The sequence below is a fragment of the Dyadobacter sp. HNCC25DJ187 genome (assembly GCF_056895255.1).
In genome coordinates this window covers 1441787-1498217 of record NZ_JBXHAT010000001.1, presented here as the reverse complement: position 1 = coordinate 1498217, position 56431 = coordinate 1441787, and the positions used below count along the sequence as shown (strand labels likewise).

General features: G+C 41.1%; 62 protein-coding genes (1 of these 62 only partly in view). 37 read left to right on the top strand and 25 right to left on the bottom strand.

Going from position 1 to position 56431, the window contains the following annotated elements:
* Positions 1-56 precede the first annotated feature (56 nt).
* Positions 57-1823: a DUF885 domain-containing protein gene (locus tag AC1XUE_RS06220; RefSeq protein ID WP_483355071.1), complete on the top strand. Its 1767-nt coding sequence runs from the start codon at positions 57-59 to the stop codon at positions 1821-1823.
* Positions 1824-1934: 111 nt separating this feature from the next.
* Here the strand turns inward: AC1XUE_RS06220 and AC1XUE_RS06215 are convergent, their stop codons facing one another.
* Positions 1935-2180, bottom strand: coding sequence for a hypothetical protein (locus AC1XUE_RS06215; protein WP_483355070.1), 246 nt, complete (start codon positions 2178-2180; stop codon positions 1935-1937).
* Positions 2181-2397: 217 nt separating this feature from the next.
* On the opposite strand from AC1XUE_RS06215, the gene AC1XUE_RS06210 reads away from it, so the two are divergent.
* Complete coding sequence (locus tag AC1XUE_RS06210; protein ID WP_483355069.1) at positions 2398-3675, top strand: PQQ-dependent sugar dehydrogenase; 1278 nt, start codon at positions 2398-2400, stop codon at positions 3673-3675.
* A 38-nt stretch (positions 3676-3713) separates the two neighbouring features.
* Here AC1XUE_RS06210 and AC1XUE_RS06205 read toward each other — a convergent pair whose 3' ends face one another.
* Genes AC1XUE_RS06205 through AC1XUE_RS06190 form a run of 4 tightly spaced genes read right to left on the bottom strand, consistent with a single transcriptional unit; the run spans position 3714 to position 6394 of the window.
* A complete protein-coding gene (locus tag AC1XUE_RS06205) occupies positions 3714-4307 on the bottom strand; it encodes a peptidylprolyl isomerase (RefSeq protein WP_483355068.1) in 594 nt (197 codons plus the stop codon).
* 22 nt (positions 4308-4329) lie between these two features.
* Positions 4330-5094, bottom strand: coding sequence for an SDR family NAD(P)-dependent oxidoreductase (locus AC1XUE_RS06200; protein WP_483355067.1), 765 nt, complete (start codon positions 5092-5094; stop codon positions 4330-4332).
* A 54-nt stretch (positions 5095-5148) separates the two neighbouring features.
* Positions 5149-5589 (bottom strand): acyl-CoA thioesterase, encoded by a 441-nt coding sequence (locus AC1XUE_RS06195; protein ID WP_483355066.1) that lies wholly within the window; start codon positions 5587-5589, stop codon positions 5149-5151.
* Positions 5590-5608: 19 nt separating this feature from the next.
* Entirely contained in the window at positions 5609-6394 is a 786-nt protein-coding gene (locus AC1XUE_RS06190; RefSeq protein ID WP_483355065.1) for a 3-keto-disaccharide hydrolase, read from the bottom strand.
* A gap of 248 nt (positions 6395-6642) precedes the next feature.
* Between AC1XUE_RS06190 and AC1XUE_RS06185 the strand changes: the two genes are divergently transcribed.
* The 12 genes from AC1XUE_RS06185 (at position 6643) to AC1XUE_RS06130 (ending at position 15835) form a co-directional block, all read left to right on the top strand.
* Entirely contained in the window at positions 6643-7134 is a 492-nt protein-coding gene (locus tag AC1XUE_RS06185) for a hypothetical protein (protein WP_483355064.1), read from the top strand.
* 77 nt (positions 7135-7211) lie between these two features.
* Positions 7212-8126 carry a ThuA domain-containing protein gene (locus AC1XUE_RS06180; RefSeq protein ID WP_483355063.1) on the top strand — a complete coding sequence of 305 codons (915 nt, stop codon included), beginning with the start codon at positions 7212-7214 and terminating at the stop codon, positions 8124-8126.
* Between the two features lie 8 nt (positions 8127-8134).
* On the top strand, positions 8135-8344 hold the full coding sequence (locus AC1XUE_RS06175) for a hypothetical protein (RefSeq protein ID WP_483355062.1): 210 nt from the start codon (positions 8135-8137) through the stop codon (positions 8342-8344).
* Between the two features lie 104 nt (positions 8345-8448).
* Entirely contained in the window at positions 8449-9288 is an 840-nt protein-coding gene (locus AC1XUE_RS06170; protein ID WP_483355061.1) for a sulfurtransferase, read from the top strand.
* Between the two features lie 30 nt (positions 9289-9318).
* Complete coding sequence (locus AC1XUE_RS06165; protein ID WP_483355060.1) at positions 9319-10545, top strand: Tm-1-like ATP-binding domain-containing protein; 1227 nt, start codon at positions 9319-9321, stop codon at positions 10543-10545.
* Positions 10546-10592: 47 nt separating this feature from the next.
* Positions 10593-11456 carry a phosphoenolpyruvate hydrolase family protein gene (locus tag AC1XUE_RS06160; protein ID WP_483355059.1) on the top strand — a complete coding sequence of 288 codons (864 nt, stop codon included), beginning with the start codon at positions 10593-10595 and terminating at the stop codon, positions 11454-11456.
* Positions 11457-11579: 123 nt separating this feature from the next.
* Positions 11580-12377 carry a HipA family kinase gene (locus AC1XUE_RS06155; protein ID WP_483355058.1) on the top strand — a complete coding sequence of 266 codons (798 nt, stop codon included), beginning with the start codon at positions 11580-11582 and terminating at the stop codon, positions 12375-12377.
* Positions 12355-12738, top strand: coding sequence for a DUF3037 domain-containing protein (locus AC1XUE_RS06150; RefSeq protein ID WP_483355057.1), 384 nt, complete (start codon positions 12355-12357; stop codon positions 12736-12738). The genes AC1XUE_RS06155 and AC1XUE_RS06150 overlap by 23 nt, the downstream gene beginning before the upstream one ends.
* A gap of 27 nt (positions 12739-12765) precedes the next feature.
* Positions 12766-13224 (top strand): hypothetical protein, encoded by a 459-nt coding sequence (locus AC1XUE_RS06145; protein WP_483355056.1) that lies wholly within the window; start codon positions 12766-12768, stop codon positions 13222-13224.
* Positions 13225-13237: 13 nt separating this feature from the next.
* A complete protein-coding gene (locus AC1XUE_RS06140) occupies positions 13238-13819 on the top strand; it encodes a DUF4202 domain-containing protein (protein WP_483355055.1) in 582 nt (193 codons plus the stop codon).
* A gap of 379 nt (positions 13820-14198) precedes the next feature.
* Positions 14199-14588 (top strand): response regulator transcription factor, encoded by a 390-nt coding sequence (locus tag AC1XUE_RS06135; protein ID WP_483355054.1) that lies wholly within the window; start codon positions 14199-14201, stop codon positions 14586-14588.
* 26 nt (positions 14589-14614) lie between these two features.
* Positions 14615-15835, top strand: coding sequence for a sugar transferase (locus AC1XUE_RS06130; protein ID WP_483355053.1), 1221 nt, complete (start codon positions 14615-14617; stop codon positions 15833-15835).
* A gap of 56 nt (positions 15836-15891) precedes the next feature.
* Here the strand turns inward: AC1XUE_RS06130 and AC1XUE_RS06125 are convergent, their stop codons facing one another.
* The gene (locus tag AC1XUE_RS06125) at positions 15892-16509 is read right to left on the bottom strand and encodes an acyltransferase (RefSeq protein ID WP_483355052.1); all 618 of its coding nucleotides are present in this window, start codon (positions 16507-16509) and stop codon (positions 15892-15894) included.
* A gap of 101 nt (positions 16510-16610) precedes the next feature.
* Here AC1XUE_RS06125 and AC1XUE_RS06120 point away from each other — a divergent pair, with 101 nt between their 5' ends.
* From AC1XUE_RS06120 to AC1XUE_RS06105, 4 genes are all read left to right on the top strand, one after another.
* Positions 16611-17282, top strand: coding sequence for a TolC family protein (locus AC1XUE_RS06120; protein WP_483355051.1), 672 nt, complete (start codon positions 16611-16613; stop codon positions 17280-17282).
* The gene (locus AC1XUE_RS06115) at positions 17279-19453 is read left to right on the top strand and encodes an exopolysaccharide transport family protein (RefSeq protein WP_483355050.1); all 2175 of its coding nucleotides are present in this window, start codon (positions 17279-17281) and stop codon (positions 19451-19453) included. Before AC1XUE_RS06120 ends, AC1XUE_RS06115 begins: the two co-directional genes overlap by 4 nt.
* A 75-nt stretch (positions 19454-19528) precedes the next feature.
* Positions 19529-20632: a glycosyltransferase gene (locus AC1XUE_RS06110; RefSeq protein WP_483355049.1), complete on the top strand. Its 1104-nt coding sequence runs from the start codon at positions 19529-19531 to the stop codon at positions 20630-20632.
* 173 nt (positions 20633-20805) lie between these two features.
* Positions 20806-22275: an O-antigen ligase family protein gene (locus tag AC1XUE_RS06105; RefSeq protein WP_483355048.1), complete on the top strand. Its 1470-nt coding sequence runs from the start codon at positions 20806-20808 to the stop codon at positions 22273-22275.
* Between the two features lie 19 nt (positions 22276-22294).
* On the opposite strand, the gene AC1XUE_RS06100 is transcribed toward AC1XUE_RS06105, so the two are convergent.
* From AC1XUE_RS06100 to AC1XUE_RS06090, 3 genes are read right to left on the bottom strand one after another with little or no spacing between them, the layout of a single operon-like run.
* Positions 22295-23059, bottom strand: coding sequence for a glycosyltransferase (locus AC1XUE_RS06100; RefSeq protein WP_483355047.1), 765 nt, complete (start codon positions 23057-23059; stop codon positions 22295-22297).
* 3 nt (positions 23060-23062) lie between these two features.
* A complete protein-coding gene (locus AC1XUE_RS06095; RefSeq protein WP_483355046.1) occupies positions 23063-23956 on the bottom strand; it encodes a glycosyltransferase family 8 protein in 894 nt (297 codons plus the stop codon).
* Between the two features lie 42 nt (positions 23957-23998).
* Positions 23999-24817, bottom strand: a complete 819-nt coding sequence (locus tag AC1XUE_RS06090; RefSeq protein ID WP_483355045.1) for a glycosyltransferase family 2 protein — start codon at positions 24815-24817, stop codon at positions 23999-24001.
* Between the two features lie 271 nt (positions 24818-25088).
* On the opposite strand from AC1XUE_RS06090, the gene AC1XUE_RS06085 reads away from it, so the two are divergent.
* The 3 genes from AC1XUE_RS06085 to AC1XUE_RS06075 are packed head-to-tail and all read left to right on the top strand — an operon-like array spanning position 25089 to position 28225.
* Positions 25089-26027: a hypothetical protein gene (locus AC1XUE_RS06085; RefSeq protein WP_483355044.1), complete on the top strand. Its 939-nt coding sequence runs from the start codon at positions 25089-25091 to the stop codon at positions 26025-26027.
* Positions 26028-26039: 12 nt separating this feature from the next.
* Complete coding sequence (locus AC1XUE_RS06080; protein ID WP_483355043.1) at positions 26040-27398, top strand: flippase; 1359 nt, start codon at positions 26040-26042, stop codon at positions 27396-27398.
* Positions 27399-27415: 17 nt separating this feature from the next.
* Positions 27416-28225 carry an alpha-1,2-fucosyltransferase gene (locus AC1XUE_RS06075; protein ID WP_483355042.1) on the top strand — a complete coding sequence of 270 codons (810 nt, stop codon included), beginning with the start codon at positions 27416-27418 and terminating at the stop codon, positions 28223-28225.
* Between the two features lie 7 nt (positions 28226-28232).
* Here the strand turns inward: AC1XUE_RS06075 and AC1XUE_RS06070 are convergent, their stop codons facing one another.
* Positions 28233-29330: a glycosyltransferase family 4 protein gene (locus AC1XUE_RS06070; RefSeq protein ID WP_483355041.1), complete on the bottom strand. Its 1098-nt coding sequence runs from the start codon at positions 29328-29330 to the stop codon at positions 28233-28235.
* Between the two features lie 769 nt (positions 29331-30099).
* Here AC1XUE_RS06070 and AC1XUE_RS06065 point away from each other — a divergent pair.
* Together AC1XUE_RS06065 and AC1XUE_RS06060 are read left to right on the top strand one after the other, a co-directional pair.
* On the top strand, positions 30100-30942 hold the full coding sequence (locus tag AC1XUE_RS06065) for a glycosyltransferase (protein ID WP_483355040.1): 843 nt from the start codon (positions 30100-30102) through the stop codon (positions 30940-30942).
* A gap of 117 nt (positions 30943-31059) precedes the next feature.
* On the top strand, positions 31060-31836 hold the full coding sequence (locus tag AC1XUE_RS06060) for a glycosyltransferase (protein WP_483355039.1): 777 nt from the start codon (positions 31060-31062) through the stop codon (positions 31834-31836).
* A gap of 46 nt (positions 31837-31882) precedes the next feature.
* Here AC1XUE_RS06060 and AC1XUE_RS06055 read toward each other — a convergent pair whose 3' ends face one another.
* The 4 genes from AC1XUE_RS06055 to AC1XUE_RS06040 are packed head-to-tail and all read right to left on the bottom strand — an operon-like array spanning position 31883 to position 34519.
* The gene (locus tag AC1XUE_RS06055) at positions 31883-32461 is read right to left on the bottom strand and encodes an ATP-binding protein (RefSeq protein WP_483355038.1); all 579 of its coding nucleotides are present in this window, start codon (positions 32459-32461) and stop codon (positions 31883-31885) included.
* Positions 32462-32465: 4 nt separating this feature from the next.
* Positions 32466-32804, bottom strand: a complete 339-nt coding sequence (locus AC1XUE_RS06050; RefSeq protein WP_483355037.1) for an STAS domain-containing protein — start codon at positions 32802-32804, stop codon at positions 32466-32468.
* Positions 32805-32810: 6 nt separating this feature from the next.
* Positions 32811-33968: a response regulator gene (locus AC1XUE_RS06045; protein WP_483355036.1), complete on the bottom strand. Its 1158-nt coding sequence runs from the start codon at positions 33966-33968 to the stop codon at positions 32811-32813.
* Positions 33965-34519 (bottom strand): hypothetical protein, encoded by a 555-nt coding sequence (locus AC1XUE_RS06040; RefSeq protein WP_483355035.1) that lies wholly within the window; start codon positions 34517-34519, stop codon positions 33965-33967. The genes AC1XUE_RS06045 and AC1XUE_RS06040 overlap by 4 nt, the downstream gene beginning before the upstream one ends.
* Before the next feature lie 241 nt (positions 34520-34760).
* Here AC1XUE_RS06040 and AC1XUE_RS06035 point away from each other — a divergent pair, with 241 nt between their 5' ends.
* The 3 genes from AC1XUE_RS06035 to AC1XUE_RS06025 all read left to right on the top strand — a co-directional run bounded on the left by AC1XUE_RS06035 (position 34761) and on the right by AC1XUE_RS06025 (position 37818).
* Positions 34761-35558 carry a pseudouridylate synthase gene (locus tag AC1XUE_RS06035; protein ID WP_483355034.1) on the top strand — a complete coding sequence of 266 codons (798 nt, stop codon included), beginning with the start codon at positions 34761-34763 and terminating at the stop codon, positions 35556-35558.
* A 170-nt stretch (positions 35559-35728) separates the two neighbouring features.
* Complete coding sequence (locus AC1XUE_RS06030) at positions 35729-36646, top strand: glycosyltransferase family 2 protein (RefSeq protein ID WP_483355033.1); 918 nt, start codon at positions 35729-35731, stop codon at positions 36644-36646.
* Positions 36643-37818, top strand: a complete 1176-nt coding sequence (locus AC1XUE_RS06025) for a glycosyltransferase family 2 protein (RefSeq protein WP_483355032.1) — start codon at positions 36643-36645, stop codon at positions 37816-37818. Before AC1XUE_RS06030 ends, AC1XUE_RS06025 begins: the two co-directional genes overlap by 4 nt.
* A gap of 52 nt (positions 37819-37870) precedes the next feature.
* Here the strand turns inward: AC1XUE_RS06025 and AC1XUE_RS06020 are convergent, their stop codons facing one another.
* The 5 genes from AC1XUE_RS06020 to AC1XUE_RS06000 all read right to left on the bottom strand — a co-directional run bounded on the left by AC1XUE_RS06020 (position 37871) and on the right by AC1XUE_RS06000 (position 41754).
* Positions 37871-38239, bottom strand: coding sequence for an Hpt domain-containing protein (locus AC1XUE_RS06020; protein WP_483355031.1), 369 nt, complete (start codon positions 38237-38239; stop codon positions 37871-37873).
* 108 nt (positions 38240-38347) lie between these two features.
* Positions 38348-39370 carry an MlaD family protein gene (locus tag AC1XUE_RS06015; protein WP_483355030.1) on the bottom strand — a complete coding sequence of 341 codons (1023 nt, stop codon included), beginning with the start codon at positions 39368-39370 and terminating at the stop codon, positions 38348-38350.
* A gap of 2 nt (positions 39371-39372) precedes the next feature.
* A complete protein-coding gene (locus AC1XUE_RS06010; RefSeq protein WP_483355029.1) occupies positions 39373-40137 on the bottom strand; it encodes an ABC transporter ATP-binding protein in 765 nt (254 codons plus the stop codon).
* 2 nt (positions 40138-40139) lie between these two features.
* Complete coding sequence (locus tag AC1XUE_RS06005; protein WP_483355028.1) at positions 40140-40922, bottom strand: MlaE family ABC transporter permease; 783 nt, start codon at positions 40920-40922, stop codon at positions 40140-40142.
* A 58-nt stretch (positions 40923-40980) separates the two neighbouring features.
* Positions 40981-41754, bottom strand: coding sequence for an EcsC family protein (locus AC1XUE_RS06000; protein WP_483355027.1), 774 nt, complete (start codon positions 41752-41754; stop codon positions 40981-40983).
* Positions 41755-42011: 257 nt separating this feature from the next.
* Between AC1XUE_RS06000 and AC1XUE_RS05995 the strand changes: the two genes are divergently transcribed.
* Positions 42012-42905 carry a pirin family protein gene (locus tag AC1XUE_RS05995; RefSeq protein WP_483355026.1) on the top strand — a complete coding sequence of 298 codons (894 nt, stop codon included), beginning with the start codon at positions 42012-42014 and terminating at the stop codon, positions 42903-42905.
* Here the strand turns inward: AC1XUE_RS05995 and AC1XUE_RS05990 are convergent.
* From AC1XUE_RS05990 to AC1XUE_RS05980, 3 genes are all read right to left on the bottom strand, one after another.
* The gene (locus AC1XUE_RS05990; RefSeq protein WP_483355025.1) at positions 42902-43102 is read right to left on the bottom strand and encodes a hypothetical protein; all 201 of its coding nucleotides are present in this window, start codon (positions 43100-43102) and stop codon (positions 42902-42904) included. The two genes, AC1XUE_RS05995 and AC1XUE_RS05990, sit on opposite strands and share 4 nt — an antisense overlap.
* 92 nt (positions 43103-43194) lie before the next feature.
* Entirely contained in the window at positions 43195-43527 is a 333-nt protein-coding gene (gene ytxJ, locus AC1XUE_RS05985) for a bacillithiol system redox-active protein YtxJ (RefSeq protein WP_483355024.1), read from the bottom strand.
* 103 nt (positions 43528-43630) lie between these two features.
* Positions 43631-44989 carry an acyl-CoA dehydrogenase family protein gene (locus AC1XUE_RS05980; protein WP_483355023.1) on the bottom strand — a complete coding sequence of 453 codons (1359 nt, stop codon included), beginning with the start codon at positions 44987-44989 and terminating at the stop codon, positions 43631-43633.
* 90 nt (positions 44990-45079) lie between these two features.
* Here AC1XUE_RS05980 and AC1XUE_RS05975 point away from each other — a divergent pair, with 90 nt between their 5' ends.
* Positions 45080-45220 carry a hypothetical protein gene (locus AC1XUE_RS05975; RefSeq protein ID WP_483355022.1) on the top strand — a complete coding sequence of 47 codons (141 nt, stop codon included), beginning with the start codon at positions 45080-45082 and terminating at the stop codon, positions 45218-45220.
* A gap of 27 nt (positions 45221-45247) precedes the next feature.
* Here the strand turns inward: AC1XUE_RS05975 and gdhA are convergent, their stop codons facing one another.
* Positions 45248-46585 carry an NADP-specific glutamate dehydrogenase gene (gene gdhA / locus AC1XUE_RS05970; protein ID WP_483355021.1) on the bottom strand — a complete coding sequence of 446 codons (1338 nt, stop codon included), beginning with the start codon at positions 46583-46585 and terminating at the stop codon, positions 45248-45250.
* Positions 46586-46855: 270 nt separating this feature from the next.
* A complete protein-coding gene (locus AC1XUE_RS05965) occupies positions 46856-47788 on the bottom strand; it encodes a LysR substrate-binding domain-containing protein (RefSeq protein ID WP_483355020.1) in 933 nt (310 codons plus the stop codon).
* 261 nt (positions 47789-48049) lie between these two features.
* Here AC1XUE_RS05965 and AC1XUE_RS05960 point away from each other — a divergent pair, with 261 nt between their 5' ends.
* The 9 genes from AC1XUE_RS05960 to AC1XUE_RS05920 all read left to right on the top strand — a co-directional run bounded on the left by AC1XUE_RS05960 (position 48050) and on the right by AC1XUE_RS05920 (position 55394).
* Positions 48050-48337: a hypothetical protein gene (locus AC1XUE_RS05960; protein ID WP_483355019.1), complete on the top strand. Its 288-nt coding sequence runs from the start codon at positions 48050-48052 to the stop codon at positions 48335-48337.
* 99 nt (positions 48338-48436) lie between these two features.
* Positions 48437-49003 carry an RNA polymerase sigma-70 factor gene (locus tag AC1XUE_RS05955; protein WP_483355018.1) on the top strand — a complete coding sequence of 189 codons (567 nt, stop codon included), beginning with the start codon at positions 48437-48439 and terminating at the stop codon, positions 49001-49003.
* Positions 49004-49018: 15 nt separating this feature from the next.
* Entirely contained in the window at positions 49019-50005 is a 987-nt protein-coding gene (locus AC1XUE_RS05950) for a FecR family protein (protein WP_483355017.1), read from the top strand.
* A gap of 14 nt (positions 50006-50019) precedes the next feature.
* Positions 50020-51819 (top strand): STN and carboxypeptidase regulatory-like domain-containing protein, encoded by a 1800-nt coding sequence (locus AC1XUE_RS05945; RefSeq protein ID WP_483355016.1) that lies wholly within the window; start codon positions 50020-50022, stop codon positions 51817-51819.
* A gap of 178 nt (positions 51820-51997) precedes the next feature.
* A complete protein-coding gene (locus tag AC1XUE_RS05940; RefSeq protein ID WP_483355015.1) occupies positions 51998-53032 on the top strand; it encodes a hypothetical protein in 1035 nt (344 codons plus the stop codon).
* The gene (locus tag AC1XUE_RS05935; RefSeq protein WP_483355014.1) at positions 53032-53919 is read left to right on the top strand and encodes a lysophospholipid acyltransferase family protein; all 888 of its coding nucleotides are present in this window, start codon (positions 53032-53034) and stop codon (positions 53917-53919) included. The genes AC1XUE_RS05940 and AC1XUE_RS05935 overlap by 1 nt, the downstream gene beginning before the upstream one ends.
* 181 nt (positions 53920-54100) lie before the next feature.
* Entirely contained in the window at positions 54101-54589 is a 489-nt protein-coding gene (locus tag AC1XUE_RS05930; RefSeq protein WP_483355013.1) for a CHRD domain-containing protein, read from the top strand.
* 170 nt (positions 54590-54759) lie between these two features.
* Entirely contained in the window at positions 54760-54999 is a 240-nt protein-coding gene (locus tag AC1XUE_RS05925) for a type II toxin-antitoxin system Phd/YefM family antitoxin (RefSeq protein ID WP_483355012.1), read from the top strand.
* Positions 54996-55394 (top strand): type II toxin-antitoxin system VapC family toxin, encoded by a 399-nt coding sequence (locus tag AC1XUE_RS05920; protein WP_483355011.1) that lies wholly within the window; start codon positions 54996-54998, stop codon positions 55392-55394. The genes AC1XUE_RS05925 and AC1XUE_RS05920 overlap by 4 nt, the downstream gene beginning before the upstream one ends.
* 72 nt (positions 55395-55466) lie before the next feature.
* Here the strand turns inward: AC1XUE_RS05920 and alaS are convergent, their stop codons facing one another.
* A protein-coding gene (gene alaS, locus AC1XUE_RS05915) for an alanine--tRNA ligase (protein WP_483355010.1) crosses the window boundary here: on the bottom strand, positions 55467-56431 show its end. 1675 nt of this gene lie beyond the right edge of the window; 965 of the gene's 2640 nt are visible here — the last part of the coding sequence; its start codon lies off the right edge, out of view — the gene reads right to left on this strand; its stop codon occupies positions 55467-55469.

Here is a 56431-nt window from a genome sequence, read left to right as displayed (position 1 = left end):
TCAGGCAAAAGCTTTACCTTTTAGTCTTCCTTTTTACCCAATTACAAAAACAACCTATGCTTAAATCTGTGATTTTTGCGGCTATGCTGTGTGTGGCCCTGCAATCCTGTAAACAATCCTCTACGGACGAAACGGCTGCGAGACCAGTTAAAGAGGTATTTGCCAACTATTATGAAGAGCGCCTTCCGCTTTATCCTCTGGAGGCGACAATGAATGGTGATAACCGTTTCAATGATAAAATGTCCGATGAATTGACACAGGAAGGTAAGGCCAAACTGAGAGCATTTTACAAAAAATACCAAGCTGAACTTGCAAAGTATGATCGGGAAAAACTATCTGCAGAAGAAAAGGTAAGCTGGGATTTGTTGCAATGGGAATGTAGCATCAATCTTGAAGGACTAAGCTTCCCGACAGAATTACTTCCCTTGAACCAGATTTTCTCAACACATCTGATGGTAGCGCAAATGGCTGGTGGTACAAGTCTACAGCCATTTAAAACGGTAAAAGATTATGAAAACTGGCTGAAACGTGTGGATGGATTTGTTGTGTGGTGTGATACGGCGGTAGTCAATATGAAAAAAGGAATGAAGGAAGGATATGTATTACCTACTCCTTTGATTAAAAAGATGATTCCGCAGTTGCAAGGAATGGATCACGGTCCTGTAACAGAACATTTATTTTACGCACCGGCTAAAAATTTTCCGGATTCTTTTTCTGACGAAGAAAAGGAGAGATTACAGAAGGAGTATACTGCTATGGTGGAAGCCAAAGTAATCCCGACCTTTAAAAAGCTACACGAATTTGTCAAAGTAGAATATCTCCCCGCTGGTAGATCCACTTCGGGTTTTGATGCTTTGCCAAATGGTAAAGCGATTTATGATTATTTTATCAAATATTATACAACGACTGAAATGTCTTCTGATGAAATTCATCAGATCGGACTCCGTGAAGTAGACCGTATTTCGGCGGAAATGGAAAAGGTGAAGGAACAGGTGGGTTTCAAAGGTGACCTGAAAGCCTTCTTTAACGATGTACGGAATAATAAGAAGCTGATGCCCTTTACGAAACCTGAGGAGGTGATTGCGAATTTCAACAGGATTCATGAGGTAATGAAGCCGAATTTGAAAAAGCTATTTGATCTTACACCAAAATCGGCCTTTGAGGTAAGAAGGACTGAGGCCTTCAGAGAAAAATCTGCGTCGGCAGAATACAATCCAGGACTGGCTGATGGTTCTCGTCCGGGAGTGTTCTATGTTCCTGTTCCTGATGCGAGAACATATAATGTAGTGTCTGATGAAAGTCTGTTCCTGCATGAGGCAATTCCGGGGCATCATTATCAGATTTCGTTACAGCAGGAAAACAAAGATCTTCCTGATTTTCGTAAAAATCTTTGGTATAGTGCATATGGAGAAGGCTGGGCGTTATATTCGGAATCGTTAGGTAAAGAACTCGGATTGTATACGGACCCTTACCAGTATTTTGGTATGCTCAGTGCTGAAATGCACCGGGCCATTCGTCTTGTTGTGGATACAGGATTGCATTCAAAAGGTTGGACGCGTGAGAAAGCAATACAGTACTCTTTGGATCACGAGGCTGAATCTGAAGAAAGTATTACAGCTGAAATTGAGCGCTACATGGCTGGCGGAGGACAAGCTTTATCCTATAAAATCGGTCAGTTGAAAATTCGTGAGCTACGTTCGAAAGCAGAAAAGGAATCTGGGAGCAAGTTTGATGTTAAAGCTTTTCACAATCTGGTATTGGAATCGGGATGTGTGCCTTTGAAATTACTTGAAGACAAGGTGAATCACTGGATAGAGAAGTAGTAAATCAGCGCGGTCAAAGATGACTGATATCAAATAGTTGTATTGAAAGGACAAAAAAATTGACCCTCCGATGGGATGGGTCATTTTTTGTCGGAGATGATCCGGATATGATTAAAGGTCGTCGTCGTCGTCAAGCTCTGAATCGAGTTCTTCCGAATCGTCGTCAGCCAAATCATCCTCAGTGTCCTTATCTCCCCAGCGGTCAACGTCTTCATCAGCCAGTTTTTCTCGTCCTAAAAATTCAGGATCGATTTCTTCATCTTTCAGGCCACGACGAAAAATGTCATCCGATGCCGGAAAGTCTCCGGACAGGTCGTCATCATAAAAATCGTCATCATCGTCACCAAATGGTCCCATGTCGTTTCAGATTTTAGTTTTAATAATTAATTGTAAAGAAGATTTTGGCTGCAATTTAATTCAAGGTTTAGAAATTGTATAGAACTGTTGTAAAAAACTATGTATGTTTTTTCAGCATGAAAATAATCCTCGTTGCTAATTGAGTATTAACCTATGCATTCAGAGCTTTTTAGAATGTTCGTACTTATTAAAATCTGGTATCCGTTTTCTGATTTATATGCAAAAGATATTTTTACATTTTTCAGCACTGCTGTCATTATCCACCTGTATTTCTGCTTTTGTCCTTCTGGATGAGGGCCCCGGACGAGCTGAACGTACTATCCAGCCTGCCATTGAAGCAAATGATCTTAAATTACCTGCCGGTTTCAGCGCACGCATACTAGGTGCCGACCTGGGACCTACAAGGCATATCGCTATTGGAAAAAACGGGGATATTTATGTGAAGCTTTCAAAGCTGAAAGATGGTAAAGGGATGTATCTGTTACGGGATACGGATAAGGACGGAGTAATCGATGAAAAAAAGCTTTTTTCCGATTATCCGGGAACGGGTATTCTCATCAGAAATGGTTACCTGTATAGTTCCTCGAACAGCGCGATTTACCGTTACAGGCTGAACGAAAAGGAAGAAATTATCGATTTCGACAACCCTGAGAAAATCGTAGAAGGATTATTGGATCATGGCAGAGATAATGCAAAGCCACTAGCCATGGATAAGCACAATAACCTATACGTGACAGTGGGATCTTACAACGATAATTGTCGTGAGGCAGGCAGCGGCAAAGGCATGTCGCCATGTGCGATTCTGGATTCAGCGGGTGGCATATGGAAGTTCAGGGCTGACAAAGCAGGACAAAAATTTTCTGATGGTGTTCGATATGCAACGGGTCTGAAAAATGCAGTAGGTATCGACTGGGATCCAAAATCGGATGCACTTTATGCTACGGTACACGGAAGAGGAAAGTTTGACGACTTCTATCCGCAATATTACACTTCAAAACATAGTGCTGAATTACCAGCTGAAACCTTGTATCGTTTGAAAGAAGGAGATGATGCGGGCTGGCCTTACATTTACTATGATCAGTTTCAGAAAAAGAAAATGCAGGCCCCTGAGTACGGAGGAGACGGCAAGAAAACCGGCGGTGAGAAGGCCATTGATCCTGTAGCTGCATTCCCGGCTCACTTTGGACCCAATGCGCTGATGTTCTATACAGGCAATATGTTTCCTGCCAGATACAAAAACGGAGCATTTATTGCATTTCACAATATGGCTCCTGAACTTAAAAAGGGTTATCTGGTTGCTTTCGTGCCGTTTGTAAACGGAAAGGCAGGCAAATGGGAGGTTTTTGCAGATAACTTTGCAGGAACCGATCTGGTAAAACCTACCGGACCTATTCAGCACAGGCCATGCGGATTGGCACAGGGCCCGGATGGCGCGCTTTACGTAACTGACGACCTGAACGGAACTGTATTCAGAATTGATTACAAGAAAAAGTAAAACAAAAATCCCGGCACATGCATGCCGGGATTTTTGTTTTATTTCGTAGAGAAGCCAGTGTAGCCTTTTTTGATCAGTTCCTTTTTTGACATTTTGATCACATTCACATCCAACGGAATAGGTGTCAGTGGTGTGTCGGTAGAATCGGTTTTTACTGTCACAATTTTGTCTACTACGTCCATCCCTTTGAAAACCTGTCCGTAAACGGTATATTTATCGTCCAACCTGGCTAAGCCTTTTTTATCCTGAACGATGTATATCTGACATCCTGCTGATAACATTTCCGGATTATCATCCCGGCCTGCACCTACCGCTCCATACACGTGTCTGATCTTACTATTGAATTCAGGTTTGAGCAGGTAAGGCGATTGTGAAAATCCCTCAGGCGTATCAGGACAGCCACCCTGTGCCACGAAATTATTGATCACGCGATTGAAGGTGAGCGAATCCCAGTAATTCTCATGAGCAAGTTGTATGAAGCTTGCCTTATGGTTGGGCGTTTCATCATAAAGCCAGAAAAGGATCTCGCCCATGGGAGTCTTGATCTGCCCTATATCATAGGTAGTTTCTCGCTGTGCGAACGAAGCAAAACAGGTTGCCAGAAGCATACCTGTCAGTAAAATGTTTCTCATTGTATAAAAAGGAGTGGATAACTTACAGACTCATTCCGCCATCTACGAAAATATTCTGTCCTGTTATAAAGTTACCAGCTTCCGAGCATAGCAGCAAAGCTACGGCCGCACAATCTTCAGGTTGTCCTATTCTTCCTGAGGGAGTTTCTAATCTCTTTTCTATTCGCTCTTCGCTCTCAGGGACATCCTGCTCGATACGAGGCGTGCCGATTACACCAGGTGCCAGATTATTGACGGTGATCCCCTTATCAGCAAAATGCATAGCGAAATTCTGCACGAGATTAAGTACAGCAGACTTGGTTGCTGCATAAATGATCATGTTGGGATGTGGCTTTATTTGCTGCACACTACCAATGGTCACGATTCGTCCCCATCCATCAGCAAGCATTTGTGGTGCTATTCCTTGAATCAGTTGAAAAGTTGCTTTAAAATTGGTTTGGATCTGTGTATCAAAGTCTTGGTCTGTTACCAGTTCCCATTCACGGGGAATTTGTACCGACGCATTGATGACAAGTATATCAATCCTTTTCGTGATCTGATAAAGTCTCTCGATGAAGTTGGAAACTGCGTCCCGCTCCGACAGATCACTTTCAATTAGTTTAACATCTACACCAAATTTCCTGATTTTTTCGGCGACTGCTTCGGCTTCGTCATTGTCACTTCGGTAATGAAGGATAATATCTGCACCGGCTTCCGCAAATGCAGTTGCGATCCCCTCTCCAATTCCCTGGCTGGATCCTGTTACAAGGGCCGTTTTACCTTTTAGGTTGAATTTTTTATTGAGCATAGTTAGTGGCGTTTTTTCTTCGCTACCATTATTTCTATGCCCGAAACCCTGCAACTATAAGTTTTTACTTTCAAATTGGTGAATTTGCTCTCGTAACTCAGTCGGAATAGAGACGCTCCGGTTGTTTTGATAATCAAAAACAACCATCGTAGTATATCCGGTTGTCATAAAGAGCTCTTTACCTTCAATAACTGTTGTAATTAAATAACTAATATCAAAGCTCTTATTTCCCATCTTAGAAACGCGGACTGCGATACACGCTGGCTGTGAATAGATCAGTGGTCTCAGATAATCAACATGAGCACTGGCTAGAATGACTCCGGTTTCTTGCCAATTCCAGGCGCATACATGGTGCAGGTAACCAATACGTGCCTGTTCAAAATAGGTAAGGTATACCGCATTATTGACATGACCCATTTCATCCATATCACTCCATAGTATATCCAGATTTATACTGTATCGGTATCTTGCTCTTTCTTCTTGCTGATTTAGCATATGAATATAAATACCAGGACTAAAAATCTGTATTCGCACCAGGAATGTTTTCTTCCTTGATCCAGATGTTGCGGTAGAGTACATCGTGGCCTTCCGACTGCAGCTTCAGTCCCCCAGGACGATCCGTAATTCCTTTTCCTTTGTCATTCCCGCCGTCAATACCTGAGTTAGGTCCTCCCCAAACCTGCGCGATGTGGTGATTGGTGTGTACTTTTTTACCATTAAAATATAAAGTTACTACAGGTTTCTCTACCAGTTTGCCATCTTTAAAACGGGCTGCTCTGAACAAAATATCGTAAGCATTCCATTTACCTATTCCGTTATAGGCATGATAAGGTGAAGCAGTTTCGTTGATGATAGCTGCCATGCCATGAGACGTAGTGTCCCCATCAAGGACCTGAATCTCGTATCGGTTCTGCAAATAAACCCCGCTGTTACCTCCGGGCTTGGTGATCAAAAACTCAACATGTGCACGGAAATCGCGGAATTCTTTTTTTGTAACGATATCAGCGGATCCATACAAACCTCCCGCTGAAGCAGGATCGTTGCAGTTAATGACAGTGCCTTTGTCCACCGGATCTTTCACGACCGTCCATTTGATAGGTGCTTTTGCTGCAAAACGTGGCCCTTCCCAGTAAATCCATTTTTCATCAAGCATTTTTCGACTTCCATCCAGATACATCTCTGCACCCTTAGGGGCCCGGGTTCCAACACCTGTTTGGGCCCAGGTACTAATATTGGCTCCAATGAGAAATCCGATGATAATTAAAATACCTGCCTTCTTGAAATTGACAAAGTGATTCATTGTTTTATAGGTTAGGATCATTGCAAAGAATATTGTAAGAATTCCTGAATATAGTTATAAGTTAGAAAGTGAGCTATTGGATATCAATATATTGTTTAAAGTGTAGAAGTGCATCTACAACTTTTCTATATGGATTAAAACGTACACTCTACAAATACGGAACGTATAGTAATTGTCTTATTCTTTTAGGTTGTGGTATAATTCTTATCCAATTCGCTGTTGAAATTTTATTAAAATGGGATGAGCGTATGGAAATTATTAGCAACAGAAAGCAAGATGCCGGAACCGTAACAGGAATTTTTGCAACGAAAGAGGATGCGGAAGTGGCATATAACAGTTTGTTAGAGATGGGCTATGCGCCTGAAGAAATCATATTGATGATGTCAGAGCATACAAAGGAAAGGTTTTATAACGATGCATTGCCTGCGGGATATCAGCTTTCAGGCTGTCCGGGAGCTGACAATCCGATACAAACTGCCATTCGATTTCTGGGTAGGTTCGTTGCATTTCCCGGCGTCGCGATGATGGTAGTTGGGAACCTGCGTGATGGTGGGATCAGGGCAATGGCCAGATCTGTAATGTCAGATAAATATGCCCAGTTTTTTAGAACAAAAATTAATGAAGGCGAGATTGTGATCGACTTTCATCCGCACTCGGTGAAGGAGAGAAATTTAATTCGTGCTATCTGGGAGAAATGCGGAGGACTTCCATTAATAAGAAGGTCCGGCAGAGCAGCCTAGTTGTTGGCGTGGTTTTTGTCCCTGTTGTATCTAACAATACAAATTTTAGAAACAGTCAGAGGTTAAAAACTAAAACAATGGTTGCAAATCAAAGATGGATTCTGTCAGGGCTAATATTGGTAATAGGGATATCCGCATTCGTGTGGAGGGCAGTATCCCCACCAATCCCTATGAAGGATAAAGGCCCAAAGCAAATTGTATTTATTGCTGGCGGCGACAGCCACGGAAAGGGAGAACATGAACACAAAGGTGGAAGTACCCTATTGGCGGAGAAATTCAAAACTGCATATCCTGGTGCAGAAACATTAGTTATACAAGGCTGGCCTGATGATCTTACACCACTCAAAGAAGCGAGTACCATAGTGGTATTTTGCGACGGCGGTGATGATCATTTGCTTGCACCTCACCTTGCAAAACTCGATCAGATTCTGGCAAAAGGTACCGGATTGGTGATGTTACATTTTGCATTGGAAATTCCCAAAGGAGAAGGCGGACAATATTTTCAAAAATGGATAGGTGGGTATTTTGAAACGCATTGGTCAGTAAATCCCATATTTACTGCACGTTTCGACTCAATCCCGAAACATCCTATTACCAATGGTGTATCCCCATTTGAAATAAAAGATGAGTGGTATTATCATATGAGGTTCGCAAATCGTATGAATGGCATTACTCCGATTTTGCAAACACTGCCTCCTGAATCTACCCTTCAGTTGGAAGATGGCTCCCATTCCAACAATAAATTCGTAAGGAAGGCTGTCCTGGAAAAAAAGGAACCGCAAGTGATGGCATGGGCCTACGAAAGGCCAGCAATAGGCAGAGGTTTTGGATTCACAGGGGCGCATATGCACGCTAACTGGCAAGATGAAAATTTCAGAAAACTAGTACTCAATGCGGTTGCATGGACTGCCCAAATGCCGGTTCCTGATGAAGGTGTGACTTCTGCAAAGCCTACAAATGAGGAGTTGGAAAAGCTTAGCAAACAGATCTGATGAATCATATGCAGACATTCAAACGAAAAGATTCGCCGGATGAAAATCCTGTATGGGGCCATTTATTAAATGGTAAATTGGTAGATGATATCTATGATCCACAGGTGTATTCTGACGATGAGACACTAGAAAGCATTCTGAGTAAGAATACTTTTTCTGTGACAAGTCAGCTTGAATATTACGAGTTGGTAAAAATTAAAGTGACGGTAGTGAGATAATCCCCTTTTTTGCTTCTTATTTGTGATGACTTTTTTGAAGATGACATTTAATGTGCTAATTCATCTTCCCAAGTTATAGCTATGTATGAATCAGAATCATCAATATGGGAATTTTAAGTATTAACGACTTCAAAGAATTAATATCGTCTGGTAAAAACATCAGGATCATTGACGCCCGCGGAGGAGCAGATGCGCATGAACGTTTCAAAGCAGGTCATATAAAAGGCGCTTTATATGCTGATCTGGAAACCGAACTATCGAATAAAACAGATCATGCTGCTGACGGCGGTCGTCATCCATTACCTTCACCGGTTCAGTTTTCACAGTTTTTATCTGAGAAGGGAGTTGACACTTCAACTATTGTGGTCGTTTATGACGACAAAAATGGTGGTAATGCAGCCGCACGTTTGTGGTGGATGCTCACTTCAGCTGGTCATCTGGAGGTGCATGTACTGAATGGAGGATATCAGGCAGCTATGGCCGAAGGTGCCGAAATGGAAACGGGTGATGGTAGTCCAGTGTTACAATCGAACTATCGCTTTGATGCCTGGTTAAAGCCTGTAGTGAATATGGAAGAAGTGGCTGCAGCAGCAGAAAGTAGAGATTATCTCATTATCGATGTTCGGGAAAACTATCGTTTTCGAGGTGAAGATGAACCTATTGACCTTGTTGCAGGCCACATTCCCGGAGCAGTTAATGTTCCTTATCTGAGTAATCTGGATGAGCAGGGGATATTCTTAGAAAGCAAGGCACTCCGTGAAAAGTATAATAAGGTGATTGAAAACAGAGAAATAAAAAATGTATATATCCATTGTGGATCCGGTGTGACGGCCTGTCACACCTTGCTGGCCCTGTCTGAAGCTGGATTAGGAGATGCTTCACTTTACGTTGGATCATGGAGTGAGTGGTCCAGAAATGAAAGGCCTGTCGGTCTGGGTGACTAAATTTTTGTAGTAAACAGTTAATCTGATCAAATGTCTTCAGCCAAATACATACTTATTTTAGGTTGTTTTGATACAAAAGGAGAAGTTTTTGCGAATCTGCGAACGTGCATTCTGAAACAAGGTGAGCAGGTGCTGATGATGAATACCGGCGTAATGGGTAGTACAGATCAGTTCCATGTTGATTTTGAATCAGAGATTGTATCATTACAGGGCGGATCGAATATAGCTGATTTACGCAGGAGTAGAGATCGTGGTTATGCGATGGCTGTGATGGGTTCAGGCGCCGGAAAAATAATCAGTCAGCTTGTAGCAACCAATGAGATTAAAGGCATTATTGGTATGGGCGGTGGGGGCGGAACCTATATCGCTCTGGAAGCCATGCAGCAAGCTCCGCTGGGTATGTCTAAAATGTGTATCAGTACCCTTGCCGCAAAGGATCTGTCGAGGCAGGTTGGCCATAAAGATATTGTACTTGTACCTTCTATTGTAGACGTTGCGGGATTAAACAGTATTATCGGTCCTATTATAGCCCAGGCTGCTACGGCAATTTGTGCAATGAGCAACACCCATCAAAGCGAAAAATCAGGAAGAAAACGAAGTATTGCTATCAGCATGTTTGGAAACACTACGCCTTGTGTTGATTTTTGCACGGCCATGTTAAATGAAAAGGGATTTGAAGTGCTCTCATTTCATGCCACAGGAGTAGGAGGGATGGCTATGGAGGCTTTAATTCGCGAAGGTTGTTTCGATGCTGTTTTGGATATTACCACTACAGAACTTGCCGATGATTTGTGCGGGGGAATATGCAGTGCAGGGCCGACGAGATTAAGCGCCGCTACAGAAATGGGATTGCCGCAGGTGGTGGTTCCGGGTTGCCTGGATATGGTAAATTTTGCACATCCTGACACCATTCCTGTCCGGTTTAAAGATAGGGAATTTTACAGCTGGGCGCCTGATGTTACCTTAATGAGAACCAATGACGAAGAGAATCAGATCCTTGGAAAACGACTTGTACAGCATGTAAACAGATCGTCCGCCGGAGCTGCAGTAGTGCTTCCGTTAAAAGGTGTTTCTCAGATTGATTCCGTAGGTGGGGTTTTCTTTCGTCCCGAAACGGACGAAGTATTGTTTAATTCGATCAGAAGCGAGATCAGTAATAAGGTAAGCCTGATTGAAATGGATGCACATATCAATGACCAGAAATTCGCCGGGCTATTGGTGGATACCCTGTTGAAATTGATGGAAGTCGAAAAGTAATACTGAGATAGACAAATATATATTTATTGCTAAAGTAAAATACCGATATGCCAAATCCATGGACAGGGAAGGGGAATCCTTATACCCGACAAGAAGTAAGAGACAGGCTTAAAGACACTCTTCAACAAAACAAGGCTATTATTGCTGCGGGTGCCGGAACGGGTATCAGTGCAAAATTCATAGAAAAGGGCGGTGCCGATCTTATTATTATTTACAATTCCGGCCGGTTCAGAATGGCCGGACATGGTTCCACAGCCGGGTTAATGGCTTATGGAGATGCCAACGCAGTGGCCATGGAAATAGGAGAATTCGAAGTACTACCGGTAGTGGAGGAAGTTCCGGTAATCTGTGGTGTGTATGGTTCTGACCCACGCCGTAGAATGTGGCATCATTTGCTGAAAGTAAAAGAAATGGGTTTCTCCGGAATTAACAATTTTCCCACGCACTCAATCGTGGACGGCCACTTCCGCAGAGTGCTGGAAGAAACTGGAATGGGCTTTGATAAAGAGGTCGAAATGGTACGTCTGGCCAGTAAAATGGATCTTTTCTCTATCGTGTATGTAGCTGAAGCAGAGGAAGCCAGGCAAATGGCTGAAGCCGGAGCCGACGCAATTATCGCGCATGTGGGAACAACTGTTGGTGGTTCAATTGGCGTGGTGGAGGCTTCCTGCACCATGGATGATGCAATTGAAAGAACACAAAAGATCATCGATGCCGCGCGCGCTGTAAACCCAGATATCTTCTTTCTTGCACATGGAGGACCTGTAAACACGCCTGAGGATGTCAAAGTGATTCTGGAAAAAACAGATGCACAAGGATTTGTAGGCGCTTCATCGTTGGAACGTATGGGGGTAGAAAAATCGCTTACCGATTTGACCAGAAGTTTTAAAGCACTTACTTTGAATAAATAATGTAAAGCATTTGGATGATTAATATTGCCGGAGCGGTAAGTCGTTCTGGCATTTTTTATGGCCCTGCCGGAAAAGATTGACAGAAATGATTTTAATTTTATCATATAATCTGATACACCAAATATGAATTTTCAACCTCCGGAGTTAAGACATGTGCATGTTACCCGGTATGTGACTCCGCTCAGAGAGGGGGGCTCATTGCCCGCCATTGCTGAAGCAGACGACGACTTTCTATATGTACTTAAATTCCGAGGAGCCGGTCAGGGGTTAAAGGCACTTATTGCTGAACTCATTGGTGGAGAACTTTCCCGAATACTCGGATTGAAAATTCCGGAGATTGTCTTTGCCCATTTGGATGAGGCTTTTGGCAGAACAGAACCAGATGAAGAAATTCAGGATTTACTTCGCGCCAGTACGGGGCTTAATCTGGCGATGCATTACCTGTCTGGCGCTATTACTTTTGACCCTCTTGTAACAAAGGTTGATTCACTGCTTGCGTCACAGATTGTATGGCTGGATTGTCTGCTGACAAATGTGGATCGTACAGCCCGTAATACCAATATGCTGATCTGGCATAAGGAGTTATGGCTGATTGATCATGGTGCTTCTCTCTATTTTCATCATTCATGGGAAAATTGGGAAGAGCAATCCAAAAAACCTTTCGTACAGGTGAAAGACCATGTACTGCTTCGTTACGCATCTGAGCTGGAGGCTGTGGACGCTACCTTCAAAGCACTACTTACTCCTGATAAAATTGATGCTATTGTAGCGCTTGTTCCTGACGAATGGCTTGTAGCAAGTTCACCTGATGAATATCCTGAGACAATGCGTAAAGTATATGCAGGTTTTCTGAATACAAGACTGTCTGTATCTGAGATATTTTTAACCGAAGCCCGAAATGCAAGAAAAGCACTTATTTGAGTACGCCGTGATCCGCGTTGTACCCAGGGTGGAGCGTGAAGAATTTATTAATGTAGGAATTATCCTGTACTGCTCGGGCCTGCGATTTCTGAAAGTACTACGTCATATAGAGGAAAGTAAGATAAGGGCATTGTGCGGGATAGCAGACATTGAGCAACTTAATGACTATCTGACCGCTTTTGAGCAGATTTGTGCCGGTGGGAAAACAGGTGGTTTTATAGGTTCATTACCCATCGCTTCCCGCTTCCGCTGGCTTACAGCGACCAGAAGCAGTGTGGTGCAGACATCCAAGGTTCACCCAGGTTTTTGTGTGGATGCTGATGTGACGCTGAAAAAGTTATATGATGATCTAGTATTGTAATAATTGGAATAGTAAACTTATAGGTATATGATCAAACTTAAAAACATGCTCATGATAGGCTTGTTATTTTTTGTGATGGCATGTAATACTGGCTCAAAAAATACGGAAGAAGCGGCTGAAAGGCTTACCACCGTGAAACAATGGAAGATCAGTCAGGTATATATAGACGATGTGGAAAGTTTGAAAAATGGAAAAATAGTCAGCCGTTTCGGAGGAGTTGACTTTGACAGATACATGGAAACCGTTCATTTTAAGACAGACGGAACTTTTGAAGGTTTTTTCAAAGGAGACAAAACTCCTTTTGCGCTGAAGTGGGCAAAGACTGAAACGGATATTCAGATTACAGCGGATGGAAAGCAAGGCGGCGCATGGTCTATCGCACCGGTACATGTTAGCAGCGGGAAATTCACGATGAGTACGTCGAGTACAGCTTATGATTACCCGAGGACAACGAAAATAGCACTACAGTTTACGGCAGCAGATTAATATAAACTCCACTATGGCGAAAATAGACGAAGCATTTGAGCAATTTGATGCATACAACAAACAGGCACCAGAGAAGGTTGTCTGGGAAGGGAAGGACTTTCCATCTGAATACTTCTATGCGCTCCGGCTACATGAATGGGTTACCAAACTCAATCCCGAAGCCAGTGAAGCACTGTTGCTTGCTTCCCGGAGTCAGCACATAGGTCGTTGGAAAATAGCACGTAACACCTATCCTGAAGGAAGAGTAGGATACCTGAAGTGGCGGACAGATCTATCCAAATTTCATGCTGAAAAAGCAGCTGCAATATTGGAGAGCATCGGTTACGACGACGTCACAATTGCCCGTGTAACCGAGATTATAAGGAAGCAGAAACTAAAAAGTGATCCCGACGTACAAACAATCGAAGATGCACTTTGTATCGTTTTTTTGATTTATCAGTTTGATGATCTTATCGAAAAACTACCTGAGCATAAGATGTTGGACATTCTTCAGAAAACATGGAGAAAAATGAGTGAAGAGGGGCAGGCTGAGGCACTGAAACTTTCATACAGTGATGAAGCGCAAACGCTTCTTGAAAAGGCATTGGCTGGTTAGTAAACTTACCTATTTATCTCTCACTTATTTTTAACAGAATTATGAAGCTTTTTTACATACTGCCTTATGTATCAACGCACGATCAAAGTGTATTCTTTTTGGTAGAAGTAATTTGAGAAGTTAATTTTCAATTGTAGTAATTTTTTTTGATCTTGCATGCTGTAGCAAAAATGGAGTTTTCAGGCTGTTAAATGAGGATTTAAGCGGTATTTGAATTGGATTTTTTTGCGCAGTCAACGTCGATTTTTATACGATATTTGAGCTTAGGTTGAAAGTGAGGATGGAAGTAGTTGTAGCACGCCGGGCTTTTTTTCGATTTTAAGAGATAAGTATCTAGATGTAATAATCTTGTGTAGCATGAATGGACTTTACTCAACATATGGATAGTAAACAGACACTTTTAATTATAGACGATGAGCCAAGTATCTGTAAAATACTGGAGCATTTTCTGAAAAAAGACTTCAATGTTGTCATTAAGCACGATGGATCTGAGGGGATGCTCTGGCTTGAGCAGGGCAATGAAACGGATCTGATTATTGCTGATTTGAATATGCCCAACCTGAGTGGAAAGGAGTTTCTCAAAGTAGCGAAGGCAAGTAATCTCTATATGGATATTCCAATTGTCATTCTTTCCGGATCAGATGAGAGCAGTGAGCGTATTCAATGTCTGAATCTTGGTGCTGACGATTTTATGCTTAAACCTTTCAACCCAATGGAAGTTCAGGCAAAAATAAATGCCATCCTGCGCAGAAGTAGAAGATTTTCCTAAACGACGGTCCCTTCCCATTCAACATCATGGAATTGAAGCATTTGCATTCAATAGATAATCCTGATACCAAGATTCCGCCATCTGCAACTTATCGCGTTGCTTATCTGAGCAAGGATTTCGAACAATACCTCTGGTTTTCTGCTAACTATGGCACCCATCTGCAAATAGAATATTTTGAAGATGGTGAAACATTGCTTACCGCGATACAGGATTATTATCCTGCGGATGTAATCATTGCGCATGTCAAAGGAGGTGGTTGGTCGCTGCTTGATCAGGTGCGTAGCAATCCGGCAATGGGCAATTTGCCTTTTGTGATCATGGTGGACAAACTTACACCCGCGTTGATCAGGAATGCGAAGGACAAACATGCTGATGACATTTTCCCGGCAGATTTTTCTGAGGGAGATTTGCTAACCCGCCTTCATTATTTCACGAAAAGACAATGGTACGTAGCCCGTTTAGCTTCCGAAAAGATCAGTTCATCCAGCAACGGAACACCTTTTTGGAAAAGAGCTATTGATGTCGTATCAACAGGAATGGCTGTATTACTGTTATCGCCTGTTTTTTTGCTTGTAGCACTTGCGATTCGCTTTGATTCACGGGGTCCCGTTTTTTATAAATCCAAAAGGGTAGGAAGCGGGTATAAGATATTTGATCTGTACAAGTTTAGAACTATGCGTACTGATGCTGATCAGATGATACGCAAAATGGCGGCCCTCAATATGTACAATACGGTGCAAGTCGAAACGGATTCGAAATCAGAACTTGCTAATATGTGTGAGGAATGCAGGAATGGTGGCTATTGCAACCGCAGATTGTTTCTGGACGGCAAGGAAATCTGTGAAAAGGTATTCAATGAACAGAAAGAACAGAAGGCTGCATTCATGAAATTTCAGAATGACCCGCGTATTACAAGGATCGGCAAATTTCTGAGGAATTCGAGTCTGGATGAACTACCGCAGCTAATTAATATTCTGAAAGGAGATATGTCACTGGTCGGTAACAGACCGCTCCCTCTCTACGAAGCAGAAAAGATGACTACTGACAACAAAATACTTCGTTTTGCAGGGCCGGCAGGTCTTACCGGGCTCTGGCAGGTAACGAAGCGCGGCAAAGGGAAAGCGGATATGTCAGAGGAAGAAAGAGCTGCATTGGATATAGAGTATGCCAAAAACTTCTCATTTAAAATGGATATGATGATCATTTTAAAAACCTTCCCTGCACTTCTGCAATCAGAAGATGTTTAGATTAAAATCAGATTCGGCGACGGCTAAAATGAAAGTCAATTAAGTTGAATAGTATGTCAGGAAACTTTCACCCAGTCGTTGGATGCAGAGTCATATCTTTTAATGATGCGTGCCGGGTTTCCCACAACTACGGAATAGGGAGGAATATTTTTGGTCACAACCGCCCCTGCAGCAACCACACTATGCCTTCCAATGGTTACTCCGGCGGTGATGACAGAGTTTGCTCCGATCCAGCACTCATCTTCAATTACTATGGGAGCAACGGAAACTCCCTGCTGATGAATAGGGGTGGAGATGTCCGTGTACTTGTGGTTGAGGCCACTCATAACAATATTCTGTGCAAGGATCACATCATTTCCGATGGTGGCCGGCCCGATCAATACATTTCCAATACCTATAAGCGAATTGTTACCGATACTTACACCACCCACTCCATTGTTAATTGTACTGAAATCTTCGATCGTAGAGTTATTACCAATCGAGAAGTGATTAAAAGGGACGACATCCATTCTCACTCGACTGCGGATGATCACTTTTTTTCCTTTGTGATGATAGAACCGGTTGAGAAAAACACGTACCCAAAGTCTGGGGCGCGCCTGATTAGTAGGTATGAGAAGCCAGTGGACAAAACTTTTTAAGCGAGCATTACCTCGGATTTGGTCAGAAAGAGACATTTCACCAGAAATTAGGAACGTTGAATAAATTGAACAGTCAGTTTACACCGATAGAGTCAAAACAAAAGTAGTTTTTAATAGCAGATTTTTAACAGGTAGTTATGAAATCCATATTGTTTTTAGTTTTTATCTTTTTTCCTTTGGGCAAAGTAATGGCCCAGGAGACTCTGAGTAAGGAGATTTCCTATGAGTATCTGGACAAACTCATAGCTGCCTGCAAAGCGAACTATCCCAGAACAAAAGCTTTTCAGGATAGGGTAGCCATGGCTGAACAAGGAATTAGGCGGACCAAATTGTCTTACTTTGATATCTTCTCGCTCGGCTATATTTACAGCCCGGCCAACAATAATAATACAACCCTTTCTCCCAGCTTCTTTGGGGGTTATCAATTCGGTTTTTTTGCTAATGTGGGCTCGCTTTTGCAAAAGCCGTCATTAATTAAACAGGCAAAAGGGGAGCATTCCGCTGCAAAGCATGAATTAGATGCCTTCGAACTCAGCATGGACGCGGAAGTGAGAAAAAGGTATTTTACATATATCCAGAAAGTTGCAGTTCTGAGGCTTAAATCAAACATGCTTCTGGATGTAGAAACAGTGGTGTCGCATGTAAAGCACAAATTTGAAAAAGGAGAGGATACGCTTGAAAATTATAATAGGGTGCTGCTCATGCAAGCGGATCAGAGTCAAAGTATTCTGGATGCCGAAGGTGAAGTGCTTATAGCAAAAAGTAGTCTGGAAGAAGTAGTAGGACAAAAACTGGAGAATATCAAATGAATGAATTTTTACAATTTTTTACGCTTTTAAAGAGAAACAGAACCATACTGATTCTCGTCCCGCTTGTTACAGTTGTCTTGTGCTTTTTTCTCGTACGTGAGTTGCCCGACGTATACAAATCGCATGGCAGCATTTCTACCGGATTAGTTGACAAGTCCGAGCAAATCCTGTCTAATGCTGAAAAGGATCAGGATTCTGAAATCAACAGGAAATTTGACAACTTGATCCAAATGATGCTTTTGAAAAAAGTATTGGATCAGGTGTCTTATCAACTACTGCTTCATGATCTGAAATCTCCTGAGGATAAGAAATTCAGCAAAGATGGCAAAACAATTCAGTCACTTAGTAAAGTTGAATTGTCGAAGTATATTTCTATCATCACCAAAAAACATAATCTACGTGAGGAAATCCTTCCGGGCACAAAGGAGTCGGATGTAATCATAGCAATGCTCCGAGAAAAAGGATACGATCATGCGTCAATAAATTCTAAAATCTCTATATATCGTGTCAAGAGCAGTGACTATATCAGCATAGATTCCGAAGCAGACAGTCCTGAACTTGCTCAGTTTTTAATCAATACGCTGACCAGCGAATTTGTTGCCTATTCATCTTCCAGACTTGTTGACAATAATAAGAGAGCTATTGATTTTCTTGCAGGCTTCCTGAGTCAGAAAAGAGAGGCCCTGACGGAAAGAATGAACACGCTTAGAACATTTAAAATAAAAAACCGTGTACTTAACCTCAACGAACAGGCCAGAAGCTTATATGGGCAGATGGCTGATTTTGAGACAAAACTGGAAGGAGCAGAGAAGGATATCATAGCCTATGCCGCAGCAGTACGAAAAATAGATAGCAAATTCAATCCTTCTGACAGGCGATACCTTGAAAGTGCGCTTACGGGGATTAATATGGATATAGTGGCTACCAAGGAGCAGTTAAAGGTTCTCAATGAAAATTACATCAGAAGTAATTTTGACGAGCGGCTGAAAACCAGGGTGGATTCGTTGAGACGTAAGCTGGCAGAAAGAATCAATGAGTCTTCTGATCGCTATGTTTATAATCCCATGGTTGTTAAAGAGAATCTTGTAAATCAGAAGCTTACCCTCGAAACAGAGCTTGAGCTTGCTACCAATAGCGTCTCTTCTATCCAAAAAGAACTGTTAAGGTTAAACCGGAAGTTTGACGCACTCGTACCCAACGAAGCCCAAATCCAGGAGTTTGAGACCAGTATAGATATAGCTAGCAAAGAGTACATGGAAGCTTTGCAGCGCTACAATAATATTACGCTTGAATCGAATTTCCCGGTTTATCTGAAGCAGGCGGAGAAGGCAATGCCAGGTGTTATACAGCCTTCCAAGAAAATGGTGTTACTTATTCTTTCAGGAGTGATCAGTATTGCTTTCTGTTTGTTTGTATTCTTTGTTTTATTCTATTTTGACAATTCTATTAAATTTCCGGCTCAACTTGCCAATGAGACAGGACTGCCGGTTCTGGGTTATCTGAACTATGTAGCAGGAGGCGTCGACCTAGGGAAAATTCAGGATGAATCTACCAGTGAAAAACATCTGTTATTATTTCGGAATCTAATCAGATCGATACGGTATGAGATTGATAGTGAGTATCCGGGAGCAAAAGTGGTTGTACTTACTAGTCTCGAACAGGGTGACGGTAAGACATTGCTGGCGGTAAGTCTGGCTTGGGCATTTTCGAGAGTCAATAAAAAGGTACTCATCATTGACGGTAATTTCAGTAACCAGAATGTCAGTCATGTAAGTAAAAGTCAGGTATTTTTAGAGACTTTATTAAGTGATAATGCACAGTCATTCCCCGCAGCAAGTGTGGAGGGTATTAGTGTTCTTGGTAAAAAAGGTGGCGATACATCTGTGAACGAAATAGCTTCAGAGGAACAGGTAAGGCATTTGCTAACCACGTTAAAAAACGATTTTGATGTGATCATCGTTGAGGCAGACTCGATGCTGTCTATGAACAAAGCCAAAGAATGGGCTTTATTTGCAGATGCTGTGGTAGCTGTTGTTGCTGTCGGAAAAACAATCAAAACCGAAGACAAAAATAAGATAGATTATTTCAGAAGTCTTGGTAACAAGTTTGCCGGTTGGGTGCTAACCGGAACGAGAGATCTGGATGAGCAATCAGGGAAAACGACTAAATAAAACAATATGGTAGCGCTATTGGTCTTATGGATGTTTGTTCAGCTTATGATTGGTTTTCATTTATTGTTTCCTGTTATGCTTATTGTTATAAATGCAATGAGGCGCAAGGAAAGGAGGACAGAGCTGCCTGTAGCCAATCCGGATTATGCAGTAATTGTTACAGCCTATGAGCAAACCGATCAGTTGCCTGAGGTTGTAGCTTCCTTACTTGCCATGGATTATCCGACATTCACCATCTATGTAGTTGCAGACAATTGTGATATTTCCAATCTTCATTTCGCATCAGAAAAGGTGAAACTACTCCGGCCTGAGAACGTGCTGGCAGGAAACGTACGCAGCCACTTTTATGCGATCAGGAATTTCGTGAGAGCTCATACACACCTTACTATCATAGATAGTGACAATCTGGTTGAAAGCAACTACCTGTCGGAATTGAATACGTATTTCGTAAATGGTTACAAAGCTGTTCAGGGAGTACGAAGTGCAAAAAATCTTGAAACGATGTACGCCCGCCTGGATGCGGCCAGGGATATTTACTATCATTACTACGATGGCAAAATGCTTTATGGAGCGGGTTCATCAGCGACCTTGGCCGGATCAGGTATGGCCTTTACAGTACAGTTTTACAGGGAATGTCTCGAGCATCGAGATGTACAGGGGGCTGGGTTTGATAAGGTTTTACAGCATGCTATCGTGAATCGGGGAGTAAGAATTGCGTTTGCCGGCAAAGCTATTGTTTATGATGAGAAAACTTCCGGTTCGGACCAGCTCGTGAATCAGCGAGCACGCTGGATCAATACATGGTTTAAGTATTTTTCTCTCGGCTTCGGGTTGACTGGGAAGGGGCTTATCAAGCTTGATTGGAACCGCTTTCTGTTTGGGTTGGTGTTGCTACGGCCGCCTTTGTTTATATTTCTGATTTTATCCGTACTGTTCATGTTTACTAATATGCTTATCATGCCCGCAATGGTTCTGGCTTGGTTGGCGGCATTGCTGGTGTTTGTAGCGGGATTTTTTATTCCTTTATTAAAGCCGGGAACAGATCCAAGAATTTTCAGCTCCCTGAAAGGCATTCCGGCTTTTGTATTTTACCAGGTAATTTCTCTTTTCAAAGCTAAACGTGCCAATAAAATATCTGTTGCGACACGGCATAAGGTGAAGGGACATACACAAAAATAGCCTTATGAAAGTATTACCGGAATCCAAAAAAATAAAGAAACGAATTGAGCCTGAATTGACCAGGATACAGGTTATTACACGTATAATAGCTATTGTTTTGGCCTTTGTAAGTGTATTCTTTTTTTTTATAAAAATTCTTTTTCTCTGATCCATATACTTCAATAAGAATACTCATGAAGTTTCGCTCTCTCACCTCATATACTTCCACACCCGCAATTGCGCTGCTGCTCGCATTTGCGGCGATTGGGTTGGGAGCGGTCACTGTGATGGGAGGAATGGTTGCCGGAATTCTTATTGCTTTGGCAATGGTAGCACTGCCGGTCGTATACGGAATGGTGGTTTTTCCTGTTTTTGGAATTGTGTGCATGATGGCCATGGCCTTTTTGCTGTTTTTCTTTATGCGGTTTGGCGTAAATTATCCTCTGGGAACGGTGCTGGATGGTATGCAGGGGCTTTTAATACTTGGCTTTTTTATCAAACAAAGAAGGAATCCTGACTGGTCAATATTTAAGGGGCCGGTTGCTACTGTAATATTGCTATGGATTAGCTATAACTTTCTGGAGGTTATTAATCCATGGGCGGAATCCAGGATGGCCTGGGTGTATACAGTACGTACCGTTGCGATTCTTACCCTGACCTACTTTATCTTCGTATATCAGATCAATTCGGTAAAGTCTATCAGGGTGATTCTGAAAGTCTGGCTTGGGCTTGCTGCAGTTGCCGCTGTATATGCTTATAAGCAGGAGTTCATCGGTATTGCCGATTCGGAGATGGCAGGTATGGAAAATGATCCGCTCATGGTCAGTTTACTTTTTATAGACGGTCATTGGCGTAAATACTCAATTTTCTCGGATCCGGTTGAGTTTTCATACAATATGGTTATTAGCATTCTTCTGTGCATCGCGCTCATATCCGGACCCATCGTGAAGAGTAAAAAAGCCATCCTCATTGCAATGGCTTTCCTGATGCTGTATTCTATTTTGTTCTCCGGGACAAGGTCATCTTACGTTTTAATTCCAGCCGCACTTGTGCTTTTCGCAGTGCTGAATTTTAAGAAGCAGATCATGTTTTTTTCGGCCATCGCTGGGTTTTTTATCATGGTTCTGATCTACATCCCCACGTCAAATCCAACATTGTACAGATTTCAAAGTGCATTTAAGCCATCCGACGATGCATCTTATAATGTTCGGAAGCAAAATCAAAAAATGATTCAACCTTATATTCTTTCGCATCCAATGGGGGGAGGGCTTGGAGCAACAGGTGCGTGGGGAGTGATGTTTGCTCCTTATTCTTTTCTGGCCAGTTTTCCACCTGATAGCGGATATATGCGAGTAGCTGCGGAATTGGGCTGGATAGGTTTATTTCTATTTTGTTGTCTGATGTTTGTCGTGTTAAAATCCGGAATAGAGAACTTCTACCGGATCAGGGATCCTGAATTGAAAATGTATTGCCTTGCTATGACCCTGGTTCTTTTTGCTCTTAACGTAGGTAATTTTCCGCAGGAGGCACTAACTCAATATCCGAACAATATTCTATTCTATCTCGCCATAGCGATCATTCAGGTCAGCTACAAGTTGGATCAAAATATGCAAAATGCAGATCTTGAAGCCGAATCAGCAGGGGGAAGCTCCAGTCCAATATAATCATCGGTGGTCACAAGTATTATGTCCTGAATATATAATCAAAGTTGAATTTCAGATGCCGGTATATATGCCGTATGCCGGAAATAAAAAAACTCTGGTTTTCCCGCCACATATTTCTTTTTACCGTGCTCGGTTCAGTCTTCGAATTTCTCTGCTCAAACAGCGTTGTGTATTCATCGAAAAATAGCGCTTTCCCTCTCTTTTTTAAAAATGACATCATCATGTTATATTCAGTGATATCACTTTTTATTCCTTCGTCGTAGCGGCCGAATTTCTCAAAAAAGTTACTTCTTCTCAGATGTGGATGATCGCTGTAGTAATAGAACTTTCTATATCCCGGATTGCTTATTTTGAATATCATTTCAGAGAAACCGTCCTGTAGCGGCTTCAGACATGGATATTTGAAATATGCATAGAAACGAATCACATCAAGATTTTTATTTTCTTTTATCAATCCTAGTGCCTTCGAAAAATATAGAGGAAATATGGGTTGCGGTATAAAATCTTCCTGTACATAAAGGGTAAACTCTGTTTTTACAGCATCCTGACCTTTGTTAAGATTGTTGCCCAAGCCTTTGTTAACGGGAGTGGTAACAAGTCGAAAGTCATATATTTCCTTCAGTTTATGGATAGCTGCCAGATGTTCTGGCTTGCTGCCATCATCAGAAACAACGATATCTTCAAACCGGCAACCTAATGATTGGTATCCCTTTAAAAGGCTTTCCAGAGAGGAGCTTCTGTTGTAATGTGTAATTAGCAATGTGACGCCCTGAAATTCAAACATGGCTCAATTATTTAAATAGCCTGACAATAGATTTTTGAGCTTATTCAAAGCCTTGTGACCAGTTCTTATATAACCAGGGATAGGTTTATGACTCTTCCAGGGTGTTAATCTCAAATAGTTATAAAACTCCTGCTGATACCGGGGGAGGCCATCATAGGATTGGTAAAACGGCTTGATAGCGAGAAAATGAATCAGATAGGGATCTGAAATGTCGGTATCCGGGGATGTGTTCCACCGTTTATCAAGCGGTTGCCATTGATCGGCTAATACAACATTTAGGCCATATTGATCAGGATATGTTGCAAACTTCATGTTTTCGTGAATGCATTTAATTACGGCATTACTTACGTCATGCTTGATCCATCTTTCTAAATCAACCACCATCATTCCGGCATTGAAATATAACGTCTCAGCTGGTATTCCTAGCTGTGCATAATTAGGAATGCCACCCCAATCATTGCCGGCTGTTTCGGATCGGTCCTGAACTGCTCCGATCACATGATTCCGGAGATCTACATTCATTAATTTAGAGACATCATCCTTCAGTATCATGTCTACATCCAAATAAATATATTTTTTGGTTCCTGCAGGGAGAATGAAAGGTGCAAAAAGTCTGAGATAGGTGGTTAGCGGGAAAGAGGATTTGTCTGCCGGTATTGAGATATTGCTCGGGATGGCTTCCTTGGTCTTAAACCAATGCATAGCAATCATTTGCTCACTGCACGAGGATCGAATTTTATTTTTATTGTTATCACTTATGCCGTCGTCAATAATGTAGAGATCAATTTTCTCTCCGGATACATGATGTATTTCCATAGATTTAACCAAAGCGGCAACCATCAATGCGTAGTGATTATTGCTGGCTATTACTATCTTAATACTATCTTCTGTGGTCATGATTTTAGTCTTTAAGTATGGAAGTGCTGCCCGATAAGGTTGCTATTTAATCAGGTTGTTGAACTGCAATCTGGCACGATTTACAAATGCGTTCCAGATACTTCCGTCATCAAGAAGACGTCGCGGTGATGTAAAAACCCGCGCCTTTGAATCAGTAACCAGCTTGAGTTGTCCTTTCGTTTTAAGATTTAGCGCCATTCTTCCGTCTTCTGCTTCATTCTCATAATCACTTCCTACGATGCCGGCGTACTTCCGCGCTCCCTTTACTTTAAATCCTCCGGTTTCTACACCAATACCGGTAATTAACCCCATGTTAAACCCATATACATTAAGATATTCCTGCTTTTTTCTCCTAATCTTGATAATCACCGATGTTAAAGCTTCATACAAACTCAGCCCGAATCTGCTATTGCCTTCGGGCGGCATAAATGAATATCTCCCATATACCCCTGTGATGTCTTTTTGACCAACCATCGGTGCAACCATCAGATCAATCCAGTCGGGTGGATAAAATGTGTCGGCATCGGCACATAAATAGAATTGACCACGAGCCTTTTCCAGACTCATTTGTCGTGCGAAGGGAGTGCCTTGCTCAATTTGAAAGTAGTTGATAACTCCAAGTTCGTCTAAGACCTGCTGGGTGTTGTCTGTAGAGTTATTGTTAACGACAATAATTTCTGTTCGATAGCGGGTTGTACTTGCCGAAAGTGAAGATAATGTCCTGAATATGTTATCCTGCTCGTTCCAGGCAGGTATGGCAACTGTAACCTCCGGACTTTCAGATTTAAATAAACTAATGCGGTGTCTCAAATCCGATAATTCTGTCGTCGTAAGATCCGAAAACTTTTTATTCGGATACATATGAGGTTTAACCCATCCAGGGAGGCTAAAAAGAGACATAAAAAAGAAAGAGTGGGATGTTGAGTAAAAAAGCGAATTAGTTAAATCGATCAAATTTATATCTAATTATTGTAAGATAAAAAAGTTGTTCAATGATTACAATAATAATTCTAAGGTGTTTATTTTAATTCGTAAATTAATTCTACTTTTGGTTTTTAGATAAGCACAACTCTTCCGGAGTCGCCCGACTGGGGTTCCTTCAGAAGTTTTCAGGAAGTACTCAACAACCCATATGTTAAATAAATTTCTCAGCCTTTTATTACTGATCAGGTATGGTAAGCTGCCAACCGGGCTGAAATATTTCTACAGGGATACCTACATGTGCAAGCTCGTACAGCTCAAGTACATTTTTAATGACTACGTCTTCAAACGCAAGTACAAAGAGCTGACATTTAACGGTGAATTTGCTCCGGAACTTCAGTTTGCGTTACCGTTTGCATATTGGCACTTTAAAAATGGAACACTGAGAAGTACCAAGTCATCGAAATACACCTCAGAACTATATTTCTTCTCAGATAATCATCAGGAGGCGTTTGAGACCCGAACCAATGAGGGAAATTACAACTTCGAAATGCCAAGGATTTTGTACAGCCAGGACTATGACATGAGTAAATGGCTTCCTGTTCCATTGAAGGAAAAATACAGTAATACGATCTATCGGTTTAGTAAACCTATTCTTATTATCGCAAACCGGTATAACATGGAATGGGACGGGCCGCCGGTTAGTTTTTACAGTATAGAGATGCTGAAGTTTATTCTGGACGAAGTCAAAGACAAATATACTGTTATCTACAACAGGCCACGACCGCAAAACATTACCATGGATAATAGTGACATCTATGATATGGATGAATATTCATGGCTGCAAAACGAGTACCCTGAGGTAGTGCTCATGGAAGATCTCTATGCTAAGAATGAGGCCAAAGCACATAACTTCAATCATCTGCAACTAATGGTCTATGCCAATTCATCTCATTTCATATCGATACATGGGGGTACTGCAACGCTGGCCAGTTACTTTGGAGGAAAAAATCTGATTCTTTCGAAAAAAGGGCCGGAACACCATTTCAAATGTTTTGAAAAGCTGTACCCCAAGTTTTCAGGGGCTGAAATTTATCATGCAAAGAATGACGAGGAGGTTAAAGAGTATGTTGACAGGTATTTTGCATGATTATTAATTTACATGGAAAGCAAGACAAAGGGACATTACTGGATTAAAGCGGGTTTCATCAATTTGCTACAGAATTTTTCGGGCGTTTTCTTTGGTTTTGCGGGATTTTACTTTCTCGTGAGAGTATTGAGTAAGGACGAATTTGGTGTATGGACACTTTTTATGTCAGTAACGACCATTCTGGAGGCAGTTCGAAGTGGACTTATTCAGAATGCCCTGGTCAAGTACCTTGCATCTTCAGATCAGGCGGATCACGGGGAAATCGTTTCTTCCTCTTCTATGATCAGCGCGTTGGTAACATTATTTTGTATCATCCTAATTATATCGCTGGCTCCCTTTCTGAGCAGTATCTGGGAAGCACCGCAGCTTATTGGTTTACTGTATATCTATCTGCTGGTATTTATTTTTTCGGGAGTGCTTACTCAGTTTAATGCAATAGAGCAGGCAAGTCTTCAGTTCAACGGTATCTTTATTACCAATTTTATCAGACAGTCATTTTTCTTTTCATTCATTCTGTTTACTTATCTGTCAGGATTTGATCTGGAATTAATACATCTCGTTTGGGTACAAATTATTAGTGTTGCAATAAGCGTATTAGTCGCTTTTCGGTTCGTCCGCCAAAAACTAAATTTTCCCTTTTCAATAAATAAAGAATGGATAAGTCGTTTGTTTGGCTATGGGAAATATGCATTTGGTACCTCGGTAAGTTCTTTATTGTCGGGCACAGTAGATCAAATGATGTTGGGCGCTTTGTTGTCACCAGCAGCATCCGGTGCGTTTAACATTGCAGTGAGAATTACCAATCTGATTGATATACCGGGAAATGCAATTGCGGTTGTCGTCTTTCCCCAAAGTGCAAAAAGGATGGCAGAGGAAGGAAAAAGTGCAATTAAATACCTGTATGAAAAATCTGTCGGTACCACACTGGCACTTGTGCTGCCTGGCGTTTTGTTCCTTTATTTTTTCTCTGATTTCGTCATACATTTTATAGCCGGTGAAAAATACGCAGACTCCATCCCGCTACTACATGTGACGCTGTTATACTGTCTGCTGATTCCTTATGGACGTCAATTTGGGACTATTCTCGACTCGATAGGTAAAACAAAAGTGACATTTCTTGTGGTTGTCGGTACAACGGTACTGAATCTGAGCTTAAATTATTTTCTCATATCGCAAATAGGGGTAATGGGAGCTGCCTATGCTACTTTGATTTCTAATATCGCAGGATTTGCTGTAGCACAGGTAATTTTGAAAAAAGAGGTGAATGTAAGTGTTTGGAATACAATAGTTTACTTGTTTGCCTTCTATCCGGAGTTTTTTGAAAGATACATCTTGCCTGTCTGGAGACGAAAAATGGGTAGATCTAATTAATAAACGTGACAGGATATATGGTAGGTGTTAAATTTAATGGCCGGTTAGGAAATCAGTTGTTTCAATATTATTTCCTCAAATATTTGAAAACAAGGGATGGTAGTAATTTTTACTTTTTCCCAAACCCAAATCATGCCTACCTAACCAAATATTTCGATTTTGGATGGTATGATAATACGCTGATGAATCCTGGTAAGATCTCATTCCTAAGCAGAATTTTGCCTAAAATTGCCAGCTTCAGACATATATACATTCATAATTTTTTTGCACCGAAAGAGTTGATTCCGGAAAATAATACGATTTATAACGGTTATTTTCAGTCAGATTTTTACCTTAAACACCTTGAAACAGCGCCAAAATTAAAGATCAGACAACGATACAGGGATGATTTTGAATTGAAGTTTGGTGAACTGTTTAGAAATAATAAGGTCATAGTGGTCCATATTCGCCGCACAGACTACCTGACGTATGGTAAAAGGGACATATCTTTGCCCATAAATTATTTCAAAGCTCAGCTCGAGTCAATAGAACATGCAGCTACTTATAAAGTTATTTTTGTGAGTGACGACATGGACTTCGTGCGGAAGGAATTTCAGGAAAAACCTAACTATGTTTTTTCAAGTAATTCCGAAATTATAGATTTTCAATTGATTCAGAATGCAGACGTAGCAATCATATCAAATAGTACTTTTGCCTGGTGGGCTGCGTTTACATGTCCTAAGGCCAACACAGTCATTGCGCCTGAAAATTGGTTTGGATTCCGTATTGGTAGAGAACACCCAAGAGGAATAATGACAAACCGATTTACTTGGAGAAAAGTTTTATGACTTTAAATCAAGTCAGAGATCTGTAGACATTCAGTGTCTTTTCTATAGAAATATCAAGTGGAAAGTCGCGGAGTCTGGCCAGGCCCTTGTTGATTAACAAGTCCCTTTTGGAAGCGTCTGTTAAAAAGCCCTCAAGTTTAAAAACCAAATCATCCACATTCCGGGAGGAAAAATATTCGACTGCATCCGATCCTATCTCTTTAAAGCATGTTGTATCGCTTAGCAAAACAGGACATTTTGCTTTGAAAGATTCGAGAATAGGAAGTCCAAATCCTTCATATAGAGATGGATATACAAAAACGAGTGCGTTCGCGTACAGGTAATTCAATTGTTCGTCTGTGACATTGAAATGCTTCACACGCTCCGTTAACTTTAGTCTGTATAGCAGCTCCCGATCCGCATTCCCCAGTGTACCTCCACCTGTAAGTATTACTTGTAAGTCGGGATATCTGGCTGAAAGTATTTTAAATGCTTCGATAAACAAATAGAAATTTTTGTAACCACTTCGATCTCCAACATATAACAGATAATGAGGTGCAAGCCCTGGAACCTCTTTCAAAAGTAGTGGACTATCCGGTTCAATACCATGATAAATCACGACAACCTTTCTTTCGTCAACATGATGAAAATGAATGAGATCGCTTTTAGTGGTTTCGGATATGGCAATGATGGCATCTGCCCTTTCAATTTGTAGACGTTTGTGATAGGTAAGTGGATCCTGAGCCCAAAAGTACTCCGGTAATCTTTCATAGGTCATATCATGAATAGTGGATACCATGGGCTTTTTCAGGTCTCCGAGAAAATAGGGATCATAATAGGTAGGATGAAAGACATCAAACTCATTTTTTTGAACCAATCGTTTTGAATATGCTTCGTTGATTTTGTAGAGTTTTTTTGAAAAATAATTAATATTCAGTAATCTGTTGATATAGAGATCCTTATTGGAAACCGTGGGGTTGAGATAATGATTTTCAGAATGTAATACTGCAACCTCACATGAGTCGTTATGAGATTGACGAATTTTTTGAATGATGTTGAAGAAATATCTACTAATGCCACCATATTTTTGTGTGGTAAATTTTTGATGGTCAAAAAGTATTTTCATATCGTCCCGTTTACTGGATATTGGTGACTTTCTAATTTTCTAGATATGATAGTGCCTATAATTGTGCCAAAATAAGCAGTTTACTATACCAGATTTATTTATGGATAAAATAATTTTACCTGATACGTAGGGTTGAGGTTGTATGTCGTGAAATAGATCTCATCAAATTAGAGAAAATAAAGGTTACCTCATATGGGCATCAAGTAACGGTACATAATAATATTCTGGTTACAAAAAATAACTTAATTTATTGAAATCCTATTGATATATAGCAAGATAAAACCTTGTATCTTTGCAAACCTATCGATAGTACTTTATATAATTACAGCAATATTGTAAATATAAGTATTTCCTGAGAATTGAAGATGGAATTGAATAGTAATTCCTGTTAGCGATTTTTTAAAACATGAAGCTCAACGGACATAATATTATTATCTTCGCCTTGCCAAGGGTTAATTCGGAGATAGAGTCAACGAATTTTACGACAGCCAGATTATTGGCAAGTAGTAATAGTGTATACTATATTGAAAATCCGTACACATTAAAGGACTACTTTAAATTCAGGAAAAGTCCGGAGTATTTAAAGAGAAAGGGTTTTATGTCTCTTTTCAGTACGAAGATATGTGAGACCGAAACACCCCACCTGTTTCTTATTTTTCCACCGGTCATCTTTTCTATAAACTTTCTTCCGGAAGGACGTTTGTTTCGCTCACTATTGAAAGTCAATGAGTATCTTATTAGTTTTAAACTCAAGAGGATCCTTCGTAGATTGAGAATTAATGATTATATATATATCAATTCTTTCAATTTTCATTATCCAACGCTGCGTAAATTTCTCAACCCCCGATTAACTGTATATCACTGTCTGGATCCACTCGTTTTTTGGTTTAATCGTAAACATGGTGAACGTTCAGAGAAGATTTTAACCATAGAGAGTGATGTGGTAATTTGCAGTAGCAGAGCTCTTTATGAAGAAAAGAAAAGACAGAATACTCACACTTATTTTGTACCGAATGCTGCCGATCTGAGCCATAGCAGTAAGGTAGTAGACCCGAATCTAAAAGTAAATACATTACTTTCGGGACTGAAATCGCCGATCATTGGATATTTTGGTGCTGTTGAGAGAAGAATTGACTATTTAATGCTTCGGGAAGTGTTTGATTTAAATCCTGATAAAACATTTGTGTTTGTGGGGCCTGTTTCAGATGAATTCGTACCGGACTGGTTCCACGGAATTGATAATGTGAAATTAACCGGAGCTGTCGCCTACGACGAAATGCCATCGGTGGTGAAGGGATTTGACGTAGCATTGATACCGTTTAAAAAGGATGACGTCAGTAAGACAATATTCCCTTTAAAACTTTTTGAATATTTAGGCGCTGGAAAACCTGTGGTTTGTTCTGATTTTAATATGGATCTGGCGGAATTCACTGAAGATACCGTTGCTTTTTGTGGAAACTCTATATCTTTTTCAGAAGGAATAAGCAAGGCTTTGTCAGATGATAATACCCAAAATATAAATAAGCGAATACAGGTTGCTTCTAAGAATACCTGGGAGGTTAGAGTTAATGAAATAGCTGCAATACTGCAAAAATATACTGCTGCTAAATAGAAGTAATTATTTCCTTTCTGTGATGATGTATTTTAATCTATATCTCTCTATAGGTAATTAATTATTAATGTTGATTATGCTTATATATTTACAATGATATTAATAACAGTTTATTAAATGTATAATTTTTCGGATGTAACACTTTTAATAACGCATTATAACAGGAGTAGTTCACTTGAGCGACTTTTGAATTCATTTAAAGAGTTAAATTGTCATTTTTGTGATATTGTTGTTTCCGATGATTGCAGTAATTCTGAGCACGTAAAAGAATTACATAGACTTAAAGAAATATTTGATATCAAATTAGTATTGGCTGATATAAATGGTGGGCTTGCCAGAAATATTAATAAGGGCCAGGATGTTGTCAATAGTCTTTATACCCTTTACGTTCAGGAAGATTTTGTTCCTACACCTCTGTTTCCTTCACGATTAAAAAATGCTGTTGGATACTTAGACGAAGATGCTTCCATTGATATCGTTCGTTTTTATGCCTATTTCAGACATCCTATACTAAAGCCATTTAAAGATGGTTTTTCTTATATGGGATTCAATTTTTGGAATCAGAATCATATCAAATTTTATATTTACAGTGATCATCCGCATCTAAGGAGAACTAGTTTTTTTGATAAATTTGGAAGGTATAGAGAAGGGATAAACATGGATAAGGCGGAGTTTGACCTGGCACTACGATTTATTAAAGCAGAAGGCAAAGGGTTGTTCTACGAAGAGTTTAATACACTTTTTGATCAGAAAAATTCGGTTTTGGAGCCCAGTATGGCATCCCGAAGCAAGTGGAGAGAAAGCAACAATATCTTTATTCGTGCTTTACGGACAATTTATCTCAGATACAGGTGGATAAAAGGAACGCTGCAGCTGTTATCCGTAAAGGAATAATGTGATAAAAAAAGCATGGAAAGCTGGATCAAATACGAATTTTGGTTTACGCCTGAGAGTGAGTTGCGAATTTGCTGATGAAGTGATTCATGCGGTTAACACCGTCATATTTGTAAGAAAACTTCGTTGACGACTTTGCTATGATAAGTAGTCCAAAGTGCTCACTAATAGACATGAGAGCTGTATCCGATTCATTGCTACTATCTGCCGGCTCTTCTATGGAAAAAATAACGCTACCATCCATTTGAATATGAGCAAGTAGCATCTCGTTGTAACTTGAATAGATCAGATGTTTGGTCCCTCGAAGATTGCCTGCCACCGGCCAGTTAATTGCCTGTTCTCCTGATGAGTCCTTTAAATGAAAAGGAACACCGGAATCTAGCTTTGCTACGATTATTTCGCTTTCATTAATTGTCAGCTCAATAATACAGTTTGCGGTTCCGCAATGCTTTACTGCATTTGTGAGCAATTCTGTCAACACCCATTTTATCTTTGATAACAATAAAGATTCAGCCGGCTGGCTGGTATTAGAAAGGATAAATGAACTGCATTTATGCAAAACACCTGATATCTCGTCACTATTATTATTAAAGATTACTTGTATACGATCCGTTTCCTGTTTCATGCAATCAATTTAGAGTGTCCATAGCGTGCTGGTAATCTTTATATATTTTAAAAACTTTGTCCATCCTGATAAGTGTGAGCAGGTTTTTAACATCTGGCTTTAGTGAGACAAGATAAATATCAACGTTTCGGGGCATGGCATATTTTAAAGCTACTACCAGACTTCCCAAAAATGAACTGTCTATATAATTAACGTTTTCATAGCTAACTATTACCAATTTAGCGCCGTTAGCAATAATTGTAATCATTTCTTCTTTAAAAGCTTCTGCGTGCTTGAGGTTTGCTTCCTGAGGAATGATGGTAGCTTGTACTACATTTTCGATTTCTTTTATTTCAAGTATCATGAGGATTTATAATTTTTCTATAAAAATAATGCTAGCGTCATCGAGTTGATTTCTATCTGTAATTTGATCAAGTACATTTGATTTTATCAAATCAAAGCTATTTAGTTGCCCAAGGTAAGGTTGTATCTTAGATACAAAAAAAGGATAATCGGTTTTTTTTCCGGCTGTGGAGGGTATGTCTATCATTCCGTCCGTGAAAATTGCAAGCTGATCACCGCTATTCATTGCTACGGTTTGATTATCATAAAACCCATCCTCTAATAAGCCAAGTAGCAAGCCTGAAGATAAAACAGTACTTGTAACATGAGCATTTCTGCTGTGGTTAATTAATGGAAGATCTCCCGCACCTGTATAGTGGATTTCTCCCGTTTCGCTGTCTATCAAGAGCAACGACAGGCTTGAAAGAATATTCTGAAGACTCTCGTCCATAAACACAAGTCGGTTTATCTTTTGAACGATACTATCCAGTCTCAAATCATCATCCAAAACACAAAATCGTATGGCGGCTCTTATGTAACTCAAAAAACCGAAAGTGAAAAACCAGGCTTTCCATTTCTTCCCCATAATATCCCCCAGAAAAGCAAAGCAATATCTGTCATCCACTTTCACAAAGTCCAGGAAATCTCCACCAGGATAACCTCGGTAACCCTTATGCCAAAAATTGATCCTGAATCCATTAATTTGCGGATCTTTCGATGGTATTGATTTTACATTTAATGCATCAGCAGCGGTCCTGAGCTCGTGTATTGATTTAACATGCTCATTTTCCAGCGACTTGATGATATTGTTAAGCTTTGAGATAATGACCGGAATGGAGGTTTCTTTGTTAATGTAGTCTAACGCATTCAGATTTAAGCCTTCCAGAATCATCGAATTGTCTGTATGCGATGTTAGGAATACGAATGGAATATCCGAGAATCTGGGATTAGCCAAAACAGCCTGCCTGAAATCGAAACCGTTCATTTCCGGCATGTCATAGTCAGAGAGTATCAGGTGCGGCTCTTCCAGAAGAAGAAGGCGAAGTGCTTCAGGCGCAGAGGTTGCCAACACACAGTTGTAGCCTGCTCTGGTCAATGCTGAACTCATGACCTTTCTGAAGAGCAAATTGTCTTCAACCAACAGTATGGTTTTGGTATGATCCGGTGGTTCAGGAAATGCGATCATTTCTTTGTGAAGGTTTGGACAAACAGAAAAACACCAGATAAAACAATTAGAAGGGATACAAGATCCATGATCGTAACACCGTCGTCGTGATTAAAATAGAATATGGTGAAGAGCTCAAAACTAGGTGGTGCCGGCATAATGATCATGGCAAATCCGGCTGCGATCAGTACTGTGGCAATAAGACTTACGATGATCTTCTGAAACACATTTCTTCGCTTGATTTCACGACCTATATTACTGTCTATCTGATTCTCGGAAAGTAATTTTTCGAATCCGTCCAATAATTCCTCCCGGGTCAGTGTCTCGTGCTGATCCAGCATTTTGAAAGGTTTAATGGGGTTGTCTGGTGATACAATGGCGTCTTCAAATGCTTCAGTGATCCTATTTTGATAAACCCGTACTTGCTTTCTGGAAAGTTGAGTTGTTTTGAGAATGGTGATCAACTCCTGAATCTTCACTTCCAATTCGATTTGACCTATTCCGCTTTCGTTAAAAACATAGTTCGTATCTTTTGAAACTTTCTTTATTTCGAGAAGTCTTTTAATTTTCACTGGATGAATCGGCAGTTTTATGCTGGTTGTGATCTATTAGGTTGTGTATTACCTCAAATATTCTCTATTTTTCTTAAAACTAAGTGATTAATACCAGATATGAAATAGTTCTATCGTTACAATCAATATTTTGTTAGTACATCTCTAATAATTGCATTAGCATCGTCAACGGCTTAGCTTTGTTGTCTGAAATGATGTATATGTGGTTACACCTGGCATAAACATCTCAACTAATTTCTTGATGTTAACAACTACATCGGCAAAGGCCAAGTTTCATCCGCTGGATACGCTAACTACCGGCGGTATTCGCCTACCCGGAAAATTCACTTTCCCATTTCAGTATACACCGCATCCGTTGAGTTTGCTTGCGTCTCAAATGCTACAGGCACACTTGATTTCTCAGGACGAATGGAGGCATAATTTTGGGTTGGGGACCAATGATCTTCTTCCTGTGATCGGAAAAATGTTCGGCGTGCTGGTAGTGGCCACAGAAAACGAAGAGCTCGGTTATCTGGCAGCCTTCTCCGGCAAATTGGCAGGTAGCAACCATCATTCGTTTTTTGTGCCACCTGTATATGACGGACTTGCTTGCGAGGGGTTTCTGAACGCAGGGATGCTGGAGATTTTAGACTTCGGTCGTCGTATCGCAGCTTTGGAACTGCTCAGCGCTCATAGCTTAGCAGAAGTGAATCTAATAAAGGAAGCGCGTAGAAGACGCTCGGTGGAGTTGCAAAACGAACTTTTTGACCAATACCATTTTTTGAATAACTCGGGTAGTGAAAAAAGTTTAAGAAACATTTTTGAAACGTGGGGGCATAAGAATCCTCCAGCCGGTGCAGGAGAATGTGCTGCGCCAAAGCTGTTGCAGTTTGCTTTTCAGCATCACTTGAAGCCAATAGCAATGGCTGAATTCTGGTGGGGAGCTTCTCCCAAATCGACTCACTGGAAACATGGAGCGTTTTATCCTTCTTGTCAAGAGAAGTGTGCCCCTATTTTGTCGCATATGTTGGAAGGAATGACACTTGAGGAGCAACTATAATGCTTCTTCGGGCACGCCGTAAAATGCAGTCATCTGTAAGTAGCGCATCATATATGCCCTGCTTAGTAAAGCTGGCAATAATTACTAACTTTGAAATAATTCTACACCTCTATATTTGATTCACCTATATTCAATATTAATACTCAACGCCTCTGTTATACTGAATGAAAATGGTTTCAATTGTTACTGTTAATTTCAATCAGCCGGAAGTAACCGCTGATTTATTGAAATCTCTTAGAGATATAAATTCATACCCTTCACTCGAGATCATTGTCGTAGATAATGGTAGTACCATGGATCCGGTTCCACAGTGGAAGAGCATATACAGCGATATTCATTTTATCAGATCAGAGGTTAATCTGGGATTTGCGGGCGGGAATAACCTGGGTATCAAAGAAGCGAAGGGTGATTACTTTTTCCTGATTAATAATGATACAGAAGTTACGCACAATCTGATTGCTCAGTTGGTCAAAACAATGGATGATAATCCTCGGATTGGGATTCTTTCTCCAAAAATTCACTATTTTGATCAACCTGGTATGCTGCAATATGCAGGCTACACACCCATGAATTACTATATGGCAAAAAACCATTGTGTAGGGCAGTTTGAAACAGATCACGGGCAGTATGATCAGGAAAGTGGTCCTACGGGATATGCGCACGGTGCAGCAATGATGGTACGACGGGAAGCTATTGAAAAAGCAGGATTTATGAGTGAGAATTACTTTCTGTATTACGAGGAGCTCGACTGGTGCGAAAAAATAAAAAGAGCTGGTTATGAGGTTTATACGAATCTAAGGACTCTTATCTATCACAAAGAATCGGTTTCAGTTGGTAAGCGATCTGCATTAAAGGAGTACTTTATGACAAGAAACAGAATATTGTTTATCCGTCGTAATGCTCCCGGATTCAGATTCTTTATTTTTTGCTTCTACTTTCTGCTTACTGTTGTACCCAGGAATTTGCTCCTGTATTTAAAAAATAAGGAAACGCATTTTATACCGGTATTCTTTCAGGCCATTTTCTGGCATTTTAAAAATGGTGTTAACAGTTCAGACCTAGGTTTCAAGATTAACTCAACAAAATGAAAATTTTATTCTGGCTCAGTCTATTCATTGTATTTTACACTTATGTTGGTTATGGAATTGTGCTATATGTACTCGTCAGGCTTCGGATTTCTATTACAGGAAAGCGAAAGGTCCTAGAACCAGGGGAATACATGCCGACGGTAACACTCATCGTCGCTGCGTATAATGAAGAGAGTATCATGGAGGAGAAGATACAGAATACGCTGGCTCTTGATTATGAGAATGATAAGTTACACTTGTTGTTCGTAACTGACGGATCTACTGATGCGTCTGCCGAGATTGTTGGCCGTTATCGCGGTATTATAGACCTGATGCATTCGACGGAGCGTAAGGGGAAAATTCATGCTATACACCGCGCCATGGATGCTGTTACATCGGAGATCGTTATTTATACTGACGCCAATACGTTTCTGAATAAGGAAGCATTGAAACTGATCGTCCGGCATTATGCGGATAGGGAAGTGGGAGCCGTATCCGGTGAAAAGCGTGTAATACAGGATGATTTTTCAGATGCCACGGCAGGGGAAGGTTTTTATTGGAAGTATGAGTCTACCTTGAAAAAGTGGGATTCGGAGTTGTATTCGGTTGTTGGTGCTGCTGGAGAGCTTTTCAGTGTGCGTCGTTCACTGTACCAACATGTGGAATCGGATACGATTCTGGATGATTTCATGATTTCAATGCTGATTGCTAAGCAGGGATATCGCATTATTTATGAACCCGATGCTTATGCCTCCGAGCAGTCATCGGATAATATCACGGAAGAGCTGAAACGCAAGGTGCGCATTGCGGCAGGAGGAATTCAGTCTATTATGCGTCTGCTACCACTTTTAAATCCATTCCGGTATCCTGTATTGAGCTTTCAATACATAAGTCATCGTGTATTACGCTGGACGATCACACCATTTCTGTTGTTCATATCTTTGATCCTGAACGTGCTGATTTGTATGGATGATCCGGATCTGTTGTACCTGTTCTTATTGTTTATGCAAGTCCTTTTTTACGTGATGGCACTGGCAGGTTGGTTCCTGGAAAAGCGGAGGATTAAAGTGAAAGCATTGTTTGTCCCTTACTATTTCTGTATGATGAATTACGCTGTCTTAGCCGGGATCAACAGATACTTTGCAGGAAGCCAGAGTGCCGTATGGGAGAAAGCAAAAAGAAAAACACCTTGAATGACAGAAGCTTCCCAGCCTTTTAGGCTGAGAAGCTTCTGTATAGGGCTAATTATATAGCTGATAATCTTTTCGACTCGTTTTCCAGAATAGGTATAATGGGCAGCAATTCCGCTGAAATATTCTGATATGCCTGCCTAAGTACTTCAAATTCAACTTTTGCCTTGATATCCCTCTCCAGTTGATCTACTTTTGGTCGTATCGTCGTCAGTCCTGCCATGGTAAAAGAAGGTTTTAAACCATGTACAATGCTGGCGGACTCTTCCAGATTTTCTTCATCTAATGCTGCTTCCAGTGAATGCCATCGTGGCATAGAGTCGCTGAGGAATGCATCAAATATAAGGTGTATGATATTCGCATCATCACCATAAACCTGATTTAAATAATTGATGTCTAATGCCGGATTTATTTGAAGGGTCATTCTGAAAGCAAATGAAAAAGTTGTCGGTTTTAAATTTTTACAAAGTAAGAAAAAGTATTCATTAACTACTGTAGAAATTATTCGCCGACTCAATACACATTCTCAAATTTACTGAATGGTATCCTTCACTGCTTCAGCTGATTCTTCTTTGGATGGTTGTTTAGCCTCCTCTTTAGCCTTACGTTTAAAGTATCTGCGAAACAGGAAGTTAGACCTTAATGCCTCCATGTTTTCATCCAGCTTTTCAGTACTGCTTTCCAGATTCTGCAGTGTTCCTTTCAGGTTGGATGCTGTTTTTTCGTCATGCAGTAATACTCCAAGAGGACTTGTTGTGTTCGAATTAAGTTCTGCTGTTGTCGATTTCAGGTTATCAACCATCACACCAGCTGAAGATACAGTTTCGTTCAATTTTCCGATGGTTGATCGGATATCTCTCATAATGACCGTATCAGTGGCAAAATCATTCGCAAGCCCTCCCTTTTGGTTCAATTTGGAAGTGAAGCCTGCCAGAGATGCTGTTAATGTTTGTGCGTTTACGGATGCTTTTTTAAGCGCGCCCAATGTTTGATCCACGTCATTGTAAAGCCTTTCGTCATTCAAAAGCATACCTACGGTACCTTTACCTTCCAGGATGTTTTTACTGATTGTTTTGAATGCGCTGGTAATTCCCAGGAGGTTTTTATTGTTTTCTGAAAGTACAGCAAGCATTTCTTCGGTACTTTCTATTTTCTCTACCGCAAGTTGATCGCCATCTTCAATGGCCGGTACTTTCTGCGTACCACCGTATATAACAATGATTTTATTACCAATTAATCCGTCTGTACTTATTTTGGCTTTGGCATTTTTTCTGACAAACTCCTGAGACTTTTCCTCAATATTCATAATAACCTCTACCTGAGAGTTATCCAGGAAACGGATCTTTTTAACCGTGCCGATTTTTACACCGGAATACCAAACGTTATTTCCTTGTTTAAGGCCATTTACGTCATGAAAAATACTTTTGACAGCTATACTGGTAGCAAATACCTTCTTCATACTGCCAATCGTGAGCACCCCGACCACAAAGATGAGAATTCCTATAATTACAAACAGACCTACCGTGATAGAGCGTTTTCTGGCTGATGTTTCCATTCTTATTGTATAAAATTATAATCGTAAAAACTTTTAATTCTTTCATCATTCTCAGCAAAGACCTCTTCAAACGGACCTTGCTTTGTAAAGTGACCGTCAAGAAGCATAGCGATTCTGTCTCCCGTCTGGCGAGCGCAGGTAAGGTCATGTGTAATGATGATGGCACTTGTATGGAATTTTTCCTGTACTTCGTTGATTAACTCGTTAATTTCAATACAGGTGATCGGATCCAAACCGGCTGTTGGCTCATCGTAAAGCATAATTTCAGGCTCAAGAATGAGGGTACGTGCAATCCCGATTCTTTTCCGTTGCCCACCTGATAATTCGGATGGTGCCTGATTAATCGTTTGCAGTAAACCTACGGCATCCAGAACGCTTTCGACTTTTTGATTGATATCTGCACGCGAAAGCCCTTCCACATTTCTTACGAGCGGAAATTCCAGATTTTCACGAACAGTCATACTGTCGTACAGTGCGCTGTTCTGAAAGGAGAAGCCAATCTTAAGCCGAAGCTGGCGTAATTCCTTTTCACCTAATTCCGAAACTTCCTGTCCCAATACGAGGGCTGAGCCTCTGTCTTGTTTCAGCAATCCTACCAGAATTTTGATCAACACAGATTTTCCTGTTCCTGAACGCCCAAGAACGACTACGTTTTCTCCCTTACTCACTTCCAGGTTTACCCCACGTAGTACGTGAAGGTCGCCAAACGATTTGTATAAATCTCTGACAGAAATAACTTGTAAATTGTGATCTATGGTTTTTGCCATGTCTATACTCTGAAATAATTCGAAACCTGAACGATAATAACTTCCTCAATAAAAATGAGAAACATGGAGATAACTACAGATGCATTAGCTGCTTTTCCTACTCCCTCAGTACCCTTGCTTGCATTATATCCCTGGTAGCAACCCACAATTCCAATTGTGAATCCATAAGCTATGGCTTTCATTAGTGAAGTTCCGATATCCAGAAATGTGATCTGTTCAAAAGCATTTTCGAAGAATGCTATAAAACTTGTGCCTTCATTGAGTGTCACATTCAAAAAGGCGCCCATTAAACTAACCATCGTACAGTAGAACATAAGGATAGGTATCGTAATTGTGCTTGCAAGTACCCGTGTAACGACCAGGAATTTGAAAGGATTAACTGCCGACACTTCCATTGCATCAATTTGTTCAGTTACCCTCATGGACCCTAATTCCGCACCAATACTTGATCCTACTTTTCCGGAACAGATGAGTGCTGTTACTAATGCTGCAAGTGCTCGTACAATGGCAATTGAAACCAAAGACGGGAGCCAGGATGTGGCTCCGAATTCTGCCAGGGATGGACGTGATTGTTTAGTAAACACCATTCCGGTAATGAAACCCGTTAGGCTGATGAGAAGCAGCGCTTTGTATCCGATCGCATAGCACTGTTTTACCAGTTCCGGGAATTCCATTCTTCCGCGAAATGCCTCTCTGAAAAAACGCAGAAAGAATACATAACCATTATATACCGACAGAAATGCGTAGTCGAGTCTTTTTGTAAATACTTTTTCCTTTGAGCTCATTAAATTTCGTTTAACGACTAAAATAAACTTGTAACTGTTAATAATATACTTTTGGCTTTCATGAGCCGGTATTGTCTGTCAGCGTAGATGTGTGAAGATGTGCCGACAGGCTTCTGCTCTCAAACCAACGCATTCTGTAAGCGTTCATCGCTGTTTTACCCAATTGGTTCAATAAACGGTAATTCACAATCAAACCAACTGCCGCACCTATTCCGGGAATAAGTTGAGCCATTTTCGCTAAATCAATATAGTCTCTGTATTCTTGCTGAAACCCTTTCCAATCGAATTGATGAATGTCTTCCGGAAGTACGGCTGCTTTGGAATCCCAATTTTTTATTTGTTCAAACACCCTTTGTCTGGTCTTCTGGCTTGAGAATGCAAGTTGAAAAATATGGAGAATGAAAAGGCGTTCCCGATAGTCATCAATAGGTTTTCCGTATAAAGAGGCAATATCGAAAAGTAATTTCATTTTAATACCAATCAGGATCGGGAACTCTGCCAGAGCGAGCATGAATCCCCCGGCACCTGTAATACCTCCTTCAGCGGCACCTGCCCTTTTATAAAATTCTATTCTTTCCTTTACTGCATATTCAGCATGTTCCATCGACTTGAAAAGTACATTGCGTGTCGTAGTAAAACCTGCGCCATAGAGGACACCACGGGTCATTTGCTTGATACTGGCAGTAATGACTTCATGCACACGATCGGGGATCACATTATTGATTCTGTCCTGTACATTTTTGGACAGCTTGTTTAACCCGGAAGGGGGCTTTTGCATCTTTTCCTGCCATTTCAGCAACTCGTGCTGTATGTTTTCTTCGTATTCATTCATGGTGTTGTGGGGCAAATGTATGAAAAAGCAGTTGCGCAGGAAAGTCCGATTCTCATGGCTTCTTACTCCAAACAAAAATCGTTCCAGATTTTAAACAGCAACTTATGCTGAAATATGTAACCAGGGGTTGCTGTGATATGGTTTCTTCGTTGTTAGAAATAATCATACAGAGCAATAACAGAAATTGCGGTAATACTAATCTAAAACTTAGGAAGGTTACCTAACTTGTGGTTGTGTTAACGAAATCTTAAAACACGATGTCTAATATTAATATCATTATTGAGGAGCGCCCTGCTGACATAGGGAATTTTCTGGTGGGTCGATTACTTCCATTCCGTAATAAGCGAATGGTAGGACCTTTCATATTTATTGATCACATGGGGCCGGCCAATCTCAAAGATTATCAGAACATTGATATAGGCCCTCATCCTCATATAGGATTGTCTACTTTGACCTATCTTTTTGATGGAGCGATCTTGCACCGCGATACGCTGAATAACCATGTAGAAATTACACCCGGACAAGTAAACTGGATGACGGCCGGAAAAGGAATTGTTCATTCCGAAAGAACTCCGGAGCGACTACGGCATACGGATAAAGAATTGCATGGTTTACAGATATGGGTTGCTTTGCCGAAAGAACTGGAGCAAATGGACCCTGAGTTTTACCATGCTGAAGCGAATGCTATTCCGTCTTGGGAAGACGGTGGAGTTCGCTATAAATTAATTGCAGGAGAATTTCTTGGAAGAAGGTCTCCTGTTCCGGTTTACAGCAAATTGTTTTTGATTGAACTGAAAACAGAAACACGTAAATCGGTTAACATCGGTAAGGATCTGTTTGGAGAGGCAGGCATGTATATATTGGAAGGAGGTGTGGAAAGCGAAGGTATTTTACACGAACCCAAACGAATTCTGGTGGCCAAGGACAGTTCCTTATGTGAATTTGTGATGGAAGCTGGTACAACGGTTTATATTTTTGGTGGAGAACCTTTTCCGGAAGAACGTTTGATCTACTGGAATTTCGTAGCAACCAACCGCGAACTGATAGAAGCTGCAAAACTGAATTGGCAACAGCAAAATTATCCTGCTATAGAAGGAGAAACGGGATACATACCCTTACCGGAACCGGTATTAAAGTTAAAAGCAGATTAACCATAGTCCGCTTCAGATTTTATGGCGGTGGGGGGAAGTATATCTTCAATGTATATTTCCCTTCCACTGTCCAGCAGGTTTATAAATGCTCTGGCATCTTTTCCCAGTAATTCTTTAAAATGTTTACCCCGGTTCAAATCAAAATGCCATTGCCAAACCATTTCAGGGGATATAATGAGGTAATTGAGCTCTTCCATAACGTCAGCTGTTTATTATTCAAATATATGGAATATTTCCATATATTTGGATAATGTCCAAATTGTGCTTTTGTTATGTATATTTTACTTTATCAGTTAAGATAAGTAAGAGCGTTTTGAAGCGATACTCTTTCATGGGATGTATCGAAGATACTCTGCCCGTTCTTAACAACAAGTATCTGTGGCGATTGATGCTCAACATGAAATGTATGTGCGATAAACTGCGATTCTCTGCGGTTGCTGATGACATCTACAATGTAGATTGGCAGGTCTAGATTACTTTGGCCGGTTACTTCCGACTTCAGCTGTCTGTAAGTCATCAAGCTCGTCATGCAACGTGGACTATGTTTATATATGATAGCGGTTTCATCTGATTGGGCGATACCCTGTATCTGCTCTTCACTTGTAATGGTAATCCAGTTCATATTAATTATTAAAGCTAATTGGCGTTTCGTTAGTTAACAAAGAATCTAAATTTTCATTCCAGTTGTCCAAAACAGAATAATGTCACTGTTGATGCTACGAGGATTACACAAATGCGCTTTCACCCGTAATGGCTCTCCCTACAATCAGTGAATTAATTTCCTTTGTTCCTTCATAGGAATAAATAGCCTCTGCATCGGCTACGAATCTGGCGATGTCGTACTCCAGTAAGATACCGTTCCCTCCGAAAAGTTCTCGGGCATGGTCAACGATGGATCTCATGCGCAGCGTACAGAATACCTTGGCCAGGGATGCATGTTCATCGGTGATGTTGCCTTCATCTTGTAATTGAGATAGCCTGTGTACCATGGTTTGCATGGCCGTAAGATCGCCGAGCATGGTTACCAATAAATCCTGCACCAACTGGAAACTTGCAATGGGCCGGCCAAACTGCTTACGCTCCATGGTGTATTTCAATGCCAGTTCGTACGCTCCACGTCCGCAACCAACAGCCTGCCAGGCAACACCGGCGCGCGTCATACGCAGCACTTTAGCTGTATCCTTAAAAGAATTGGCGTTCTGAAGTCTGTCCACCTCGCTGACACGGCAGTCGGTAAGGGTGATTAGCGCATTTTGTACCGTTCTGAGCGCCATTTTATCCTCCATTTTTTCAGCTTTAAAACCCGGATTATCTTTTCTGACGATAAATCCTTTCACCTGATTGTCTTCTGGGTTTCTTGCCCAGATGATCGTAATATCTGAAAATGTGGCATTGCCGATCCATTTTTTTTGACCGTTCAAAATCCATTCATCACCTTCTCTGCGGCAGGTTGTAGTGAGTCCTCCGGCAGCAGCTGAGCCTACTTCCGGTTCGGTGAGACCAAATGCGCCGATTATCTCCATACGCTGCATGAGTGGCAGCCAGTATTGTTTTTGTTCTTCCGATCCACAGAGGTAGATAGATCCCATAGCCAGTCCGCTGTGAACACCGAAAAATGTAGAAATTGAAGAATCAATGCGGGCCATTTCCATGGCAATGAATCCCTCCAGAAGCGAGGATTTTCCCGCACAGCCGTAGCCTTTGTAGGTAAGCCCGCATATGTCCAGCTTAGCCATCAATGAGATGATGTGCATAGGAAAGTGCGCCTTGTTCCAATATTCATTGGCTATAGGTTTAATCTCCGTTTCCATAAACTCCCGTACTTTCAGTTGGATCGCTCTTTCTTCCGCAGACAAAGTTTTACTTAAATCATAAAAATCTCCGTTAACTTCCGGTTTAGGGCGTTTGTCGCCGGAGCCTGCCTGCATGAATTTCAGCATTTTCGCCAAATCTTCCTCACTCATTTTTGACACTGTGCCCATGAGTTTGTTGAGGTCAACTTTCTGAGAAAGCTTGTGTACCGCCGCCAGATCTATATTTTTAAGAATGTTTCTTATCTGAGAAAATGAATCGAACAGGCCCATGTATTTCTGAATTTTAAGATGGAAATAATGTTACTTTTTACTAAAAGTAAAGCCATCCGGAAATCTCTTCAATGTGAAAATGATATCTTCATGGCTATACGTTTTATCTTACATCAGAAAAAATCAGACCAGACGGTAAGTGGGGTAGGGTATGCGGAAGCTCTGCAGGTTTGCTCAGAGAAGGGGCAAGGTCAGAAAGAAAAAAAGCAAATGGCGGGTGCGGCTCCCTGACCATTTACCTTATATTTAAAAGCGAAATTAAACAATACCCTGGGCAAGCATTGCATCAGCCACGCGCACAAAACCACCAATGTTGGCTCCTTGTACGTAGCTCATTCTGCCGTCGGGCGTATGTCCGTACTTTGTGCAGGTCGCATGTATATTGAACATGATGTCCTGCAATCTTTGATCAACTTCCTCACGGGGCCATGACAGGCGCAGTGAGTTTTGAGACATCTCCAGACCAGAAACTGCTACTCCACCAGCATTTGCTGCCTTGCCAGGAGCATACATAATGTCTTCATTTTCGAATACAGCGATGGCTTCGTTGGTACATGGCATATTCGCACCTTCCGCTACGAGCTTACAACCGTTTTTGATCAGCAATCTGGCATCGTCTTCGGTCAGCTCGTTCTGTGTGGCATTAGGCAATGCAATGTCGCAAGGAACTTCCCAGGGTTTTCTGCCTTCTACATATGTACAACCAAACTTATCCGCGTATGATTTTATGCGTCCACGTACTTCATTTTTCAGATGCATGATGTATGCGAATTTCTCCGAATCGATACCTGTCTCATCATAAATATATCCCGCTGAATCAGAAAGTGTCACCACTTTTGCGCCGAGTTCAATGCATTTTTCCAGCGTATACTGAGCTACATTACCCGAACCGGATATGACAACTGTTTTTCCCTTAATGCTATCCTTACGGAGTTTCAGCATTTGTTCTACGAAGTAAACAACTCCGTATCCGGTTGCTTCGGGACGAATCAAACTTCCCCCATAGCTTGCTCCTTTTCCGGTAAGAACTCCGGTGAATTCATTTTTAAGTCTTTTGTATTGTCCGAACAAAAATCCGATTTCACGGCCTCCAACGCCAATGTCTCCGGCAGGAACGTCGTTGTCGGAACTGATATGACGGAATAATTCAGTCATAAAGCTTTGGCAAAACATCATCACTTCACGGTCTGATTTGCCTTTCGGATCGAAATCTGATCCTCCCTTTCCGCCACCCATGGGTAGTTGCGTCAGGCTGTTTTTGAAGGTTTGCTCGAAAGCAAGAAATTTCAATGTACTCAGATTGACCGATGGATGAAATCTCAAGCCACCTTTGTAAGGACCGATGGCGCTATTGGCCTGTACACGGTAACCGCGGTTCACCTCGATTTCGCCCTGGTCATTAATCCACGGAACACGGAAAATGATAACCCTTTCCGGCTCAACAATCCTTTCAAAAATTTTTGCTTTCTGATAGACCGGTTTGTCTTCCAGGAAAGGAACGATTGATTCAGCTACTTCCTGAACTGCCTGATGAAACTCATTTTCTCCCGGGTTGCGATTGATAACGCCGGACATAAACGCTTGTACTTTATCCACTTTTCGATTGTTTTATAATGTAGTCAAAAAACCAAGGGGGAGGGTGGGTATCATGGCGAATTTATACAACAGCCCCTACAATACACAAAATGAAATAGAAAAACAGAAGTTGAAGCACAAAATCACGTCGGTCTGAAAGATACCTAAATCGGTAAATTTTGTATGGAAACCTGGATTGTAAGATTATTTCTAACCATAGTTAGTCGAGATGTATCCCAGATAGGAGTTATTTGCTATGTATTTTAAATTCAAATCTTACATCTAAATTTTTTAATATATTCTGATCTGTTCGTTGTTTTCAAGAAGCATTTGTGGAATATGTCCGCAAATTCCTTTATGTAAGGCATCAATCAGTCGAGATTTTACTTGTTCTCTGTTCACTACCAAACAGACCTCGCGAGCAGGCTCAGGATATCGAAAATGTCGGATATGCTTTTTACGTTCTTCTGATAATTCTGCTACTGCAAGTTCAGGTAATATAGTGATGCCACCATTGCGATCAACCATACGTATCAGCGTTTCAATGCTTCCTGATCGATAATTAAAGCTATTCCCAAACTGGCTACTTTTACTTAATTCACAAAGTCGCTGTATCTGGGTCCTGAAACAGTGTCCTTCTTCAAGCAACCAAAGTTCGTTAGGTTCAATGTCACCCGGCAGAATGTACTGTTTGTTATACAGGAGTGTATTGGCCGAGACATAAGCGTAAAAGCGCTCTTTATACAAATGAATCTCCTGCAAGCTATTTTCTCCCGATAGTGTTGCTACAATTCCGACATCAATATTACCTGTTTTCAACTCAGATATAATCCGTTCAGTTGTCATTTCCGACACGTGAAGCCTGATGTGTGGATATGCTTCTATGAAGGGCTGTACAACATGTGGAAGTAAATACGGAGCAATAGTAGGTATGATTCCGATACGAAGTTCTCCGGAAAGGTCTCCATTGAAATGTTTGGCAATTTCATTGATACGGCCGGTTTCGCGTAGAATAATCTTTGCCTGATCAATAATTTGTCTCCCGACACCTGTAGGAACAATAGGCTGTTTTGTCCTGTCAAAAATCTTGATTCCCAATTCTTCTTCCAACTTACGAATCATCATAGAAAGAGTTGGTTGTGTTACATGGCAATGTTCTGCCGCCTGTACAAAATGCCTGTGATTATCTACGGCTACAATATATTCAAGTTGCTGGATGTTCATTTTTGTAATTTGGACTGCTGCAGAGTTATAAATTTGCTCTATGCAAATGTAAGTAATAATTGGTTTTGTTGATTTTTTTCGATCCGGTCTGCATGCGTGAGCAGGCTGAGCGGTGAATTGGTTATGTGTTTCTGTTACCTATATCGTTCAGACTAAATGTGGCATCAAACCGAATTCTTTACTTCATATATACACAATACCATTACTTCCTGTTATTTTTACAAAGCATTAAAACTATCACTCACTTTAAATTCTGTAAGCATGAAAAAGTTAAAAGCACTGTTGGTAGCGGCATTTCTTGTAGTCGCAGGTAATGCCTTCGCACAAACTGCAACACCAGCTACGTCTACACCAGCTAAAAAGGAAATTAAAACCAAAAAAGACGGTACTCCTGATAAACGTTACACCGAAAACCAGAAATTAAAGAAGGATGGTACTGCCGACAAGCGTTTCACAGAAAACAAAAACCTGAAGAAAGACGGTACTCCGGACAAACGCTTCAATACATCCAAAGGAGAAACAGCCAAAACTGCTAAGAAGAAAAACTAATTTTGAATAAAATTTAGGGTAAGCGCCTGACTTGTTGTCATCTTGATGAACAACAAAGCCAGGCGCTTATTTTTGTGATGATATGAACACAGTTTCAGTATGAATGTTGCCGAATCAGCAGAACAAAACCTTAGTAAAGACAGAGAACACGAATTTGAAATCGTTTTTAAAAAACACTTCAAAGGACTGCATGCTTATGCCTGCACAATTTTGCATGATGAGGTAATGGCCGAGGAAATGGTCCAGAATGTTTTTTGCCGTTTGTGGGAAAAAACGGAACAGATTGAGATAAGAGAATCTGTAAGCGGCTATCTGTACCGGTCTGTCTATCATGAAAGTCTGAATTACATCAAGCATTTAAAAGTAAGAGACGCCTACCAAACCTATGCGGCAAGTCAGATGGAAAATACTAATAACACGGCGCACAACATTGAACTGCGGGAGCTGGAAGAGAGACTGGATGTGGCATTAAAAGAACTGCCGGAAAAGTGCCGTACCATTTTTCAGATGAGCCGTTTTGAAGAATTGAAATACCAGGAAATTGCTGATCGACTTGAACTTCCGGTCAAAACCGTCGAAAACCAAATGGGGAAGGCGCTGAGACTGCTGCGCATCAAACTGGTTGATTTCCTTCCGGCTTCGTTTTTATTATTTTTCTTAGGCTAACTGATACAGATGGTCATGAACACAAACCCAAATCACATCATGGATGATCTTCTGGTGAAATGTATACTGAATGAAGCCACAACAGCTGAACAGGAAAAGGTCGAGCAATGGCGGGCTCAACATTCTGAAAATGAAAAGTATTACAATCACTTCAAACTGATATGGCAACAGAGCAGAGAGCTTGCTGCGACAAGCAATGTCAATGAAGAAGAAGCCTGGAAACGTTTCAAAAAGCGTACGACTGAAAATGAAACTACTGTTATTGAATTGAATCGCAATAAGCAGAATTACTTGTTCAGGATAGCTGCTGCTATGGTTATTATGACGGGAGTCGGATGGGCGGTATACTTCTCGATGTTCAGAAATCGTCCGGAAGAGTTGATGACTGTAAAGGCGGGTTCGGAGGCGCTGACCGATACTTTGCCGGATGGTTCAGTCGTAACGCTGAATCGCAGGTCTTCTATATCGTATCCGGAAGGTTTTGCTCACGGAGCCTCGCGATCTGTCACACTAAGAGGAGAAGCTTTCTTTGATGTTCAGCCTGATAAGTCAAAGCCATTTGTGATCACAGTTAATGACGTAACTGTGACTGTAGTAGGCACATCATTCAATATAAAAAGTAACGATAGTATTACAGAGGTGATTGTAGAAACAGGGCTTGTGGAAGTGGAGAAGTCGGCGGCGAAGGTGAAGCTGGAGCCACATCAAAAAGTAATCGTAGCTAAAGAAAATAGCCAGCTCAAAAAACAGCAGAATGATAACGAGCTTTACAAATATTACCGAACGGGCAAACTGGTGTGTCATGATATTCCGCTATCCGAGGTGATCTCAAAGCTGAGTGAAATGTACAAAGCGAATATCGTTGTAGAAAATCAGAATTGGGGGAAACAAAAAATCAATACAACTTTGGAGCTTAAATCACTGTCTGCAGATTTACACGTGATCAGGGAAACATTCCCAGTCATAATAGAACAGCATGGTGATACTATGTTTCTTAAATAGTACTAAGGTTTGTAATGAAATATTTTTCCTTCATAGAAGTAAGGACAGGACTACTGGCTGTATTTTTTGCGGTCAGTAGTTTGTCATTTTGCAGTGCTCAGAAATTACTGAATCAGGTTGTGAGCATTACAGCCAATAAACAGCGCGTTTCGGAGGTACTGGCTAATTTAAGTGCCCAGGGTGATTTCTATTTCTCTTATAACACATCCTTCATACCCGGAGATAGTATCGTTACCTTATCTGTCCAGAATAAGCCTTTGAAGCATGTGCTTGATCGACTGCTTGCGGGCAATTATATGTATAAAGAAACTGGCAAATACATCATTGTTCAGCCGGCTCCACAGGATAAACATAGTTATATCACCGGTAGTATTCACGATGCAGAGACAGGCAGGCCAGTTGACTTTGTAAGCATTTATTCCAAAACATTTCTGATATCGACGATGAGTCAGGATGACGGTGGTTTCAGGTTAAAGCTTCGGGATCCTACTTTCCCGTTGGAGCTCATTGTCAGTAAAATCGGATATGCAGATACACTGATCGTTGTGAAAAATGATAGTGATACAAGGCTGAATCTGCAACTTGTTCCCAAAGCCGTTGATCTGGACGAAGTGATGGTATATAATAGTGCTGGAGATCGCACCTGGCTTGCACGGTTGTTTGTTTCTTCCAAGTTAAGGGAGCAGAGCCGTAACATTGGTCGGTTCTTTGTTGCTTTGCCATACCAGGCATCACTCACACCGGGACTGGGCACACACGGACGAATGAGTGGGCAGGTAACCAATAAATTTTCAATGAATTTGCTGGGTGGGTATACAGCAGGTGTGAATGGATTTGAAATAGCCGGAGGTTTCAATATCAGTAAAAGCCATGTACGTGTTGCACAAATGGCCGGGATATTCAATATTGTAGCAGGATCTGTGCAGGGCGTACAGATAGCCGGGTTTCATAACCATGTATTGGATTCGCTTTCCGGAGTGCAATTGGCAGGTTTTGGAAATCTGGTCAATAAAGAAATGCGTGGTTTGCAGGTCGGGGGCTTTTTTAATGCTGCAGGAACAAGGTTGAAAACAGATTCTCTGACGCAGGCAATACAGATCGCCGGTGGTATTAATTACGTCAGGTATCCCATCAAAGGTGCGCAGATTTCGGGCGGAGCTAACATTGCAAAGTGTAATTTTTACGGCGCGCAAATCAGTGGCATACTGAATGTGGCAAATAGGAAAGCCAGTGGTTTACAACTTGGTGCTGCAAATTATGCAAAATATCTCAGGGGCGTCCAGATTGGTGTGGTGAATGTGGCGGATAGTTCTTCCGGTTACAGTTTTGGTCTGATCAACATTGTCAAACATGGAAAAGGTGTTGTTTCGGTTTACACCAATGAATCTGCTTTAACCAATGTCTCCTGGAAGACAGGGACTAGTAAATTGTATAGTATTCTAAATTTTGGAGCAGACTGGCGATTGGATAAAAAGGTCTACTTATTTGGTTACGGACTCGGGAAAGAATTTAATATCAACCGCAGTTTGGCCGCAGCAGTTGAGCTGTCCAGCAGTAATGCCTACACAGGAAATATTAATGAAATGCCTGGAATTATTCGTTTACAGACCTTGCTCAATCTCCATCTTCATAAGAGACTCCTGCTTTCTGTTGGTCCGGCCTGTTCTGTCATGATTGAAAAGCAAATGGAAAGGCTCAGCGGATTTGGAGCATATCCTCCTTTATCTTCACTGAGCTTTGACATCGGGAAATCCTCTTCCGGCTGGCTGGGATGGCAATTTGGGCTTGTTTGGGAATATAGTAAGGTGCTATAAAAGAAAGATTTAATTAATAAGTAAATAAAATTTTGAAAAATATTCTGCTGAAAATTTAGGGTAAGGTCCAGTGATGGTGTCGGTACTTCGCATACAGGAAGAACCACCCGATTGAAGGCCTGCAATGGGGGGCTTACCTGCTATGTGTTTGAACAAATGAGCATTAATCACAAACACAATGAAAAAGATATCAGCCATTTTCGTATTCCATATACTTTTCTCCATTTCATCATTAGCATTCAGTCAGTCCGACAGCATCAGGCAGGTACATGTCGGAATTGTTTATCCGATCAGTTCCAATGGCGTAAAAGCGGCCGATTATTCCAATCGTTTCTCGCTTCATACTATCGCCGGCGTATCTGATAACGAGCTGGCCGTTGCCATTGCAGGTGGTGTCAACATCATCAAAGAAAATTCCAAAGGAACGACTATAGCAGGAGCCGTGAATCTGATTGGCAATACTGCTTATGGAGCACAAATCGCGGGGTTTTCCAATATCATCAGACATGAAGCTTCGGGAGCTCAGGTGGCAGGATTTATGAATCTTTCGGGAAGTGCGGAAGGTGTACAAATCTCAGGGTTTTCCAACATTACCAGAGGTCATGCAAAAGGTTTGCAACTGTCAGGATTTATGAACAAAGCCGAGCATGCAGACAATCAGATTGCTGGTGGAATCAACATCGCCAAAAAAGTAAAAGGCATTCAGTTGGCAGGACTGATTAATATTGCTGACAGTAGCGATTATCCTATCGCAATATTGAATTTTATCAAAACCGGAGAAAAAACGATTAGCTTATCCCTAGATGAAACTCTTACTACCATGGCTACTTTCCGATCCGGAGGTCGCGTGATGTATGGGATTCTGGGAGTAGGCTATAATCTGACTGACGACAACAAATCACTGTTTGGAATAGAATCCGGTTTGGGTGCTCATATTACGGTAGCTGACCGTTTCAGGATCAATACTGAAATTGTTTCCCAGCAATTATCCGATTTTAAAAAGGGAAGTTATTCCAAACACCATGTGAGGATACTACCTTCCTACAGATTGGGTAAAATAGAGGTTTTTGCCGGTCCTTCTATCAATTATGTGAATTATACTCAAGAACGTGGCTACGGTTTCAGAAGTAACTATCTGTGGAGTAAGAGTGGTCATAGAGACTTTCAGGGACTATACTTGGGCGTTACGGGTGGAATTCAGATCATTTTATAATGGATTACATTATCAGCACCCGCATTAGGACCAGACTGATGCGTATTATTCTGCCTCAATGGCAATTTGGTTTCAGATTGTTAAGGATGGCTTGTCATATCATTTCTTCCTTGGCTTATTTGGTTTTCGTATACTTATATCCGTATCGAAGAAAGGTGATTAACAACAACATCATGCGCTCCTTCCCATCGGTATCATCTGAGGAAAGAGAAATATTTCTGAAAAGGTACTACCAGCACCTGGCTGATCTTTTTACAGAATTTTTCCTGATTCATTTTGGCTCTGAACAAGCCGTGAATCGTTTGGTCAGATACGAAAATCCTGGTTTTCCAGGCAACATTTTAAATGAAGGGAAAGATGTCGTTATTCTTGCTTCCCATTATGGAAACTGGGAATACCTGCTCTCGTTACCTGATGTTGTCGATTGTGAAGTTATTACCGGCTATTCCCCTGTTGGATGGAACTGGCTGAATAAGTTGCTTAAAAATATGCGCAGCAGATATGGAATGAGGCTGATTGACAAGAAGGATTGGTATAAGCACTGTCTTTGTCATCAGAGTGATAAGCCTACCGTTTATTTGTCTGTCACCGACCAGCGTCCCGTGCGTAAAACACAGGATACAGTCTCTTTTCTTAATCAACAAACCTTTGTGCAATGTGGTGGGGCAAGGCTTGCTGAACGAAAATCCGCAGCCACATTTTATCTGGATGTGAGAAAAAGCAAACGTAATGTATACAGTTTCCGATTTGTGGAGTTGTCGGATGGTACAGCGAGTAAAGCAGAGATTACGGAACGCTATTTCTATTGTCTTGAGAAGACGATCAGGCATGAACCGGAGTTGTGGCTTTGGTCACACAACCGCTGGCAATTTCGTAGCAGGTCTTAGTAGTATGCCAAAGATGATTGTGTTGTATTAGTGGACAATCAGTTACATTTTACCTCACTTTGCCATTCTGGAGATGATCTTTAAATAGCTTACTTTAAGTGTATTAGGCATGAATAGGTCTTTCAGGTACTAAAATTTAACAGGGTACGTCAAACCAATTTATTACTAGATGGCTTACCGTATGAGAAAATTAGCATTAATGGGTTCGTTCGTGGCTATTGTGGCGTTGGGATGTAAGGATGATGAGAATGTAGTAACGGATCCGAATCCACTTCCGCTAGCTGAATTAAAGGTGACGACGTCACTATCAGGTGCCAATGAAGTGCCCGCCAATTCTTCTACCGCAGAGGGTTCTGTGGACGGAACACTGGATCAGGAAACCAGAATTCTTAGTTTGAATATTATGTATAGTGATTCGGCTGCCGCCGATTCCACTTCGGCCGATTCATTATTCCGACCGACCGCATGGCACATACACAAAGGTGCTGTGGATACAACCGGCGCCGTGGTGATTAATCTTGGAAGCACTTTTACAACTCCGTTTGCATTCAAAGATACACTTACCGAACAGCAGGTGGCTGACCTGAAAGCCGGGTTATACTATGTGAATATTCATACTGCCAGATTTCCTGATGGCGAAATCCGCGGACAGCTTAAAGCAGAGGAATAAAAAATGCTGATTTACTCAACGTTGTATAAAGATAAAAGCAGACGCTCCGGTGTCTGCTTTTTGTTTGTCAGATAATTAAGTGTTTGAATATAAGAATTTTGGGTAATCAAATCGTTCTTGACAACTTGTCAGGAAATTTTTATATTTGTTTAAATCAAACCGGAGCAGAAATGAAAACGATGACAGTGGGCGAGTTTAAAGCGCAATTTTCGGATGTGATTGAGCAGGTGAAGGCCGGAGAGAAAATTGCTGTGACCTTCGGAAAAAAGAAGGAGGTGATCGGGTATTTTACTCGGGAGACACAAATCGCAAAAAAGAATAAGCGGATTTTAGGAGTTCTGGAAAAGAAAGCAGTTGCTGTTTTTGATCAGAACTTTGAAATGACGGAAGAGGAATTCCTTGGAATATGAAATATTTGTTAGATACGCACACACTGATCTGGGCCATAATGGATACGGACAAACTTTCTGTTCAGGCCCGGAATATATTAGAGGATCCTGATCACGTGATTCTTGTCAGCGCTATAAGTTTTTGGGAAATAGCTCTGAAATTTTCAATCGGTAAACTTAGTTTGCAAGGCACTCTTCCTGAAGAGCTCCCAGCCATTGTTCATCAGATGAACTTTGGAACAATGGCATTAGACACAAAGGATGCATCCACCTATCATAGGCTGTTACCACTATACCACAGAGATCCATTTGACAGAATGCTTATTTGGCAAGCTATCAATGGTAGTCTAACCCTTGTTTCTAAGGATGAAAGGATGTCTGCTTACCGATCTGAGGGCTTAAAGGTTATTTGGTAACTGTAAGCATCAAAACTAAAAGAGCCGCCCCTTACGAGACAGCCCTTCTATCAAAAATCTTCAAATTTTCTATTAAAAAAGCTCCTTAGCCTTCGCAAGAGCCGTATCTAGACCGCTTGCATCTGAACCTCCGGCAGTTGCGAAGAAAGGTTGTCCGCCTCCGCCGCCACGGATTTCTCTCGCAAGTTCTTTCACAATTTTACCTGCGTTCAAACCTGTTTCCTGTACAATGTTCTCAGCGATGAATACCGATAGCTGAGGTTTCCCGGCCACGTCTGCACCTAATACTGCGATCAGATTTTCGACCTGATCTTTCAATTCGTAGGAAAGCTGTTTCAGAGAATCTGCTCCCGGAACATTTACCTTCTCAACAATCAGGTTAAAAGTTTTATGCTTTTCCATACCCGCGATCAGTTCCGCCTTCACCGATTGCAGCTTTTCGTTTTCCAAAGCAGCAATTTTCTTTTGCAGGCCATTGCGCTCTTCTACCAATCCTTCAACAGCTTTGATAAGATCAGTAGGGTTTTTCAATAGCTCTTTAACTTTGCTTAGTGTTTCTTCCTGCTGGCGCAACAGTTGCAGTGCTACCTCGCCTGTAACTGCTTCTACACGACGCACACCTGCCGAAACGGATCCCTCAGAAGTAAATTTGAACAAGCCGATTTCTCCGGTTGCCGGAACGTGTGTACCACCACAAAGTTCGAAAGAGAACTTCGGATCGAAAATGATAAGTCTTACAAAATCACCATACTTCTCTCCGAATGTCGCTGTAGCTCCTGCATCTAACGCTTGCTGAATAGGTACATTACGACGTTCGTCTAATGCTATATTTTCGCGGATTTTACTGTTTACGATATCTTCAATTTTTTTCAATTCCTCGTCGGTCACTTTCGAGAAGTGCGAGAAGTCAAAGCGCAATACTTCGTCGTTCAGATAAGAACCTTTCTGACCGATATGCGTACCTAATACTTCCCGCATAGATGATAACATCAAGTGAGTAGCAGTGTGGTTGGCTTTAATTTTCGCACGACGAATAG

What these genes read in the sequence shown, in the direction of transcription:
- AC1XUE_RS05965 (WP_483355020.1), bottom strand. Translation starts at nt 47,788, where the DNA reads ATGAACATCCAGCAACTTGAATATATTGTAGCCGTAGATAATCACAGG.
- AC1XUE_RS06145 (WP_483355056.1), top strand. Translation starts at nt 12,766, where the DNA reads ATGATCAAACTTAAAAACATGCTCATGATAGGCTTGTTATTTTTTGTG.
- AC1XUE_RS06120 (WP_483355051.1), top strand. Translation starts at nt 16,611, where the DNA reads ATGAAATCCATATTGTTTTTAGTTTTTATCTTTTTTCCTTTGGGCAAA.
- AC1XUE_RS06030 (WP_483355033.1), top strand. Translation starts at nt 35,729, where the DNA reads ATGGTTTCAATTGTTACTGTTAATTTCAATCAGCCGGAAGTAACCGCT.
- AC1XUE_RS06005 (WP_483355028.1), bottom strand. Translation starts at nt 40,922, where the DNA reads ATGAGCTCAAAGGAAAAAGTATTTACAAAAAGACTCGACTACGCATTT.
- AC1XUE_RS05955 (WP_483355018.1), top strand. Translation starts at nt 48,437, where the DNA reads ATGAATGTTGCCGAATCAGCAGAACAAAACCTTAGTAAAGACAGAGAA.
- AC1XUE_RS06130 (WP_483355053.1), top strand. Translation starts at nt 14,615, where the DNA reads ATGGAATTGAAGCATTTGCATTCAATAGATAATCCTGATACCAAGATT.
- AC1XUE_RS06165 (WP_483355060.1), top strand. Translation starts at nt 9,319, where the DNA reads ATGTCTTCAGCCAAATACATACTTATTTTAGGTTGTTTTGATACAAAA.
- AC1XUE_RS05945 (WP_483355016.1), top strand. Translation starts at nt 50,020, where the DNA reads ATGAAATATTTTTCCTTCATAGAAGTAAGGACAGGACTACTGGCTGTA.
- AC1XUE_RS06150 (WP_483355057.1), top strand. Translation starts at nt 12,355, where the DNA reads ATGCAAGAAAAGCACTTATTTGAGTACGCCGTGATCCGCGTTGTACCC.
- AC1XUE_RS06170 (WP_483355061.1), top strand. Translation starts at nt 8,449, where the DNA reads ATGGGAATTTTAAGTATTAACGACTTCAAAGAATTAATATCGTCTGGT.
- AC1XUE_RS05995 (WP_483355026.1), top strand. Translation starts at nt 42,012, where the DNA reads ATGTCTAATATTAATATCATTATTGAGGAGCGCCCTGCTGACATAGGG.
- AC1XUE_RS06215 (WP_483355070.1), bottom strand. Translation starts at nt 2,180, where the DNA reads ATGGGACCATTTGGTGACGATGATGACGATTTTTATGATGACGACCTG.
- AC1XUE_RS06155 (WP_483355058.1), top strand. Translation starts at nt 11,580, where the DNA reads ATGAATTTTCAACCTCCGGAGTTAAGACATGTGCATGTTACCCGGTAT.
- AC1XUE_RS06180 (WP_483355063.1), top strand. Translation starts at nt 7,212, where the DNA reads ATGGTTGCAAATCAAAGATGGATTCTGTCAGGGCTAATATTGGTAATA.
- AC1XUE_RS06105 (WP_483355048.1), top strand. Translation starts at nt 20,806, where the DNA reads ATGAAGTTTCGCTCTCTCACCTCATATACTTCCACACCCGCAATTGCG.
- AC1XUE_RS06185 (WP_483355064.1), top strand. Translation starts at nt 6,643, where the DNA reads ATGGAAATTATTAGCAACAGAAAGCAAGATGCCGGAACCGTAACAGGA.
- AC1XUE_RS06205 (WP_483355068.1), bottom strand. Translation starts at nt 4,307, where the DNA reads ATGAGAAACATTTTACTGACAGGTATGCTTCTGGCAACCTGTTTTGCT.
- AC1XUE_RS06175 (WP_483355062.1), top strand. Translation starts at nt 8,135, where the DNA reads ATGCAGACATTCAAACGAAAAGATTCGCCGGATGAAAATCCTGTATGG.
- AC1XUE_RS05980 (WP_483355023.1), bottom strand. Translation starts at nt 44,989, where the DNA reads ATGGGCCTGTTCGATTCATTTTCTCAGATAAGAAACATTCTTAAAAAT.
- AC1XUE_RS06190 (WP_483355065.1), bottom strand. Translation starts at nt 6,394, where the DNA reads ATGAATCACTTTGTCAATTTCAAGAAGGCAGGTATTTTAATTATCATC.
- AC1XUE_RS06035 (WP_483355034.1), top strand. Translation starts at nt 34,761, where the DNA reads ATGTTAACAACTACATCGGCAAAGGCCAAGTTTCATCCGCTGGATACG.
- AC1XUE_RS06025 (WP_483355032.1), top strand. Translation starts at nt 36,643, where the DNA reads ATGAAAATTTTATTCTGGCTCAGTCTATTCATTGTATTTTACACTTAT.
- AC1XUE_RS06135 (WP_483355054.1), top strand. Translation starts at nt 14,199, where the DNA reads ATGGATAGTAAACAGACACTTTTAATTATAGACGATGAGCCAAGTATC.
- AC1XUE_RS06200 (WP_483355067.1), bottom strand. Translation starts at nt 5,094, where the DNA reads ATGCTCAATAAAAAATTCAACCTAAAAGGTAAAACGGCCCTTGTAACA.
- AC1XUE_RS05975 (WP_483355022.1), top strand. Translation starts at nt 45,080, where the DNA reads ATGGCTATACGTTTTATCTTACATCAGAAAAAATCAGACCAGACGGTA.
- AC1XUE_RS06060 (WP_483355039.1), top strand. Translation starts at nt 31,060, where the DNA reads ATGTATAATTTTTCGGATGTAACACTTTTAATAACGCATTATAACAGG.
- AC1XUE_RS06055 (WP_483355038.1), bottom strand. Translation starts at nt 32,461, where the DNA reads ATGAAACAGGAAACGGATCGTATACAAGTAATCTTTAATAATAATAGT.
- AC1XUE_RS06010 (WP_483355029.1), bottom strand. Translation starts at nt 40,137, where the DNA reads ATGGCAAAAACCATAGATCACAATTTACAAGTTATTTCTGTCAGAGAT.
- ytxJ (WP_483355024.1), bottom strand. Translation starts at nt 43,527, where the DNA reads ATGAACTGGATTACCATTACAAGTGAAGAGCAGATACAGGGTATCGCC.
- AC1XUE_RS06095 (WP_483355046.1), bottom strand. Translation starts at nt 23,956, where the DNA reads ATGACCACAGAAGATAGTATTAAGATAGTAATAGCCAGCAATAATCAC.
- AC1XUE_RS06160 (WP_483355059.1), top strand. Translation starts at nt 10,593, where the DNA reads ATGCCAAATCCATGGACAGGGAAGGGGAATCCTTATACCCGACAAGAA.
- AC1XUE_RS06070 (WP_483355041.1), bottom strand. Translation starts at nt 29,330, where the DNA reads ATGAAAATACTTTTTGACCATCAAAAATTTACCACACAAAAATATGGT.
- AC1XUE_RS06110 (WP_483355049.1), top strand. Translation starts at nt 19,529, where the DNA reads ATGCTTATTGTTATAAATGCAATGAGGCGCAAGGAAAGGAGGACAGAG.
- AC1XUE_RS06195 (WP_483355066.1), bottom strand. Translation starts at nt 5,589, where the DNA reads ATGCTAAATCAGCAAGAAGAAAGAGCAAGATACCGATACAGTATAAAT.
- AC1XUE_RS05950 (WP_483355017.1), top strand. Translation starts at nt 49,019, where the DNA reads ATGAACACAAACCCAAATCACATCATGGATGATCTTCTGGTGAAATGT.
- AC1XUE_RS06115 (WP_483355050.1), top strand. Translation starts at nt 17,279, where the DNA reads ATGAATGAATTTTTACAATTTTTTACGCTTTTAAAGAGAAACAGAACC.
- AC1XUE_RS05935 (WP_483355014.1), top strand. Translation starts at nt 53,032, where the DNA reads ATGGATTACATTATCAGCACCCGCATTAGGACCAGACTGATGCGTATT.
- AC1XUE_RS06210 (WP_483355069.1), top strand. Translation starts at nt 2,398, where the DNA reads ATGCAAAAGATATTTTTACATTTTTCAGCACTGCTGTCATTATCCACC.
- AC1XUE_RS06045 (WP_483355036.1), bottom strand. Translation starts at nt 33,968, where the DNA reads ATGATCGCATTTCCTGAACCACCGGATCATACCAAAACCATACTGTTG.
- AC1XUE_RS06080 (WP_483355043.1), top strand. Translation starts at nt 26,040, where the DNA reads ATGGAAAGCAAGACAAAGGGACATTACTGGATTAAAGCGGGTTTCATC.
- AC1XUE_RS06090 (WP_483355045.1), bottom strand. Translation starts at nt 24,817, where the DNA reads ATGTATCCGAATAAAAAGTTTTCGGATCTTACGACGACAGAATTATCG.
- AC1XUE_RS05920 (WP_483355011.1), top strand. Translation starts at nt 54,996, where the DNA reads ATGAAATATTTGTTAGATACGCACACACTGATCTGGGCCATAATGGAT.
- AC1XUE_RS05960 (WP_483355019.1), top strand. Translation starts at nt 48,050, where the DNA reads ATGAAAAAGTTAAAAGCACTGTTGGTAGCGGCATTTCTTGTAGTCGCA.
- AC1XUE_RS06015 (WP_483355030.1), bottom strand. Translation starts at nt 39,370, where the DNA reads ATGGAAACATCAGCCAGAAAACGCTCTATCACGGTAGGTCTGTTTGTA.
- AC1XUE_RS05930 (WP_483355013.1), top strand. Translation starts at nt 54,101, where the DNA reads ATGAGAAAATTAGCATTAATGGGTTCGTTCGTGGCTATTGTGGCGTTG.
- AC1XUE_RS06220 (WP_483355071.1), top strand. Translation starts at nt 57, where the DNA reads ATGCTTAAATCTGTGATTTTTGCGGCTATGCTGTGTGTGGCCCTGCAA.
- AC1XUE_RS06050 (WP_483355037.1), bottom strand. Translation starts at nt 32,804, where the DNA reads ATGATACTTGAAATAAAAGAAATCGAAAATGTAGTACAAGCTACCATC.
- AC1XUE_RS06020 (WP_483355031.1), bottom strand. Translation starts at nt 38,239, where the DNA reads ATGACCCTTCAAATAAATCCGGCATTAGACATCAATTATTTAAATCAG.
- AC1XUE_RS06140 (WP_483355055.1), top strand. Translation starts at nt 13,238, where the DNA reads ATGGCGAAAATAGACGAAGCATTTGAGCAATTTGATGCATACAACAAA.
- AC1XUE_RS06085 (WP_483355044.1), top strand. Translation starts at nt 25,089, where the DNA reads ATGTTAAATAAATTTCTCAGCCTTTTATTACTGATCAGGTATGGTAAG.
- AC1XUE_RS06125 (WP_483355052.1), bottom strand. Translation starts at nt 16,509, where the DNA reads ATGTCTCTTTCTGACCAAATCCGAGGTAATGCTCGCTTAAAAAGTTTT.
- AC1XUE_RS05925 (WP_483355012.1), top strand. Translation starts at nt 54,760, where the DNA reads ATGAAAACGATGACAGTGGGCGAGTTTAAAGCGCAATTTTCGGATGTG.
- AC1XUE_RS06100 (WP_483355047.1), bottom strand. Translation starts at nt 23,059, where the DNA reads ATGTTTGAATTTCAGGGCGTCACATTGCTAATTACACATTACAACAGA.
- AC1XUE_RS05940 (WP_483355015.1), top strand. Translation starts at nt 51,998, where the DNA reads ATGAAAAAGATATCAGCCATTTTCGTATTCCATATACTTTTCTCCATT.
- AC1XUE_RS06075 (WP_483355042.1), top strand. Translation starts at nt 27,416, where the DNA reads ATGGTAGGTGTTAAATTTAATGGCCGGTTAGGAAATCAGTTGTTTCAA.
- AC1XUE_RS05990 (WP_483355025.1), bottom strand. Translation starts at nt 43,102, where the DNA reads ATGGAAGAGCTCAATTACCTCATTATATCCCCTGAAATGGTTTGGCAA.
- AC1XUE_RS06000 (WP_483355027.1), bottom strand. Translation starts at nt 41,754, where the DNA reads ATGAATGAATACGAAGAAAACATACAGCACGAGTTGCTGAAATGGCAG.